37 protein-coding genes, 1 tRNA gene and 1 pseudogene (1 of these 39 running past the window's edge) are annotated in these 57,671 nt (G+C 51.3%); 29 read left to right on the top strand and 10 right to left on the bottom strand.

Features of this window, described 5'->3' with window-relative positions; all coding sequences use genetic code 11:
- A protein-coding gene (locus FYJ73_RS05845; RefSeq protein ID WP_154533773.1) for a substrate-binding domain-containing protein crosses the window boundary here: on the top strand, window positions 1-352 show its final stretch. Its footprint begins 1,070 nt before the window's first position; the window shows 352 of its 1,422 coding nt (coding positions 1,071-1,422); the start codon falls outside the window, past its left edge; its stop codon occupies window positions 350-352.
- Between the two features lie 123 nt (window positions 353-475).
- Here FYJ73_RS05845 and FYJ73_RS05840 read toward each other — a convergent pair whose 3' ends face one another.
- Genes FYJ73_RS05840 through rfbA form a run of 3 tightly spaced genes read right to left on the bottom strand, consistent with a single transcriptional unit; the run spans window position 476 to window position 4,453 of the window.
- Entirely contained in the window at window positions 476-907 is a 432-nt protein-coding gene (locus FYJ73_RS05840) for a BT0820 family HAD-type phosphatase (protein WP_154533772.1), read from the bottom strand.
- 9 nt (window positions 908-916) lie between these two features.
- Window positions 917-3,517, bottom strand: coding sequence for a GumC family protein (locus FYJ73_RS05835; protein WP_154533771.1), 2,601 nt, complete (start codon window positions 3,515-3,517; stop codon window positions 917-919).
- A 42-nt stretch (window positions 3,518-3,559) separates the two neighbouring features.
- A complete protein-coding gene (gene rfbA / locus FYJ73_RS05830; RefSeq protein WP_154533770.1) occupies window positions 3,560-4,453 on the bottom strand; it encodes a glucose-1-phosphate thymidylyltransferase RfbA in 894 nt (297 codons plus the stop codon).
- A gap of 233 nt (window positions 4,454-4,686) precedes the next feature.
- On the opposite strand from rfbA, the gene FYJ73_RS05825 reads away from it, so the two are divergent.
- From FYJ73_RS05825 to FYJ73_RS05805, 5 genes are all read left to right on the top strand, one after another.
- On the top strand, window positions 4,687-5,319 hold the full coding sequence (locus FYJ73_RS05825; RefSeq protein ID WP_154533769.1) for a hypothetical protein: 633 nt from the start codon (window positions 4,687-4,689) through the stop codon (window positions 5,317-5,319).
- A 93-nt stretch (window positions 5,320-5,412) separates the two neighbouring features.
- A complete protein-coding gene (locus FYJ73_RS05820) occupies window positions 5,413-5,730 on the top strand; it encodes a hypothetical protein (RefSeq protein ID WP_154533768.1) in 318 nt (105 codons plus the stop codon).
- Window positions 5,714-6,040 (top strand): cell division protein ZapA, encoded by a 327-nt coding sequence (gene zapA, locus FYJ73_RS05815; RefSeq protein WP_154533767.1) that lies wholly within the window; start codon window positions 5,714-5,716, stop codon window positions 6,038-6,040. Before FYJ73_RS05820 ends, zapA begins: the two co-directional genes overlap by 17 nt.
- Window positions 6,041-6,079: 39 nt before the next feature.
- Entirely contained in the window at window positions 6,080-7,615 is a 1,536-nt protein-coding gene (rny, locus tag FYJ73_RS05810) for a ribonuclease Y (protein WP_154533766.1), read from the top strand.
- 86 nt (window positions 7,616-7,701) lie between these two features.
- Complete coding sequence (locus FYJ73_RS05805; protein ID WP_154533765.1) at window positions 7,702-8,292, top strand: helix-turn-helix transcriptional regulator; 591 nt, start codon at window positions 7,702-7,704, stop codon at window positions 8,290-8,292.
- A gap of 81 nt (window positions 8,293-8,373) precedes the next feature.
- Here the strand turns inward: FYJ73_RS05805 and cls are convergent, their stop codons facing one another.
- The 3 genes from cls to kdsA all read right to left on the bottom strand — a co-directional run bounded on the left by cls (window position 8,374) and on the right by kdsA (window position 11,584).
- Entirely contained in the window at window positions 8,374-9,636 is a 1,263-nt protein-coding gene (gene cls / locus FYJ73_RS05800; protein WP_154533764.1) for a cardiolipin synthase, read from the bottom strand.
- Between the two features lie 127 nt (window positions 9,637-9,763).
- Entirely contained in the window at window positions 9,764-10,777 is a 1,014-nt protein-coding gene (locus FYJ73_RS05795; RefSeq protein ID WP_154533763.1) for a KpsF/GutQ family sugar-phosphate isomerase, read from the bottom strand.
- 48 nt (window positions 10,778-10,825) lie between these two features.
- Window positions 10,826-11,584 (bottom strand): 3-deoxy-8-phosphooctulonate synthase, encoded by a 759-nt coding sequence (kdsA, locus tag FYJ73_RS05790; RefSeq protein WP_154533762.1) that lies wholly within the window; start codon window positions 11,582-11,584, stop codon window positions 10,826-10,828.
- A gap of 251 nt (window positions 11,585-11,835) precedes the next feature.
- On the opposite strand from kdsA, the gene fmt reads away from it, so the two are divergent.
- The gene (gene fmt, locus FYJ73_RS05785) at window positions 11,836-12,816 is read left to right on the top strand and encodes a methionyl-tRNA formyltransferase (protein ID WP_154533761.1); all 981 of its coding nucleotides are present in this window, start codon (window positions 11,836-11,838) and stop codon (window positions 12,814-12,816) included.
- Between the two features lie 241 nt (window positions 12,817-13,057).
- Here the strand turns inward: fmt and FYJ73_RS05780 are convergent, their stop codons facing one another.
- A complete protein-coding gene (locus tag FYJ73_RS05780; RefSeq protein WP_154533760.1) occupies window positions 13,058-14,035 on the bottom strand; it encodes an ROK family protein in 978 nt (325 codons plus the stop codon).
- A 219-nt stretch (window positions 14,036-14,254) separates the two neighbouring features.
- Between FYJ73_RS05780 and FYJ73_RS05775 the strand changes: the two genes are divergently transcribed.
- The 9 genes from FYJ73_RS05775 (at window position 14,255) to FYJ73_RS05735 (ending at window position 27,723) form a co-directional block, all read left to right on the top strand.
- Window positions 14,255-14,824: an L-threonylcarbamoyladenylate synthase gene (locus FYJ73_RS05775; protein WP_154533759.1), complete on the top strand. Its 570-nt coding sequence runs from the start codon at window positions 14,255-14,257 to the stop codon at window positions 14,822-14,824.
- A 159-nt stretch (window positions 14,825-14,983) separates the two neighbouring features.
- A complete protein-coding gene (locus FYJ73_RS05770; RefSeq protein WP_154533804.1) occupies window positions 14,984-16,705 on the top strand; it encodes a chloride channel protein in 1,722 nt (573 codons plus the stop codon).
- A gap of 100 nt (window positions 16,706-16,805) precedes the next feature.
- Window positions 16,806-17,474 (top strand): LysE family translocator, encoded by a 669-nt coding sequence (locus tag FYJ73_RS05765; RefSeq protein WP_154533758.1) that lies wholly within the window; start codon window positions 16,806-16,808, stop codon window positions 17,472-17,474.
- Between the two features lie 100 nt (window positions 17,475-17,574).
- Window positions 17,575-18,126: a DUF4924 family protein gene (locus FYJ73_RS05760; RefSeq protein WP_154533757.1), complete on the top strand. Its 552-nt coding sequence runs from the start codon at window positions 17,575-17,577 to the stop codon at window positions 18,124-18,126.
- Between the two features lie 31 nt (window positions 18,127-18,157).
- Entirely contained in the window at window positions 18,158-19,045 is an 888-nt protein-coding gene (rfbD, locus tag FYJ73_RS05755) for a dTDP-4-dehydrorhamnose reductase (protein ID WP_154533756.1), read from the top strand.
- Window positions 19,046-19,052: 7 nt separating this feature from the next.
- Window positions 19,053-20,639, top strand: coding sequence for a peptide chain release factor 3 (locus FYJ73_RS05750; protein ID WP_154533755.1), 1,587 nt, complete (start codon window positions 19,053-19,055; stop codon window positions 20,637-20,639).
- Between the two features lie 25 nt (window positions 20,640-20,664).
- Entirely contained in the window at window positions 20,665-21,252 is a 588-nt protein-coding gene (locus FYJ73_RS05745) for a UpxY family transcription antiterminator (RefSeq protein WP_154533754.1), read from the top strand.
- Between the two features lie 578 nt (window positions 21,253-21,830).
- The gene (locus FYJ73_RS05740; protein WP_154533753.1) at window positions 21,831-24,242 is read left to right on the top strand and encodes a glycoside hydrolase family 2 TIM barrel-domain containing protein; all 2,412 of its coding nucleotides are present in this window, start codon (window positions 21,831-21,833) and stop codon (window positions 24,240-24,242) included.
- Window positions 24,243-24,921: 679 nt separating this feature from the next.
- Window positions 24,922-27,723, top strand: coding sequence for a two-component regulator propeller domain-containing protein (locus FYJ73_RS05735; protein ID WP_206081705.1), 2,802 nt, complete (start codon window positions 24,922-24,924; stop codon window positions 27,721-27,723).
- 237 nt (window positions 27,724-27,960) lie between these two features.
- On the opposite strand, the gene eno is transcribed toward FYJ73_RS05735, so the two are convergent.
- Window positions 27,961-29,268 (bottom strand): phosphopyruvate hydratase, encoded by a 1,308-nt coding sequence (gene eno / locus FYJ73_RS05730; RefSeq protein ID WP_154533751.1) that lies wholly within the window; start codon window positions 29,266-29,268, stop codon window positions 27,961-27,963.
- Between the two features lie 291 nt (window positions 29,269-29,559).
- Here eno and FYJ73_RS05725 point away from each other — a divergent pair, with 291 nt between their 5' ends.
- From FYJ73_RS05725 to FYJ73_RS05705, 6 genes and pseudogenes are all read left to right on the top strand, one after another.
- Window positions 29,560-31,692: a M3 family metallopeptidase gene (locus FYJ73_RS05725; RefSeq protein WP_154533750.1), complete on the top strand. Its 2,133-nt coding sequence runs from the start codon at window positions 29,560-29,562 to the stop codon at window positions 31,690-31,692.
- A 310-nt stretch (window positions 31,693-32,002) separates the two neighbouring features.
- Window positions 32,003-34,648: pseudogene (locus FYJ73_RS05720) on the top strand (glycoside hydrolase family 88 protein); the annotation flags it as partial.
- Window positions 34,634-35,839: a pectinesterase family protein gene (locus FYJ73_RS15865; protein WP_235899248.1), complete on the top strand. Its 1,206-nt coding sequence runs from the start codon at window positions 34,634-34,636 to the stop codon at window positions 35,837-35,839. The pseudogene FYJ73_RS05720 and the gene FYJ73_RS15865, both read left to right, overlap by 15 nt.
- 137 nt (window positions 35,840-35,976) lie before the next feature.
- Complete coding sequence (locus tag FYJ73_RS05715) at window positions 35,977-39,207, top strand: SusC/RagA family TonB-linked outer membrane protein (protein ID WP_154533748.1); 3,231 nt, start codon at window positions 35,977-35,979, stop codon at window positions 39,205-39,207.
- 12 nt (window positions 39,208-39,219) lie between these two features.
- The gene (locus FYJ73_RS05710; protein ID WP_235899247.1) at window positions 39,220-41,049 is read left to right on the top strand and encodes a RagB/SusD family nutrient uptake outer membrane protein; all 1,830 of its coding nucleotides are present in this window, start codon (window positions 39,220-39,222) and stop codon (window positions 41,047-41,049) included.
- A gap of 37 nt (window positions 41,050-41,086) precedes the next feature.
- Entirely contained in the window at window positions 41,087-42,697 is a 1,611-nt protein-coding gene (locus tag FYJ73_RS05705) for a DUF4957 domain-containing protein (protein ID WP_235899246.1), read from the top strand.
- A gap of 1,229 nt (window positions 42,698-43,926) precedes the next feature.
- Here the strand turns inward: FYJ73_RS05705 and FYJ73_RS05700 are convergent.
- Window positions 43,927-47,733: a two-component regulator propeller domain-containing protein gene (locus tag FYJ73_RS05700; protein ID WP_206081704.1), complete on the bottom strand. Its 3,807-nt coding sequence runs from the start codon at window positions 47,731-47,733 to the stop codon at window positions 43,927-43,929.
- 202 nt (window positions 47,734-47,935) lie between these two features.
- On the opposite strand from FYJ73_RS05700, the gene uxaC reads away from it, so the two are divergent.
- The 7 genes from uxaC to FYJ73_RS05665 all read left to right on the top strand — a co-directional run bounded on the left by uxaC (window position 47,936) and on the right by FYJ73_RS05665 (window position 57,067).
- Window positions 47,936-49,351 carry a glucuronate isomerase gene (gene uxaC / locus FYJ73_RS05695; RefSeq protein WP_154533746.1) on the top strand — a complete coding sequence of 472 codons (1,416 nt, stop codon included), beginning with the start codon at window positions 47,936-47,938 and terminating at the stop codon, window positions 49,349-49,351.
- Between the two features lie 84 nt (window positions 49,352-49,435).
- Window positions 49,436-50,458, top strand: a complete 1,023-nt coding sequence (locus FYJ73_RS05690) for a PfkB family carbohydrate kinase (RefSeq protein WP_154533745.1) — start codon at window positions 49,436-49,438, stop codon at window positions 50,456-50,458.
- A 93-nt stretch (window positions 50,459-50,551) separates the two neighbouring features.
- Entirely contained in the window at window positions 50,552-51,229 is a 678-nt protein-coding gene (locus FYJ73_RS05685; RefSeq protein ID WP_154533744.1) for a bifunctional 4-hydroxy-2-oxoglutarate aldolase/2-dehydro-3-deoxy-phosphogluconate aldolase, read from the top strand.
- The gene (locus tag FYJ73_RS05680; RefSeq protein WP_154533743.1) at window positions 51,226-52,683 is read left to right on the top strand and encodes an MFS transporter; all 1,458 of its coding nucleotides are present in this window, start codon (window positions 51,226-51,228) and stop codon (window positions 52,681-52,683) included. Before FYJ73_RS05685 ends, FYJ73_RS05680 begins: the two co-directional genes overlap by 4 nt.
- A 109-nt stretch (window positions 52,684-52,792) precedes the next feature.
- Window positions 52,793-54,280: a tagaturonate reductase gene (locus tag FYJ73_RS05675; RefSeq protein ID WP_154533742.1), complete on the top strand. Its 1,488-nt coding sequence runs from the start codon at window positions 52,793-52,795 to the stop codon at window positions 54,278-54,280.
- A 4-nt stretch (window positions 54,281-54,284) separates the two neighbouring features.
- Window positions 54,285-55,784 carry a UxaA family hydrolase gene (locus FYJ73_RS05670; protein ID WP_154533741.1) on the top strand — a complete coding sequence of 500 codons (1,500 nt, stop codon included), beginning with the start codon at window positions 54,285-54,287 and terminating at the stop codon, window positions 55,782-55,784.
- A 17-nt stretch (window positions 55,785-55,801) separates the two neighbouring features.
- Complete coding sequence (locus FYJ73_RS05665) at window positions 55,802-57,067, top strand: DUF4861 family protein (protein WP_206081703.1); 1,266 nt, start codon at window positions 55,802-55,804, stop codon at window positions 57,065-57,067.
- A 183-nt stretch (window positions 57,068-57,250) separates the two neighbouring features.
- Here the strand turns inward: FYJ73_RS05665 and FYJ73_RS05660 are convergent.
- A tRNA-Arg gene (locus tag FYJ73_RS05660) sits at window positions 57,251-57,325 on the bottom strand.
- Between the last annotated feature and the right edge of the window lie 346 nt (window positions 57,326-57,671).

The raw sequence follows: 57,671 nt of genomic DNA, 5'->3' as shown, positions 1-57,671 counted from the left end.
CATCTTCTTCTACCGTATAACGGTACTCAGCAAGCAGATGATCGTCAAGGAAGTCACACTGAGACTGGAGCACTACATGGAAATGCAGATGATGCAAAGCCGTCAGAACTTATCAAATAAGGAGGTCTATAACTCTGCCGAATCACACTTCATGAATGTGTTGATTGCTACGATCATGAACAACATCAAAGATCCTCACCTCGATGCCGTGACGATCGCCACAAGCATGGGCATCAGTACAGAACAACTGAACTCCACGATCAAGCGCGTCTCCAATGCCTCGCTTAAGCAAATCATCAAGATCACACAAAAGTTTGTAGACGAGAGAAGAGTGAAAGTAGACCTGCCTTGATCCGGTCACTACAAGGTTTGCGACACGGCTCTGACCGTAATACTGATAAACATAAAACAAGCGGCGTGCATTTCCTTGAAAAGGAATGCACGCCGCCTACTTATTTATAATATATACGAGGAATCAGAACTGCCACCAATGGCGCTTGCGGGGAATATCCTCGTAAGATACCTGTCCCATGCTCTCGCGGATGACCTGTGCGTAGGTCTTGTGCTCTGAGATCATGCGATAGATCTGCCCCCAGTCAGGCAATCCACCAACGTTGCGGTCGTCGATGAAATAGTCTGCCTTGATCTTGCGGGAAAAATGGTTGTTCTTTTCTCGCTCCTCCTCCGGATAATCCCGGTTGACAGCCCAAAAGTCCACACCACGTTCGTGGCACCAGTCCACAGCGTCCTGCAAAAGTTTGCCTTCCCGCACACTCCACAGGATCAGCCTGTGATGGTCCTTTATCAGCATTCGCAACGTCTCTGTCGCGAATGGGCGCTCCTCGCCTATCTCCGGATAACGGTGCTCTACTATCGTACCGTCGAAATCAACTGCTATTGTTGCCATTGTATATCTTTACTGCTTGATGGAATCGTCCTTTTCGTTGCTGTAGTGGCTGTCCTTGTAGTTACCATAACTACCGTAGTTGCCATAATTGCCGTAGCTGCCGTAGCTGCCATAATGCCCGTAATGGCCATAACTGCCATAGCTGCCATAACTGCCGTATGCCGAGGAGCGCAGATTACGTGCATAGCGCCCATACTTGCCATACTTGCCGTAGCCGTAATAGTAGCCATTCTTCTTCTTCGACATGTCGATACCGTTGACAACGATGCTCATCTTCGGCATCTTCTTGCTGAAGGCCAGTCCGTTGATCATCTCGAAGTTCTCCTTCGGAGTATAGTCGGCACGGCAGACATAGACCGTGGTATCGCATACCTTGGCAATCTGCAAAGTATCGGTAACCAATCCCACAGGAGCCGTATCGACGATGATATAGTCGAAGTGCTGGCGCAGGAGGTCGAAGGTGATGCCAAGACTCTTGCGTGTCACCAGCTCGGCCGGGTTTGGAGGCGTGGGACCAGCCATCAGCAGGGTCAGGTTCTTGTTCACGCCAGAGGGCAAGAGCTGCTTCTCCACATCATCCCATGTCGGCGACTCCTTGACAAGCAGATTGGTGATACCATGCACGAAATCATCGATCTCGAAAAGATTGGCCAGACGAGGCTTACGGATGTCAAGTCCCACGAGCAGCACACGCTTGCCAAGCAGGGCAAACGACATGGCCAGGTTGGAAGCCACGAAAGTCTTGCCCTCGCCAGAGGTGGAAGAGGTGAACATGATGACCTTCTCGTCTTTCTCCAGCATGAACTGTATATTGGTACGCATGGAGCGGAAGATCTCCTCCATCTGGTTGTTCTTATTCTCGTGCACCACGATCTCACCCTTGGTCTTGGCCGTCTCCGACGACACGGCGATATCGGCAATGATGGGCAACGTGGTAAGCTTGGCCACATCTTCGTGTCCTTCGATCTTGTAGCGGAAGAACTCAAGCAGGAAGAGAATGAGTGACGGGATGGCAAGGGCAAGCATCAATGCCACCAGCAAGATGATGGAACTCTTGGGACTCACTTTCTTTCCAAGAGACGGACCGTCGATGAGCTTACCCTTGTCAGCAGTTGCCGCAAGAGAGATAGAGTTTTCCTCACGCTTTTGCAACAGCATCAGGTAGAGTCCAGACTTCACTTCCTGCTGTCTGCCGATCTGTGTGAGCATACGCTCCTGCTCGGGAGTCTCACCAACCTGTCCCTGATATTTGCCATATTCCACGGCAAGCGCATTGCGCTGGATCTCCAGGTTCTTGCGAGCCTGAACGAGGGCACGACGAATGGCACGCTCCATCTCAGAGATCTGGGACGTCAGGGGAATCACCGACGGGGAGTTCTCACTGGCACTCTGCAACAACAGGCTGCGTTTCTGCAACAGCTCGTTATAGTTGCTGATAAGCGCTGTAGAGGCCTGGTCGTCCAGTCCCACATTGGAAGGCAAGGGCTGGAAGTGATTCTTAGGGTTGTTCATATAGATCTGCATCTCAGAGATCAGCGCCACCTGCGTGTTGGCCTCACTGAGCTTCTGCTGATATTCTGTAGCGTTGGTATAAGCCCCGGTAGCGTTGGTTTTCAACTCTACGACATTGTTGCGGCGCTTATAGCTTTCCAACTGCCCCTCGGTATTGCCCAGTTCAGCATTGATTTTCTCAAGTCGGCCATTGATAAACTGCTCCGTGCGGCGGGCTATCTCGTTCTTGTCGACATTGGCCTGCTGATTGTAGCAAACTGAGAGCCGCTGCACATAGTCCAGCGCACGCTGTGGGTCCTCATCGTTGAGGGTCAGCTGGGCAATTGTAGTGGTCTTGCTGGTCTGTGTGGCGCTCAGTTCCTCTACATACTTATTAGCAGCCATCTGGGGAGAATAGATAAAGACCTTGATGCTCTCACCATCTTTCATGACGGCATATGGACTCTGAGTCAGCTGGATGGCGCCTACACGTGTATAGATCGTCGAAGGGATGGACTGCACGGTACGCTCGAACTTAAACGGTCCCTTTGATGCCAACTTATCAACCGGGACATAACATGTACCCGAAATCTTATAGCTATTGTCCTCACGTGTGATCTTCAGTTGGACAGGCATATTGAGCTTATTTAAATGTGCCTCATCCATATCTACGTTGATCGGCTGCTGTCTGTAAAGCAACTCGTCTTTTACCTTGCCTACAAAATAGTAGTCGACATAAATCTTCATGTCCTTCACCACTTGCAGGGCAAGCGAGTGGGAAGTAAGGATTTCCATCTCGTTATCAAAACCATTTGAGTTGGAAATCAAACCCAGCGTAGCCGAATTGAGCATGGCGTTCTTGTTGGCTGAATTGGGCGAGTTTTGGTCGTTGTCCTTGATCAGAAGCTTGGCCGATACTTGATAAATCGGAGTGGCATAGCGCAAATATACGGCAGCCAAACCAAGACAGATGACAATAGAAAGTACAAACCACTTCCAGTTAAGCACTACAGCCGTGAAGATCGTGGCGAAGTTGATCGCATTCCCTGCCCCCTCGGGCTGCGGCATCTGCTGTTGCTGGTTCTCGAGTTCTGTTTCTGTGTTTAAGTTCTGTTCCATGAAATGATGGTTAATGTATATCGTTGAGTTGAGCTTTTTTTATTATCTGTTTTCGGACACTTTCTCACCTGCCAGCTGCAAGAGGAATTTGCCATAATCGTTTTTAACCATTGGCTGTGCCTCCACCACGAGTTGCTCACGTGTGATCCACCCTTGCCGATAGGCGATCTCCTCCAGGCAAGCCACCTTCAGACCTTGGCGCTTCTCGATGCACTCGATAAAGGTGCTGGCCTCTGAGAGACTGTCGTGAGTACCCGTGTCGAGCCAGGCGAAGCCACGCGGCAACGCCTGCACACGCAAACGCTTCTGACTGAGATAGTCCTGATTGACAGAAGTGATCTCCAACTCGCCACGCTTACTGGGCTTCACTGCCTTGGCGATGCTTACCACATCGTTGGGATAGAAATAAAGACCTACCACGGCATAGTTGCTCTTGGGATGCAGAGGCTTCTCCTCCAAGCTCAGGCAGTTGCCTTCCTTGTCGAGCTCAGCCACACCATAGCGCTCCGGGTCGTTGACATAGTAGCCAAACACCGTGGCCTTGTTGTGCTGCTCGGCCTGCTCTCTACTGTGGCGCAACAGTCCGCTAAAGCCTGCGCCATAGAAGATATTGTCGCCTAAGACCAGGCAGACGCTGTCATCTCCAATGAAATCTTCGCCGATGAGGAACGCTTGCGCAAGTCCGTCGGGATGGGGCTGCTCTGCATAGGTAATGTGCACGCCAAAATCTGAGCCATCACCAAGTAGGCGTTTGAAACCCGGCAAGTCATACGGTGTGGAAATAACAAGAATGTCACGAATCCCGGCCAACATTAACACCGACAATGGATAATATATCATCGGCTTGTCAAAGACGGGAAGAAGTTGCTTACTAATACCTTTAGTAATAGGATACAAGCGTGTGCCTGAGCCACCAGCTAATACAATACCCTTCATTATTTGGCCTTAAAATAAATTAGAGCCAAAGCTGTCAACAGTGAAATAGCAGATTACGCATTCGCTGCCAGACTTGTGCTATGGCTTATATTGTTGTTGTCGCATTATCACTGCAAAGTTACGAAATATTATCGAAACTTAGAGAGATTCATAGACTTTTATTTTGTCTTCTCGCTATATTATTGTATTTTTGCAGATGATTTACGACACTCTCTAAAGTAATTTCAATAAATATGGAAATATTCTCCAAACTTTTTGGAAGGAAGGAACAAGAAAGCAAGACGGGCGGCATGGAAGATTATATGACGCTCGTGCGTGTATATTTTCAAGCAGCCTTAGCCGCTCAACTGGGTATCAGCAACCTGGCTATGTTGCCCGATCTCAGACTCTTTAAGTCGACACTGCACGTGCCCACACAGAACAATAAACTTGGTGTGGGCGAAAAGGGGCATTGCCGCAAGATGATGATGGAGATCTATCACACCGACGAGCAGTTCTTCAAGGAAATCGACCAGAGTATCCGCCGCAACTGCAAGAAATTGCAGGATGTGCAGGTATACCTGATTCAGTTCCAGAGCTTCTCACAGGAACTGATGATGCTCATGGGCAACCTGATGAAGTTTAAGTTGCGTGTGCCTTCTATCTTCAAGAAGACCATCTACGCCATGACGGAAAAGACCGTCAGCGACATCTTCATGAAGAACGACTATAAGGATCCGAGCGTGATCAAAGCTGTGCTGAACGTGCGCAAGCTCAATGCCCGCTTGAACTTCTCTCAGAAGTGGGTGACCGATTTCACCTATCAGGTGATGATGCTGGCCAAGAAGGAGCCGCGCCCCAAGGATGAGGATGTGAAGAAGAAATAAATATGAGGGAAAGACAAGCCTTCTGAGAAAAATGTTTCAGAAAGCTTGCTATTCTCGCTGAAAATCTATAATTTTGCAGAAAGAACTATAGTCATGGATGCCAATGAGAAGATAATCAACACATTTGTGACACGTGTCAGACAGCTGATGCTCCAATACGAGGAGCTAAAAAAGGAAAATGCGCGTCTGCTCACGGTGATCGATGACAGAGATGCTTCCATCAGCGTGTTGCAAGAACAGTTGAAGAAGGCGGAAAGTGACTATCAGACGTTGAAAACCGCTCGTATGCTGCAAGTGAGCGATATGGACATGAGTCGCGCGAAAAAGTCTCTGTCCGCGCTCATCCGTGATGTCAACAAATGCATCACCATGCTGAGTAGCGAAAGTTCCGACAATGACAGAAGAAACTGAAAAGATCACCATAAGGCTTCATATCTACGATACAGATATCAGTGTGACCGTGCCTCGGAAAGACGAGGCACTGTATCGGCGTGACGCTGAGTTGATCAATGAGCGCCTGAATGCGTATTACGGCCAGTTCAAACGATTCAAGAGCGATAAGGAAATCCATTATTTCGCCATGATAGACATTGGACTGCGGCTGCAAGAGTTGCTTCAGCGCAATGACACCAAGCCATATAATGATTTGCTCAAACAGCTTACTTCGGAAATTGAGGACGTCCTCGGATGCGGGAAGGAAAACGTTCAGGAGAGTAAATGATTATATGTCTAATCAACTAACAATATACAATTAATATTCATGATAGGTATCATCATTACTGCCGTCGTTGCCCTGGCACTGGGCGCGTTGGCCGGATTTTATTACTTCCGCCATATTGCGAAAGGTAAATATAACGAGATCTTGGAGACTGCGCAGAAAGACGCGGACGTGATTAAAGAGAAAAAACTTCTTGAGGTCAAGGAGAAATTCCTGAATAAGAAAAGTGAGTTGGAAAAGGAGGTGCAGTTGCGCAACCAGAAGATCCAGCAAAACGAGAACCGACTGAAACAGCGTGAGATTTCGCTCAACCAGCGTCAGGAGGAACTCCAGCGCCGCAAGCAAGAGGTGGAACAAGGCCAGGTGCGCATCGACAACGAGAAAAAGATCATCACACAGCGTCAGGCTGAGCTTGAGAAGATGCAGGATCAGGAGCGCGCCAAACTGGAGGAGCTCTCCGGCCTCTCTGCCGAGGAAGCCAAGAAGCGCCTTGTGGAGAGTATGAAGGACAAAGCCAAGATGGACGCAGCCGGTTATGTCAATGAAATCATGGACCAGGCTAAGCTCGATGCCAACATGAAGGCAAAGAAGATCGTCATCCAGACAATACAACGTGTAGCCACCGAGACGGCCATCGAAAACTCCGTGAGTGTCTTCCATATCGACAACGACGAGGTCAAGGGGCGCATCATCGGTCGTGAAGGTCGCAACATCCGTGCCCTTGAAGCAGCCACCGGCGTGGAGATCGTCGTCGACGACACCCCCGAGAGCATTGTCATTTCTGCTTTTGATCCTATCCGCCGTGAGGTCTGCCGTCTGGCACTTCATCAGCTCGTCGCCGACGGACGTATCCATCCCGCACGTATCGAGGAGGTCGTAGCTAAGGTCAAGAAGCAACTCGACAACGAAATCATTGAGACCGGTAAGCGTACGGTGATCGACTTGGGTATCCACGGACTCCATCCAGAACTGGTGCGTATCATCGGTAAGATGAAGTACCGCTCTTCCTATGGGCAGAATCTGTTGCAGCACGCCCGTGAGACGGCTAACCTCTGTTCCGTCATGGCTGCTGAGCTCGGCCTGAATCCTAAGAAGGCAAAACGTGCCGGTCTGCTTCATGACATCGGCAAGGTGCCCGACGAGGAGAGCGAGTTGCCGCATGCACTCTTAGGTGCCAAGATGGCTGAGAAATACAAGGAGAAGCCCGATATCGTGAATGCCATCGCCGCTCACCACGACGAGGTGGAGATGCAGACCCTGCTGGCACCTATCGTGCAGGTGTGCGATGCCATCTCCGGTGCACGTCCGGGTGCACGCCGCGAGATCGTCGAGGCTTATATCAAGCGCCTCAACGACTTGGAGGCCATTGCCATGAGCTATCCGGGCGTGACAAAGACCTACGCCATCCAAGCCGGACGTGAACTGCGCGTCATCGTCGGTGCCGACAAGATGAGCGACGAGGACAGCACGAAACTCAGCAACGAGATCGCTGAGAAGATCCAGAACGAGATGACATATCCCGGTCAGGTGAAGATCACCGTGATTCGTGAGACGCGTAGTGTCGCCTATGCCAAGTAATCATCAACAATAGGACATACAAGCCTGCTATTGGCTTCTGAGTATACTCTGGAGTCACTGGCAGGCCTTTTTTTATTTCTTCAGTCATGGAACATCCAAAGGTAGCTGTTATCAATGAGGACACGCTTGCCCTGATAGGCATGAAGACCCTGCTCGAGCAGGTCATGCCAATCATGGAGACGCATACGTTCAACACATTAGAGGAACTGTTGCAAAGTGGTGAGGAACATTTTGTGCACTTCTTTGTCTCACAGACTGTGCTGCTCAACAACCGAGATTTTTTTCTGGAAAGAAGGCATCAGACCATAGCTTTCACGTCTTCCGATGATCCGGCTGCACAGCCGTCAGACTTTCATTGCATTTGCAGCCATCAACCCGAAAAACTTTTGGTCAGACAGCTGCTGGCACTGGAGCAGCGCGCTCATGGGTGTGGTCAGCACTTGCCGACACAGTCCCCGTCTACGACAGAAAAGAAATTGTCGAAGCGGGAAATAGATGTGCTCAGACTCATCGTCAAGGGATATATTAATAAGGAGATAGCCGATAAACTCAACATCGGGTTGACAACCGTCATCACGCACCGCAAAAACATTGTCGCCAAGCTTGGCCGACGCAGTGTGTCGGCCTTGACGATCTATGCCGTCATGCACGGCTACGTCGATGTGAACAGCATCTAAAAAAGGTAAAGAAGGAAAAGGGTAAAAAGTAAAAAAGTAAGGGAATAGCGGAAGGGAGACCGTGGAGTGGAGAAAAAAAGACTATAGGAACTTTGTCAGCAGGTGAGCGAACCATCCGCGGAACTTCTGCCAGGGTGTACGCCACGCGTCCCATGTTTCTTCCGTCAGCCGGAAGGAGTCTTTCTTTTCCGAGTTGAACAGTTGTATCAACTCATCCGTTGTGCATGGGTCGATGATGACGGCATTCTCTTCGTAGTCCCATGCCAGACTTCTGGCATTGAGGTTGGCAGACCCCACCGTACAAAATCGGCCGTCGACCATGATGATCTTGGTGTGGTGAAAGCCGGGCTTATACATCCACACCGTACATCCATGCTTCATCAGTTGGTGTGCATTGTAGAACCCACAGTCAGGCGTCAATGGAATGTCACTTCTCACGCTGAGCATGATCTCCACCTTCACGCCACGTTTGGCAGCGTTTTTCAGTGCCTTTTTTATTTTGTGGTTCAGCGTGAAATAAGGGTTGATGATCATGATGCTGTCCCGTGCGTCGTTGATGGCGTGGGTGTAGAACTCCCGTATAATTTTGTTTGATGTGTGTGGCTCTCGGTTGATGATGCCAACCATCTTGTCGCCTGCCGTGTCACAGGTGTCGCGCTTGAGTCCATGGAAGTAGCTCACATCGCCCAGTCCGCGATAGTATTGTGGTCCGTGGATGTTTTGTCCTGTCACCTTGTTCCATGTGCGCAGGAAGATTGTCTGGAGTGTGTTGACCTCCGTGCCTTCGATGCGGCAGTGCATGTCGTGCCAGGATCCCACTTCCTTTGTACCTTTGATGTAGTAGTCCGCCACGTTCATACCGCCGGTGTATGCGATTTTCCCGTCGATGACCACAATTTTTCTGTGATCGCGCGACCAGACATGGTTGACCCAAGGAAAGCGTATCGGGTCAAACTCGTAGATTTCGATGCCTTCCTCGCGTAGCTTTTTGATGTGCTTGCGGCGCAGAGGACGGTTGTTGCTGTCGTTGCCAAATCCGTCGAACATCGCTCTGACCTTTACACCCTGTGCTGCTTTCTCGGCAAGCAGGTCAAAGAGGCAGCGGGCGATAGAGTCATTCCGAAAGTTGAAATATTCCAGATGTACGGAAGAGCGAGCCTGCTTGATGGCCTTAAACAAATCGTCGAATTTCTCCTGTCCGGTCATCAGCAGCGTCACGCTGTTGTCGTGGGAGAAGGAAACACCATCTTCTCTCAATTGGTTGACCAGCATCGAGTCACTGCGCTGACACTGTTGTTGGGTTTTATCGTTATGTGCATGACAAGGCGTTATGCCTGCAGTCATGAGGCATACTAATACCTTAAAGGGAAATACGTTCAAAGTGATTTTATTGACTAATACTGAAATTCTTATTGTGAACACTGATTCTCTTCGAACCGGTGAAACTCTGTGGGCAGGTTTCTTCTGCTTATTACTGGTTGAGCAACGAGGCGGCATAGGAGTCTACGATGCCTAAGAGATGTTTCTCTTTGTCGCAGACGAGCACCGAATGGATCTTGTACTGGTGCATGACACGTTGTATCTCAGTTACCTTTGTCGAGGGCGAGACGATCTTCGGTGTGCGGGTCATGATTTCGCTCACCGTATGATCGAAGAAGCGTGCCTGCCATTTCTCCATGGCTCTGCGTATGTCGCCGTCGGTGATCAGTCCGATGACCCGGTTGTCGCTGTCGAGCGATACGCCCATACCCAGTTTGCCTTTTGACACGTCGATGATGGCTTTGCCGAGGTTCATGTTCTCCGGGATGACGGGAAGCTCTTCTGTGCGCATAACATCTTCGGCTTTGGTCAGCAGTCGCTTGCCTAACTCACCGCCCGGATGGAACTGCGCAAAGTCGCGGGGCCGGAAGTCACGCACCTGCATCAGTGCGATGGCCAGAGCGTCGCCCATGGCCAGTGCCGCTGTCGTGGAGGAGGTGGGCGCAAGATTCAGCGGGCATGCTTCGTGATCCACGAACACTTTGATGTGGATCGCTGAGTATTTGGCCAACAGTGATTCGGGATTGCGGCTCATGCCGATGATGGGAACGTGCATATGTAAGAGGATCGGCACGAAGCGCAACAGTTCATCGGTCTGTCCGGAATTACTGATGGCCAGTACAATATCTTCGGGTGTCATCACGCCGAGATCGCCGTGATAGGCGTCAAGAGGATTGATAAAAAAGGCCGGTGTGCCCGTTGAGGACAGGGTGGCGGCAATCTTGGCACCGATATTTCCGCTTTTGCCTACTCCCGTGACGATGATCTTGCCGTGGCAGTGATACATCATATCGACGGCTTTCTCAAAGTTCTCGTCGAGTTGGGGGATGAGGTCGAGGACAGCCTGAGCTTCTTCACGCAGACAGCGTTCTGCATACACTCTGGCATGGTGCAGCCGCTCCTCGAGTGTGGTTTTACCTTTTTCTGTTTTTATCTCTTTTTTCATCTGTTGTTCTTCTCTGAATGATGATGGCTCGTTTTCTTCCTGTACTGCTCATTTCAAAAGCGGCAGCAAGGTGGCTTCGAGCTTGTTCAACTCGATCATGTTGGCAGCGTCCGACAGTCCCTCATCGGGATTGGGATGTGTCTCGAAGAAATATCCTGTAGCGCCAAAAGCCTTTGCCGCAAGTGCCATGCTGGGCACAAACTTACGGTCACCAATGGTCTTGCCGTCTCCGGCCGAAGGACGTTGCACGCTGTGGGTGCAGTCCATGATCACGGTGGGCACAATGTCGAGCATGTCGGCGATGTTGCGGAAGTCTACGACAAGGTTGTTGTAGCCAAAGCAGTTGCCGCGCTCGGTGAGCCACACCTCTTTGGCACCGCTGTCCTGCGCTTTTTCCACAGGATAGCGCATGTCACGTCCGGAAAGGAATTGTGCCTTTTTGATGTTGACGATACGTCCCGTCTTGGCAGCTGCTACGAGTAGGTCAGTCTGCCGGCACAGAAAAGCGGGAATCTGTAACACATCGCACACCTCGCCGGCAGGCTCTGCTTGCCAAGCCTCGTGGATGTCGGTGGTGATTCTCAACTGATATTTACGCTTCACATCGGCAAGCATCTCCAGTCCGCGCTCCAGTCCGGGACCACGGAATGAGTGGAGTGAGGTGCGGTTGGCCTTATCAAACGAGGCCTTGAAGATGATGTTGATGTCGTATTTGGCGTTGAGCCTGACAAGCTCCTGCGCTACGGTGTCGAGCAAAGCGGCAGACTCGATGACACAAGGTCCGGCAATGACTACGGGTTTTTGCATGATCAATTGTCTTAGACTAAAACTATGCAAAGTTACTAAGTTTTATCTGAAAGACCAAATTTATGGGAAAATACCTTATTATATATAAGGTCTTCTAAAACGTAAGGATAACCGAGAAGAAGACTATAAGCTGGCAACAAGCCAAAAACTACGGTACAAGCCTCCTGACGACAAAAGAATAAAGCCGGTTTAAATTTCAGATTCTCATAAAAACTCGCTACCTTTGCAAAAAGAAAAAAATAGCAATGACGATGAACAAAAAAGATCTGAAAATCATATTCATGGGCACACCGGAGTTTGCCGTTGGCACGCTCCGACGATTAGTAGAGAACGGATATAATGTCGTTGCGGTGGTCACACAGCCTGACAAGCCCGTCGGACGGCATCAGGATCATCTTCAGCCCTCAGAGGTCAAGCGCTATGCACTCCAGCAAGGCATTCCTGTCTTGCAGCCTGTAAAGATGAAAGATCCCGCTTTTGTTGAGCAGTTGGCTGCATACCATGCCGACCTGCAAGTGGTGGTCGCCTTCCGCATGTTGCCGGAGGTTGTCTGGGCCATGCCACGCTTCGGCACCTTTAATGTCCACGCTGCCTTGCTTCCACAGTACCGTGGTGCCGCACCTATCAACTGGGCCATTATCAATGGCGAGACGATGACGGGCGTGACGACCTTCTTCCTGGACAAAGACATCGACACGGGACGCATCATCCTACAGAAAAAATTTCCTATCCCAGATGATGCTGACGTGGAATATGTCTACGACGGACTGATGCACTTAGGTGCTGACATCGCAGAAGAAACCATCAACCTCGTGCTCGAAGGAAACGGCCACGTTGATTCCACCGATCAGCAACAACTGACTGCCTCTGACGGTGAACTGCATCCGGCTCCAAAGATCTTCAAAGACACGTGCAAAATCAACTGGTCTCTGACAGCCAAGCAGGTTTATGACTTTGTCAGAGGACTGTCCCCCTACCCCTGTGCATGGACTACCATGCAACCGACAAACGGAGAAGCAGGAAAAGCCAACACCTACAAAATCTTCAAAACATCCAAGACCGGCATCTCCTGCTCAGAGAAGCCCGGTACCGTCAGCGTGCGCAAGAACCAACTGCTCATCGCCTGCTCCAACGAATGGCTGTCGATAGAAGAGTTGCAACCAGCCGGCAAAAAACGTATGACCGCCACCGCCTTCCTCAATGGCATACACTGTGAGCTGACCTGCATCTGACGCGAAGCCTCACCAGGCATCTGCCCAGCACATGCTCGCCATCGTCTGCACGGCACATGTCCAGTACACACCTCCACACCAGCTCTGTATCCCGCACATCACCCGCAGAAAAATTAGCCATTTCCCTGTCACGTTGCGTTCGTCGAATTATAAGTCGACGCTTTCCGCAACTGTCAAAACAAAACAAGGAGAGCCACCCAAGATGGATGGCTCTCCTTATTATATATAAAAGCAGTCAAGCTTAGATGTCCCAACCCACAGCGGAAGCACCCAGCACGGCAGCAGAGCTGCCATCCAATCCGCTGACGAGGAACTTTGCCTTGCCCTTGAAGATAGGCAGTACATGCTCGTCGTAGCTCTTCTTGATAGGATCCATCAACAGATCACCAGCCTTAGTCAGACCTCCAAAGAAGATGAAGGCCTCTGGAGAAGAGAAGGCGGCAAAGTCTGCACATGCCTCACCAAGCATCTCACCCGTAAAGTCATAGATCTTCTTGGCCAACTTATCGCCCTTGCCGGCTGCAATGCTCACATCAAGAGAGGTGATGTCTTTCGGATTCAGATCACGCAGCAAAGACGGTGTGTCTGTCGTGTCAAGGAACTCACGTGCCGTACGTGCCACACCCGTTGCTGAGCAGTATGCTTCCAAACAACCATGGCGGCCACAACCACAGAGACGCCCGTTATCGCGACGCATGATGACATGACCCAACTCACCAGCAAAGCCGTCGCAACCATAGACCACTTTGCCATCGATGACAATACCGGAGCCCACACCTGTACCCAAGGTGATGTCGATGAAATTCTTCATACCTCTTGCCACACCATATGTCATCTCACCGATAGCGGCAGCATTGGCATCATTGGTCAGAGCCACGGGGATACCCAACTCTTTGGAGAACATATCTGCCAATGGCACAATACCATTATGGCCCCAAGCCAAGTTTGGAGCAAATTCAATCGTGCCCTTGTAGTAGTTACCGTTAGGAGCACCGATACCCATTGCCTTGATCTTGTCTATACCGCCCACCTGATCGATGATCACATGAAGTGCTTCTACAGAAGCCTTCACATAGTCTTTCACCTTATCGTAAGCTTGTGTCTTGATAGCTGTAGTCGCCTTGATGTCGCCACGACTGTCCACAATACCAAACACTGAGTTGGTACCACCGAGATCCAGTCCAATGACGTAAGGCTTCAATAATTCTTGCTCATTCATTGCTTTTGGTTTTATCGATTGTGTTTCTGTTGCAAAGATAATAAAACATTTGAAAACTCAACTACTTTGAGATAAAAATTAAACGAGACAGCAAAAAAAAGATGATTTTGCGACAACAGGCACACGATTGACAAACTATTAAGACATATATTTTTCAAAAAACATTTGCATAGGAAAAAAAGAATTACTATCTTTGCTTAGAAAACGAACAACAATAAAATGACACAAGAAGAAGATATCAAAAATGCCGTGGAAGTGCTTCGCCGTGGAGGCGTCATCCTCTACCCCACAGACACGGTTTGGGGCATCGGCTGTGATGCTACGAATGCCGACGCAGTAGCACGCGTCTACCAAATCAAGCATCGCGACGACTCCAAGGCTCTCATTTGCCTCGTAGACTCAGATGCCCGTCTGCAACGTTATGTGCGCAACGTACCCGCAGTAGCGTGGGATTTAATCGACGCTGTCGTCAAACCCACTACAGTCATCCTTGATGGCGCCGTCAACCTGGCACCCAACCTCATCGCTGAAGACGGCAGTATAGCACTGCGCATTACAAAAGAACCTTTCTCGCACGAATTGTGCTACCGTTTCCAAAAGGCTCTCGTCAGCACCAGTGCCAACATCAGTGGACAACCTGCCGCACAAAACTTCTCCGACATCGCACCCGAACTTCTTGATGCTGTTGATTACGTCTGCTTCTCACGCCGACAGGAGCACAAGCCTCATACACCCAGTTCCATCATTAAATTAGGGCCACAGGGAGAGGTGACTATCATCAGAAAATAAGTTCGAAAAAATAATGCTGACATATTCACGCCTGTAAAGACACTGATGAATACAAAGCAACGCATATTATATAATAAGGTATAAGTTCTCTAAAGTAAGAAGAAAGTGACTTTCAATCAAATCCTCGAGTGGAAAAACCACAACCTGACAGAGCGACAGATGACCAGCATTCTGGCGTTCTTCATCGGAATTTTCTCCGCTGTGGCCGCATATATTCTCCATCAGCTCATCCATCTGATAGAGCGTCTGCTCACCGAGGACTTTCTAACAGATGCTGTCAACTGGCTTTATCTTGTCTTTCCTGTCATCGGCATCTGGCTCACCTCCTTGTTTATAAAATATGTCGTTCGCGACAATATCTCGCACGGTATCACCCGCGTTCTCTACGCCATCTCGACCAAACGCTCCGTCTTGAAGCGTCACAACTGCTGGTCATCGGTGGTAGCCTCTGCCATCACCATCGGTTTCGGTGGATCTGTTGGTGCGGAGGCTCCTATCGTCTTGACGGGGTCAGCGATTGGTTCCAACCTCGGACAGCTCTTCCATATGGATAAGCGCACGCTGATGTTGCTGGTAGGATGCGGTGCTGCGGCTGCTATCTCTGGCATCTTCAAAGCTCCCATTGCCGGTCTTGTCTTCACCTTGGAAGTGCTGATGATTGACATGTCAATGGCTTCGCTGATCCCCATTCTGATTGCAAGCATCACAGCCGACATCTTTTCTTATATCTTCACCGGCACATCCACACTCTTCACCTTTACGCTTCAGTCGCCGTTCAGCGTAGAGCGCGTTCCGGCAAGCATATTGCTCGGACTGGTATGCGGTGTGATGAGCCTTTATTTCATGCGTGCCATGAATTTCTGTGAAGGACAGTTTGCCAAGATGAAACAGCATCCCTACCGAAAGCTCTTCGTAGGAGGTATCACCCTGAGCACACTGATCTTCTTCTTCCCATCGCTCTATGGTGAAGGTTACACGACACTGGGGACATTCATTACCGGAAAGACAGTCACAGACTGGAGCCAAGTGATGAACGGCTCACTATTCTACGGACACAACGAACTGCTACCTCTTTATATCGGCCTCGTCATGCTCACTAAGGTCATCGCCACGTCTTCTACCAATGGGGCAGGCGGCTGCGGTGGTACTTTCGCGCCGTCTCTGTTTGTAGGTGGCTTTGCGGGCTTTCTCTTTGCCCGGCTTTGGAACATGCAGCAGATTAGCGTTTACCTTCCCGAAAGCAACTACACGCTGCTCGGCATGGCAGGCGTCATGGCCGGTGTCATGCACGCTCCGCTGACAGGCATCTTCCTCATTGCCGAAATCACCGGTGGCTATCAGCTCTTCGTTCCCTTGCTGATCGTATCGGTGGTCAGCGTGATGTTTATCAGTATCTTTGAGCCTCACTCCATCTACGCCATGCGATTGGCTCGTGAAGGAAAGCTCGTCACCCATCACACCGACAAGAGCGTACTCACGCTGATGAGTATGGACTCACTCATAGAGAAAGACTATGTCACCGTGCAACCCGACATGCTGTTGGGCAAGCTCGTCAACGTTCTCTCCAGCACCGACTATGATTTCTTGCCCGTAGTAGACACTGCCGGCCGATTGATGGGCGAGATAGATATCAACAAGATTCGCCATATCGTCTTCCGACCAGAACTCTATCAGAAGTTCCGTGTGGCGCAACTGATGACTCCCGTACCTGCCATCCTCTATCGCAACGAGCCCATGGAGGATGTCATGCATAAGTTTGACACTACCAATGCAGAAGCCCTTCCCGTCGTCGACATCAACAACTGCCTGCAAGGCTACATCCTTCGCACCCGCATGTTGAGAGCCTACCGACAACTGGTAGCCGACTTCTCCGCAGAATAGAGCGGTAGGGTAAAGAAGCACACTGATTGCACAAAGAAAAAGACGAAATAACCTAATAGATGATGTTTTATCGGATAAAATTCGTAACTTTGCAAGCTATATGATGCCGTTTATACATATTGATCTGTTAGAGCTCATCCTTAAGGGACTACTCATCGGAATCATCGCCTCAGCACCTATGGGGCCGGTGGGCATACTCTGCATACAACGCACACTCAACAAAGGGCGCTGGTATGGTTTTGTTACAGGCATTGGAGCAGCTGTAAGCGACATTATCTATGCCCTCATCACTGGTTTGGGTATGAGCTTCGTCATGGATTTCATCACAAACCCCACCAACAAATTCATCCTGCAACTCTCCGGAAGTGCTATTCTGTTGTTGTTTGGCATCTACTGCTTCAGAAGCGATCCACGGAAGAATATGCACAAGAGTAGCCAGAGCAAAGGTACTTTGTGGCACAATGCGCTCACAGCCTTCCTCGTTACATTCTCCAACCCACTGATTGTCTTTCTGTTCATCGCCTGCTACGCTCAATTTGCCTTCGTCGTCCCACATCATCCGCTGGAGATGACGCTTGGTTACATGAGCATCATCTCCGGTGCCCTGCTGTGGTGGTACGGCTTGACATGGCTGGTAGATAAGGTGCGGGCTAAGTTCGACATGAATGGCATACAAATCATCAACCGCATCATCGGCAGCCTTGTCATCGTCTTCTCTTTCGCCATGCTCATCGGTACAGTGTTCAATCTCTACACCATCCATTATTAGCAACAACCGCTTGACGAACGCCGAGATCGAAGCATACAACGATAAATAGTACAGACAGATCCCTCAATAGTTATCTTTCATCAACAAAATCTTTTCAAGTATGTATATCGCTAAAAAATTAAAGGAGAAATCCATCGCAGAATATCTGCTCTATATGTGGCAGATGGAAGACCTAATCAGAGCATACGGTTGCTCCCTCCCACGTATCAGAAAGGAATATATCGACAAATTCGATTATACACCCGAACAGAAAGATGAGGAAGCCGACTGGTTTGGCAATCTCATACGCATGATGAACGAAGAAGGTTGCCGTGAGAAAGGTCATCTGCAGATCAACCAAGTAATCATCGGCGATCTCTTTGACCTTCATTGTCAACTGCTGGACTCCAACAAGTTTCCATTCTACAATGCAGAATATTACAAAGTATTGCCCTTCATCGTGGAACTGCGGCAGAAAGGCGACAAAAATGTCAATGAGATAGAGACTTGTCTTGATGCGCTCTATGGCGTAATGATGCTCAGACTGCAACAAAAAGAAGTCTCACCCGAGACCGACCATGCCATCAAAGAGATTTCTACATTCATTGGGATGCTTTCCGACTATTACATCAAAGACAGAACTGAAGGCATTGACTTTGGCGAACAAGGATAATAAAAGATAAAGACTATAAAATAAACGCGATATGAATATCTTAGTAACAGGTGCTAATGGGCAGCTTGGCAACGAGATGCAGATCGTCAGCAAAGCAAGCTCTAAAGACAAATATATCTTCACGGATGTCTGTGACGGTTATACTCACCTCGACATCACCAATATTGATGCCATCCGCCAGATGGTAAAGGACAATGATGTGAAATGCATCATCAACTGTGCGGCGTGGACAAATGTAGACAAGGCAGAGACTGCCGGCGAAATCGTGGAAACGCTCAACGCCACTGCTCCTGAGAATCTCGCTAAGGTGATGAAGGAAGTAGGAGGCTTGCTCGTTCACATCTCCACCGACTATGTCTTCGGCGGTGATCCCTACAACACACCATGCCGTGAGGATCAGAAGGGTACACCAACAGGCGTATATGGCCTTACCAAGCTGCATGGCGAGCAAAAGATTCAGGCTACCGGCGTCGACTACATCATTCTGCGCACCGCCTGGCTCTATTCTGAGTTTGGTCACAACTTCGTGAAAACGATGCTCAACCTCACCGCTACTCATCCACAGCTGAAAGTGGTCTTTGATCAGTGTGGCACACCTACTTACGCAGGTGACCTGGCCAACACCATCTTCGACATTATAGAAAACCGCAAGTATGAAGGACACTGTGGAATCTATCATTTCAGCAACGAGGGCGTTACCTCTTGGTATGACTTCACCAAGGCCATCGCCGCGCTCGCCGGACATGACAACTGTAACATCCAGCCTTGCCACAGCGATGAATTCCCCTCACCGGTCAAACGGCCTGCCTACAGCGTCCTTGACAAGACAAAGATCAAGGAAACTTTCCACACGACTATCCCCTACTGGCTTGACTCACTGAAAAAGTGTATGGCAAATATGAACGAAATCAAGAAGTAATCATTATATGAACGAAATACAACGTCGGCGCACCTTCGCCATCATCTCTCACCCTGATGCCGGTAAGACTACGCTCACCGAAAAGTTTCTGCTCTTCGGTGGTCAGATACAAGTAGCCGGTGCCGTTAAGAACAACAAGATACGCAAGACCGCCACCTCCGACTGGATGGACATTGAGAAACAACGTGGTATCTCTGTGTCTACATCTGTCATGGAGTTCGACTATCTGCCCGAAGGACAGGAGGGCGAACCCTACAAGGTTAACATATTGGACACGCCGGGTCACCAAGACTTCGCAGAAGACACTTACCGCACGCTCACCGCCGTCGACTCTGCGATCATCGTCGTTGACTCTGCAAAAGGTGTGGAGGCTCAGACTCGTAAACTGATGGAGGTGTGCCGAATGCGAAACACGCCAGTGATTATCTTCATCAACAAGATGGATCGTGAAGGCCGTGATCCTTTTGATTTGCTTGACGAGCTGGAGGAAGAACTGCACATCCACGTGCGACCTCTGTCGTGGCCGATCGGTCAGGGAGCTAAGTTCAAAGGTGTCTACAACATCTATGAGCAGCAACTCAACCTGTTCAAGCCCAACAAGCAGCGCGTCACTGAGAAGGTTGCTGTGGACATCAATTCCCAGGATCTTGACCAGCACGTAGGCAGCCAAGAGGCCGAGCAACTGCGCAACGACCTGGAACTGATCGATGGTGTCTACCCCGAATTCGACACCGAAGACTATCGCAAGGCTGAGACCGCACCTGTCTTCTTCGGTTCTGCGCTGAACAACTTCGGTGTGCAAGAGTTGCTCAACTGCTTCGTAGAGATAGCTCCGAGCCCACGCCCTACAAAGGCAGAAGAACGCATGGTGGAGCCGTCAGAGCCGAAGTTCACTGGATTTATCTTTAAGATCACAGCCAACATCGACCCCAACCACCGCTCATGTATCGCTTTCTGCAAAGTCTGCTCAGGCAAGTTTGTACGCAATCAGCCCTACCTGCATGTGCGTTTAGGCAAGACAGTACGTTTTTCTTCCCCCACACAGTTTATGGCGCAGCGCAAAAGCACGGTAGACGAGGCATGGCCAGGCGACATCGTAGGCTTGCCGGACAATGGCATCTTCAAGATCGGAGACACACTCACTGAGGGCGAACAGCTTCATTTCCGCGGATTACCTTCATTCTCGCCTGAGCTCTTCAAATATATCGAAAACGACGACCCTATGAAATCGAAGCAATTTGTCAAGGGCATCACGCAACTCATGGACGAAGGTGTGGCCCAGCTCTTTGTCAACCAGTTCAACAACCGACGTATCATCGGCACTGTGGGTCAGTTGCAGTTCGAGGTCATCCAATACCGGTTGGAACATGAGTACAACGCCAAGTGCCGCTGGGAGCCTCTGCATCTCTACAAGGCCTGCTGGATCGAGGCTGATGATCCTGCCGAACTTGACAACTTCAAGAAGCGCAAATATCAGTACATGGCCAAAGACACAGAGGGTCGCGACGTCTTCCTTGCCGACTCCTCCTACATTCTGAGTATGGCCCAGCAAGACTTCCCGCACATCAAGTTCCACTTCACTTCGGAATTTTAATAGCCTTTTCCCAACTCTTAGCATGATGCAAACAGAGAATGACATAACACACCATGACGACGCAACCACACCTTGGTATGCCCTGAGGCTATTCTCTATCAAGCAGCAAGCTATCGACAAAGAGTTGAAAGAGAGGGGCTTCAAGACATTTATCCCCAAAGAGGTTGTCGACTTCAGAGATGCGTCCAACAAGTTGCGCCACGAGCTCAGGCCCGTAGTGCGCAACTTGATCTTTCTGAAGAAAGCCATGGAAGAACAAGAGTTTAGGAAAGAGCTTCTCGACTTCCCCTACAAAGTGTCTGTCATCAAAAAAGGGCGCGACTCCAACGAGATGGCAGAGATCTCCGCTAAGGAAATGCATGAGTTCCAACTGATGTGCAATCCGAAGATCTTCGAAAAAAAATATATTTCTGAAGAGAGTGCCAAACTCAAGGTGGGAACTCCCGTTGTTGTCACACACGGGCCTTTGAAAGGTCTGACAGGAAAATTGATCCGCAGCAACAAGAAATACTATATTCTGAAAGATGTTCCGGGAATAGCTGTCATGCTCAAAGTCACCCGATGGTGTTGCAAGCCCATTGACACCGACATGAATGAGAGGTCTGCACAGTGATGGAGACCGACAATATTAAGCCGTACCCATGAACGACATCAAAGAATAAGGAGAGGAAGTGGATGTCCACACACCTTTTCTTCACCGTACACGTCCCACGAGGGAACAAGCTAACGCTTACCTTAAGGAATTAGTCAACTCAACTGTGTCAAGCTGCTTCGCAGTTGAGCTTTTATCTCGGACGGCGGAATGCGATTTCTAATCGCGTTCTGACGACGAGAAGCCAGAGACAGCGCAAAGTTGCCTGATCTTGAAACTTTCTCCAAATTTTAGGCGTATAAGTCATTTTGTGTGGTATTTTAAGACCTATAAGCCTCAAAATTACTTCTTCACATTTCGGTCCTTTTCTTTCTTGACACAAAGATAAACAATTTTTTTTTTGAGCTTAGGCTCCTATACTAAAATTGGGGAGTATTATACTGACTTAGGTTAGGTAAAAGTACAAAATCAAGTCAAAATAAGGCTATTTTTGTGTCATTGAGTATATTTTCAACCTCAATGACACAAAAATAACTCATTCAAAATTAAAGAAACCGCTTATTTTGTAACGTGTAAAGTCAACCCAATAACTATATTATATGTTTATTTTTAGAATATTTGCTACTACTATTCTTGCCCTTGGCGTGAGCATCACATCTATGGCAAAAGAGCCACTAACGCGTAAGATACTCTTCAACACCGACTGGCGGTTCAGTCTTAGAGCCGACTCCAACGCATCCACACCTTATTATAATGATGCCTCATGGCGAGAGATTTGTTTACCCCATGACTGGAGTATAGAGTCACGCCCCGACAGATTAGCACCTGCTGGAAACGACGGAGGTTACTATCCTACCGGCATAGCATGGTATCGCAAGACCTTCAACGTGCCGTCGTCTATGAAGGGTGAGAAAGTTTGGCTGTATTTTGAGGGTGTTTACATGAACTCCTCAGTTTACATAAACGGTAAGATGGTGGGTGGCCATCCCTATGGGTATTCATCTTTCTACTGCGATGCCACTGATGCTATAGAGCCAGGCAGACGAAACGTTGTCGCTGTGAAAGTAGACAATTCCCATCAGAAAAACTGCCGCTGGTATAGTGGCTCCGGCATATACCGCAACGTTTGGCTCATACATACGCCGAAACTACACATCGAAAATTGGGGAGTCGTAGTAAGGACAACGAAGATGACCAGCATGGAGGCTGTCGTGAAAGTCACAACCACTGTTGTCAACGAGACGGCCCGAGATCAAAAGTTATCAGTTGTCGCACAGACAGGCTCAGCCAAAGGAATCTCTGGCGAGGTAGCATTGAAGCCGGGTGAGAGACGAGACGTGACCCAGCAGCTCATTATTACCCATCCGAAGATATGGGATGTGACAACACCCTACCTCTATACAGCAAAGGTGACAGTCTTGTCAGACGGAAAGCCCGTGGACGCAACATACCAGACTTTTGGAATCCGCACCATCAGTTTTTCCACCAACGGCTTCTTACTTAACGGTCGCAAAGTTAAGATCAACGGAGGGTGTTTGCACCACGACAACGGAATACTCGGTGCGGCAGCATTCGACCGCGCTGAGGCGCGCAAGGTGGAACTGATGAAAAGCGCGGGGTTCAATGCCATCAGAACATCTCACAACCCTCCTTCAGAGGCTTTCCTTGCCGCTTGTGACAAGATCGGCATGCTCGTCGTAGACGAAGCATTTGACGGTTGGCGAGAAGCTAAGAACACACACGATTATTCCACTCTCTTTGACAAATGGTGGAAACAGGATATCGACGCAATGGTTCTCCGCGACCGCAACCATCCTTCTATCATAGCCTGGAGCACCGGCAACGAGGTCATAGAGAGAAAGAAAATAGAAATAGTGACAACGGCACGCAAACTGACGGAAGAAATACACAAGCTGGACAACCGCCCTACTACAACTGCACTGGCAGCGTGGGACAGCGACTGGGAAATCTATGACCCACTGGCGGCCCAAGTTAACATCGTGGGCTACAACTATCTCATCCAGAAGCACGCTGCGGACCACCAGCGTGTCCCAAACAGGATTATGTGGCAAACGGAGAGTTTTCCGCGCGATGCCTTTAGGAACTGGACAATCGTCCACGACAACGACTATGTAATCGGTGACTTTGTATGGACGGGCATAGACTATCTCGGGGAATCGGGCATTGGGCGTTATTGGTATGATGGTCAAGTGCCGGGCGAGAGCTACCAAAGGCCACTCTGGCCGTGTCACGCCGCCTATTGCGGAGATATAGACCTCACAGGCTGGCGCAAACCTATCTCTCACTACCGTGATCTGTTGTGGAACGACAAGGAGAAACTCTACCTCGCAGTCAAAGAACCTGACGGATATTATGGCAAGATCAACCTGGGGCTATGGGCCGTGTGGCCCACGTGGGAAAGTTGGAACTGGCCGCACCACGAGGGTAAGCCTATTGATATTGAGATCTACTCACGGTACCCACTCGTGAGATTGTACCTTGATGGAAGGCTTATTGGTGAAAAGCAGGTGAGCCGCGCCACGGAAATGAAAGCCACATTTACAGTTAACTATAGTCCTGGTACACTACGTGCCGAGGGCATCAGCAACGGAAAAGTCATGGAAACTCGCACATTGACTACAGCTGGCAAACCAGCAGCCATACGCTTACAGCTAGAGAACAGCTCCATAGAAGCAGGCGAAGGAGACTTAGCTTTCGTCCAAGTGGAAATTGTCGACAAAGACGGAAATATCTGTCCCAACGCCGACACTATGCTTACAGCAAAGGTGTCAGGAGCAGGCACTCTGGCTGCCTTTGGCAACGCTGACATCACCGACACCAACGCCTACAACGCCACGACACATAAAGCGTGGAAGGGACGTGCATTGCTCGTTGTCAAAAGTAGCAAAAAAACTGGCAAAGTGACCGTCAGCGTGTCGGCAAAAGGACTGAAAGCAGCCAATGGCATCATCAAGGCAGAGAAAAATGAACAGACCAATCTTTCACTTTAAGAAACAAACAATGCCGAAGTCAAGTTCTCTTTCTCGTATGTTGGCTACAAAAATCTGCAAATGCCGGTCAAGACAAAAGCAAGCTCAATGTGATATTTAAAAAGAATGCCAAGTTTCTCAAGACGTTGTGGACGTGGCTACGACGTGCAAAAAGAAGCCACACTATCAGGCATGTAGCCAGTGCTCAGGGCACTAATACCATCAAGGAGGTACAGAAACGTTCTTAGAACAACAAGAATTATTTGCTTCCGATTTTGCTGGATGAAATATAGAAGAATGACAAGCTCATCCAAAACCCTGGATATTGATACAGGCTTTTATCAAAGAGTAGCAGACAGGCTTACCCGCAATTCGGGCTTGCCTGTCTGTTATCGGTTTTGCACCGAAAATCATAACCTTCAATTCATGAACACACTCCTTTGTAACTCTAGTATGGAATATTACAAAGCATTATCAATTGACTCATTCGACATTCATAAAGCTGCCTGACATGGAAATAATCATCAAAAAAAGTCCGCTTCTAAGATCTTTTTTGTATTTTTGCTGTACCGTGTTAATAGAGGCATAATACCATGGGACTTCCTACCCAGCTTCGGTCATCACCCACGACATGATAGTAAGGGCGGCCAGATTTCATCATGGGGAGAAAGAAGCCTTGCCGATAAAAAACAGTCTGACAATGATAGAAAAAATCCAAGAGGCACTACTCATTATATTATTACTTGTCGTGAAGGCTTTTTCCACGCAAGCCACCAGTAATTGGCATATTGTCGCCCATCCTTTCCCATTCTTCTACCGTCTGTATTCAAACGAGGTTTTCGACATTCATCAGGACAGCGAAGGATATATATGGCTTGGCACAACGTCCGCCTTGGTTCGTTATGACGGCTATAACTTGCGCACATTCCGCCGGGACTATTCCCGTCCTAAACTCCTCACGAACAACGGCATCACCTATATGGATGACACCAAGCGCTACCTATGGGTTGGTACTGCCAAGGGAGTCACCATCTACGACAAGTTAACCTATCGCACCCACAAGCTTAAAGACCACCATATAGACAACCGCCCTATCGACGACGTGGCCGTGGACCACTCTACCGATGAGGTATGGATAGGCAGCGGCAATCATATATTCCGTTACTCTGCCGATGGCGGCCATGTTGCCGGATACCAACTATACACCGGTGGCAGCGATGACGGTTTTCATCAGTTTTACATTGACCACGCTCATCGTTTGTGGGTAATGTCGCAGAAAGGCCTGTTCTTTTTCGACCGCCACAGAAAACACTTTTCAAGATACCCGGACATGCCAAACAACACTACACCATACACGATGTTGCAGGACAAGCAGGGACACTACTGGATTGGCACATGGGGCGGAGGATTATATCTTTTCAATCCACACACAAGTTCGTCGGCGTGCTACATCCGGCAGCCACTTAAGGTTACGGGCACCAATAATGACGATCCCATCATCTACAGTATGGCACAAGATGATGCCTTTGGCTATCTGTGGCTTCTTTCCTACAACGAATTGCACGCTATGCGCTACGCAGGAGGAAAACTTGTACCCGTGGACATCTCCCACATCATTGAACCTTACAAGATGTTTACCAAGATCATCAAAGACCGTGAGGGCAATCTCTGGCTTGGCTCTTACGACATGGGCTACATCATTTCCTTCTACAATTCGGGCATTGTCAACTATCCTCTTCAAGACATCAGCCGTCTTCTCCACCATGATCCTAACATCACATCGCTTGCCGCTGCCGGCGGATCGCTATGGATAGGGCAGGACAGATATGGCCTACTACGCTACAATATGCAAACGGGGCAGACGGAACCCTTGGGACAGCTTGGAATAGGAGAAGTATCACTACTGAAACGCTCACGCAATGGCAATCTGTGGGCCTGCACCCGATTCGGCAGCAGATTGTTAGAGATTACCACCTCAAAGGGTACGCCGCATATTGCGCAGAAAATAGACCTTAGCAACTTGCTAAATAATCCCGGAACCATCAAAGACTTTTATGAAGACCATCGGGGCAACCTTTGGATTCTTACCACACCGAATCTATACGTCCGTCGACAGAATGCTACCACGGTATCAGCTGCTACGGGTGTAGTACAATCACCAGACGCGATTACCATAGAACCCAACGGCAACGTTTGGGCTGCCGTGGGCCATAACCTTTACCGCCTAGCCTTTGACGGCAGCAACATCCAGATAGCCGGACGAATCGCCATCCCCATGCTTGCGGCCGACGAATCTGTTGTCAGTCTCTGTGCAGATGCCAATGGCGCATTGTGGATGGCGACGTCACTCGGCCGGCTTGTCAGGAGCGACCGGTCGAAGCACAAATTCATCACCGTAGGCGGTGGTTCCGATTCATACGGCGTGTTTCTGACTTTGCAACCCAGCGGCGACAAGATGTGGGTCATGACCAACAAGCGCCTACGCAGCATAGACATCAACACTGGTCAGCAAAACATTTACTCTGCCAACGCCGGCAACATCAACGTTATGGCCTTTCGTGGCAGGGCTATCTGCACAGATGAAAAGGGCTCCATCTTTGCTGCCGGCCATGGCGGTGTGGTTCAAGTAGCACACAGTTCCTCCTGCATACCATTACCCAAAGGATACCACTTTACACTGACCGATGTGATAGTGGGAGATTCAAGTGCGATTTTCGACAATCCCGATGACGACACACGAAAAGACTTCATTGTGCTGGGCTCCCACAGCCGTAACATTGCTGTTCGTTTTTCGCCACTTGTCTACGCACCCACAGCCTCAAGCACAGTACAATATCTTCTTGAAGGTGTCGACGATTCGTGGAATACCGTCAAGGCTGAAGACTTTACCGCTTTCTATAGCTCACTTCCTCGCGGCAAGCATCGTTTTTTGGTAAGATACCAGCAGGCTGACGGCAGTTATAGCCAACCGTTCGACCTGGCAACGATTGTCAGGAAGCCGGCATGGTACGAGACGAAGGCAGCATTTACAGCCTACATCGTTTTAGCATGCTTAGGGCTGTTTCTCATCGTCAGGGCTATCATCTCCCACACCAACCAATCAGCCCTGAGATACTACCACAGCCAGAAACGCGTTGACGCGCTCGTTGAGGGAGCGGCAGACAACACCGGAAAAGCCACCGAAGAACCGTTTGTTGCCGAACTGATGGCTCTGATAGACAAGCACATCGACGACACGGATTATGGGTTGGACCAATTGTCTCAAGACTTGCTCATGTCGCGGTCTACGCTCTACCGCAAGGTGAAGGGTATTTCCGGCATGTCGCCCCAGGATTTTATGCGGAACGTTAAGATGCACCGCGCCCAAGAGATGTTGAAGCTGCACGAGTTGTCCATATCGCAGATAGCCTACGCCTTGGGGTTTTCCAATCCCAAGTATTTCACGAAATGCTTCAAAGAAGAAACGGGCATGACTCCAACCGAGTTTCAAAAGCAAGGATAACCGATGGTGAGACAGGCCGATATTTGAGAGTCTTAGAAAATGGACAAACTCCTCTCGGGCTGCCAGGAACTGTTTTGATGACCATACAGTGAAAGAACAGACTTCCTTGTTCCCCACTCCATCCTAAACCAACGAGGGAGCAGACGCACGATGCGTTCTGCTCCCTCGTTCTTTATGGATTTCATTGTAACTTCCCCCAGCCCTGGTCACAACCCAAAGCTTTCGGAAAAACGAATTTTATTTCAGCTTCTTGTAGCCATATACAGCACGGTCACCAAGCTCTTCCTCGATACGGATCAGCTGGTTGTACTTTGCCATGCGGTCAGTACGGCTCATGCTGCCTGTCTTGATCTGTCCGGAGTTGGTAGCCACAGCGATATCAGCGATCGTGGTGTCCTCCGTCTCACCGCTACGGTGACTTGTCACGGTGTTGTAGCCATGACGATGAGCCATCTCGATGGCCTCTAAAGTCTCGGTGAGTGAACCGATCTGGTTGACCTTGATGAGAATAGCATTGCCTGCTCCCATCGTGATACCCTTCTCCAGGAACTTCGTATTGGTAACGAAGAGATCATCACCGACGAGTTGCACCTTCTTGCCCAGGGCGTTGGTCAGTTTCACCCAGCCTTCCCAGTCGTTCTCGTCGAGGCCGTCCTCGATAGAGTCGATAGGATACTTGTTGACAAGCTCTTCCAGATAAGCGATCTGCTGCTCATCGTTGAGTTCCTTGCCATTAGGATCCTTAGGCATACCGTTGCTCAGTTGCTTATAGTTGTAATACCACTTCCCATCACGCTGAGTAGCAAACTCACTGGCAGCGCAGTCCATGGCGATAGTCACATCCTTGCCCGGCTCATAACCGGCATCCTTCACAGCGTCGACAATGCTCTGCAATGCGTCCTCGATACCGTCGAGTTTTGGAGCGAAGCCACCCTCGTCGCCTACAGCTGTGGACAGTCCGCGCTTCTTCAGGTTCTTCTGCAACTGATGGAAGACCTCACTGCCCATGCGGATAGCCTCTTTCTCCGAAGCAGCACCAACAGGGAGAATCATAAACTCCTGGAAGGCGATTGGAGCGTCGGAGTGAGCGCCACCATTGATGATATTCATCATTGGCACAGGCATCACGTAGGTGTTGCAGCCACCGATATAGCGATACAGGGGCAGTCCCAATGCCTTGGCAGCTGTGTGAGCCACAGCCAGTGAAACGCCTAAGATAGCATTAGCACCAAGTTTGCTCTTTGTCGGCGTGCCATCCAAAGCCAGCATCTTATAGTCAATAGCACGCTGGTCAAGCACATTGTCGCCCTTCAACGCAGGAGCGATCACGTCGTTGACATTGGCCACAGCCTTCAAGACACCTTTGCCGCCAAAGCGGTTCTTGTCACCGTCGCGAAGCTCCAAAGCCTCGTTCTCACCGGTAGATGCACCTGAAGGTACGCTGGCACGTCCCATCACACCATTATCAAGAGTGACCTCTACTTCCACTGTCGGATTGCCACGCGAATCCAAAATTTCTCTTGCATGTACTTTTTCGATTACCATAATCTTGTTGTTTAAAGTTGTTCCGAATGCAAAGGTAATGCTTTCCACACATCCTTGCAATACTCAAAAATGATGAGATCTCTTCTCCTTCTCTTCTGAGCTTTCAACATTTTAATTGCAAACGATATGCCAAGAAAAAGAAAAAAGACCCATGTTTTAATCTTTCTTGCATTTTATCAAACGATTTGGAAATTATTTAGTAACTTTGACCCAAGGCACGCCACACCACCTGCCACAATTGTTACCATCGTTGTCATACAGAGAAACATACTATATAATAATGAGTCGACTATGAACACAAAAATTAAAAAAACACTTCTGACAGTAGGATTGTCGTCATCTGTCATGCTGTCCATGGCGCAAACGCCGTCCGCCACAGCAACGACAACCAATCCGCTGCTCATTCCCAGCACACTGTCCTATGGTGCTCCGGACTTCAACCGCATCAAGGCCAGCGACTATCTGCCTGCTTTGGAGGCCGCCATTGCGCAGCAACGCAAAGCCATCAATACCATTGCTGAGAGCAAGCAGACACCGACTTTCCGCAACACGATACTTGCATACGAGAACAGTGGTAAGCTTTTAGACCGCGTCTCCAGCATCTTCTTCTGTGTCGACGAGGCTGACAAGACACCCGAGATTGCAGCGACAGAGAAAGCCATCATGCCTCAGCTTACCCAACTGGACAATGACATCTCGTTCAACGAGAAACTCTTCCGCCGGGTGAAATATGTCTACGACCATGAGTTCTCCAAGCTCAAGGGTGAGGACCGCCGGCTTCTGGAGGAGATCTACAAGGGATTTGTCCGCAACGGAGCACTCCTCTCAAAAGAGAAGAAAGCCCGCGTCGAACAGATCAACAAGCGCATCTCTGACCTGCAACAGCAATGGGGCACACAATTGCAAGAGGCTACCAACAACGCTGTCGTCTGGGTCAACAGCAAAGAGGAACTCGCCGGCCTCAGCGACGCTGACATCGCCCAATGCGAGAAAGACGCACAGAGCCGTGGCGCCAAAGCTCCTTATGCCATCGTCATCATCAACACGACGCAGCAACCCATCCTCACCAACCTCGACAACCGCGATCTGAGACGACGCGTCTATGAAGCTTCCATCCACCGCAGCGACGGCACGGGTAAATACAACACACTGCCCATCGTCGTGGAGATGGCGAAGCTCAGAGCCGAAAAAGGCGAGATCATGGGCTATCACAACTATGCTGCTTACTCACTGGAGAAGACGATGGCCAAAACTCCGGAAAACGTCTATACCTTCCTGAACAACCTCATCAAAGCTTACCGTCCCAATGCCGATAAAGAGACAGCCGCCATCGAGGCGTACGCCCGTCAGACCATGGGGCCGGACTTCCAGCTCCAGCCCTACGACCGGTTCTACTATTCTGCCAAGATGAAGAAGGCACAACTCAACCTGTCAGAGGATGAGGTGAAACCATATTTCAATATCGACAGCGTGCAGGTCAACGGTGTCTTTTACGCCGCCCACCGTGTCTACGGCTTAAACTTCAAGGAGCGTAAAGACCTTCCCACCTATCATGCCGACATGAAGGTCTTTGAGGTCTCCGACAGCACAGGCAAGCCCATCGCCCTGTTCTACAGCGACTACTTCCGCCGTCCCACCAAGCGTGGCGGTGCCTGGATGAGTTCCTTTGCCAAGCAGAGCAAAGCGTGGAATCAGTTACCTATTATATATAATGTGTGCAACTTTGCTCAAGCACCCGAAGGACAGCCGTCTTATCTGACGTGGGATGAGGTAACCACCATGTTCCATGAGTTCGGCCATGCCCTGCACGGCTTTCTCTCCAACTGTCAGTACAACACGCTCAGCGGCACTGCCGTACCCCGCGACTTCGTGGAGATGCCGTCACAGTTCAATGAGAGCTTTGCCTCCATCCCCGAGATCTTCAACCACTATGCCATCAACAGCCGAGGCGAGCATATGCCCGAAGCACTGAAAGAAAAGATGATGGAGTCGATCAACTTCCAGCCTTGCTATGCCTTGGGAGAGAACTTAGCAGCCACATGTGCCGATATGGCATGGGCCATGTTGCCGTCGAGTGCCATCCCCACGGCAGCACAGGCAACGACCTTTGAGCAAGAATCACTGAAGAAGGTGGGACTTCTCGACTCTCAGATTCCTCCCCGCTACTTCACGTCTTATTTCAATCATGTCTGGGGTGGTGGCTACGCAGCCGGTTACTACAGCTATCTGTGGACCGAAGTCCTGGCAGACAACATTGCTATGACATTCAAACAGAAGGGTGCTCTCAAGCGCACCACCGGCGACGAGTTCCGCGACAAGATCCTCAGCCGCGGTTACACCGTGGACCTGATGAAGGCTTTCTCAAGCTTCACAGGACTGCAGCAGCCCGACGCCCAAGCTTTGTTGAAGATGAGAGGACTGTAATTGTCTGATCATTATCAATGCCATCAAGCCATTGCTCACCGAAGGAGTGAGCAATGGCTTCTTTTTTTCGAAACAATCTATCAGCTATCACCCGGCTGTCATCGCGTAAAATCGTATATAAATCGACATCGCAGACATCTACATCGCAAAAGACTTCTCTGGCTGTCATCGTGTAAAATCGTATGTAAATGGGGGTAGATTCTTCCAATGAGCCTAAAAAGGTGTGGCAGTAACGAAAGGGAATGGAATTATTTTCTTAATTTTGAACCTGTCAACTAAAAGCCAATACCAACCAATCCAGCAAAAAGAAATGACGCAAAGACTCCTGAATTCATTACAGACGACGGTGAAGTTGCTACTCAGCTTCCTGCTCTTAGCTCTTTGGTCTGAGCAGGCCTCAGCCTGGGACTACGAAGCCGTGAAGCGCATCGAGAGTGCCACCGTCCTGCCCCAGCAGCCCGACCGTGAAGTGCTCGTCACCCGCTATGGTGCCAGCCCGAAGGCCAGTGCAGCAAAAAATCAAAAAGCCATCAACCGTGCCATCGCTGAGATGGCGAAGAGCGGCGGTGGACGTGTCGTTATCCCCGCAGGCACGTGGCACACCGGTGCCCTGCGTCTGTTGAGCCACGTCAACCTTGTCGTCAGCAAAGATGCCACGCTCTGTTTTGTCTTCGACACCAAGCTCTATCCCCTCGTCAAGACGAGTTGGGAGGGACTGGAGTGTTGGAACTACAGTCCATGTATCTATGCCCGTGAGGCCACCGACATCGCCATCACTGGTGAAGGTACCATAGACGGAGGAGGCAGCAACGCAACGTGGTGGGCTATGTGCGGCAAAGAGCGCTTTGGCTACAAGGCCGGCATAACCAAGGAAGCACAGAATCTGGGCTCCCGCGACCGCCTGCAGAAGATGGCAGAGGACGGCGTGGATCCTGACAAACGACGTTTCGGACGCGGCCAAGGCCTGCGCCCACAACTCATCAACGTCATGCAGTGCGAGCGCGTGCTCATCAAGGGCGTGCGACTGATCAACTCCCCTTTCTGGGTCATCCATCCTCTGCTGTCAAAAAGCATCACCGTCGACAATGTGAAGATATGGAACGAAGGGCCCAACGGCGACGGCTGCGATCCTGAAGCCTGCGAGAACGTTATCATCAAAAACTGCTCGTTCCACACCGGTGACGACTGCATCGCCATCAAGAGCGGACGCAACAACGACGGCCGTCTTTGGCAAAGACCATCCCGAAACATCATTATCCGCAACTGCAAGATGGAGGACGGACATGGGGCCGTGGTCATCGGATCTGAGATTTCCGGAGGCTGTCAGAATGTCTTCGCCGAGGATTGCATGATGGACTCGCCCAATCTCGAGCGCGTACTGCGCATCAAGACCAACAATTGCCGAGGCGGCATCATTGAGAACATCAACATGCGCAACATCAAGGTAGGACAGTGCAGTGAGGCTGTGCTGAAGATCAACCTCGACTATGAGCCCCGTGAGGCTTGCTATCGAGGCTTCAATCCTTTGGTGCGCAACGTGACGATGGAAAACGTGACCTGCGACAGGAGCGACTACGGCATCCTTGTCATCGGACTCGACACCACCGTCAATGTGCAGGACATCACCGTGCGCAACTGCCGTTTCAATGGTGTGAAGAAGAAGCCCGTCTCCGTCACAGGTCAGACCAGCAACATGGTCTATGACAATCTCTACATCAATGGCAATCTCATTCAAGACAACGCTTCCAATCCCTACTCCTCCTATGCCGAGTGGATGGCTTACTCCGAGATGCAGCGCAACCCACAGCCCTGGCTGCTCGACTTCGCCAAGAAGCCCAAATGGAACTACGCTGTCGGCATTGAGCTCGAAGGCATGCTCGACACCTATCTCCGTCATGGCGGTGACACCATCCGAAAATATCTCGAAGCCTATCTGCGGCACATGATTGCAGATGACGGTAAGGTCACCGGCTACAGCCAAAAAGACTATAACCTCGACAACGTGCGGCCTGCCAAACTCGTCGAGCGAATGCAGCAGCTCGACAAGGAAAAGCCAAGCACGACAGCCGCTAACGCTGCACGCCAAGGCAGAGACCAAGCTCTCAAAATATTCTTTGATCAGCTCAACAAGCAGCCGCGTACCACTGACGGCGTATATTGGCACAAGGCCATCTATGCCCGTCAGGTATGGCTCGACGGCATCTTTATGGGACTTCCCTTCCGCTGTCTCTATGCCAAGAATCACCTCTCGCCGCGTCAGGCCCGCAAAGTCTACGACGATGCCGTGAAGCAGATCACGACCACCGACCGGCGTACCTTCGATACCGCCACAGGACTTTGGAAACACGCCTGGGACGAGACCCACAGCGTGTTTTGGGCCGACAAAACCACAGGACAGAGCCAGCACACTTGGGCACGGGCTCTTGGATGGTATGCCATGGCCATCACCGAGGTGCTCGACGTGTTGCCCGAGGACTATGCCCGCCGCGCTGAGTTGCAGCAACTGCTCCAAAGGGTGATGACTGCCGTGGTGAAATATCAGGACGGGAAAAGCGGCGTGTGGTACGACGTCATGGATGTCAACGACCCCCGCAACTATCTTGAGTCCACCGCCTCCTGCATGTTCGCCTACGTATTGCTGAAAGGCGTGCGCACCGGCAACCTTCCGAAGAGTGCCAACGTGGACGGCCGGGCGGTCAACTACCTCTCAGCCGGCATCAAAGCTTACGAGGGCATCCTGCGACACTTCATCCGTGTCAACGACGACAAGACGATCTCTCTCACTCGTTGCTGCGCTGTCAGCGGCTTGGGCCCCGGTCCCGGCCCTCTCGTGAAAAAGCCCAACTACAAGCGCGACGGCAGTTTCGACTATTACATCAGCGAGCCCATCCGCGACAACGACGCCAAGGGCGTAGGCCCCTTTATCTGGGCCAGCCTTGAGATGGAGGCACTGCATGAGTCTCAGAAGACGGCAGGATACTACATTGCCAAACCCGGCGACGCTCAGTCGGTACTTGACATCTTCCACACAATCGCTACTTCTGAGCATAAGTCTCAGCGCGTGAAAATCTTTCTGCCCAATGGCGTTTATGACTTTGGCAACATGACGGAACAGACCTTTCCCGCCGACAGTCTCTCGATCATCGGTCAGAGCATGGACGCTACCATCCTCGTCACCCGCCCCCGAACAGAGCAGGAAGGACTGGGACTGGCCGATATGTTTCTCAACAACCGCTCCGGCCTCTATCTTCAGGACCTCACGCTCAACAATGCCCTTGAGTATTACGAGGCAGGCCGTGCCGGACGCGCAGCTGTCATGCAGGACGCAGGCAACCATACTATATATAATAAGGTGAGGATGCTCTCCCATCAGGATACCTACTACAGCAGCAACACGGCGATGAAAGCCTATTTCCGCGACTGCGACATCCATGGTACCGTAGACTTCATCTGCGGTGGCGGAGACATCCGATTCGACAATACCACGTTGAGTCTGGAGCCGCGCAATGCCGACGGCACCGGTCATCGCATCATCACAGCCCCGTCTACCACGACTTCTTTCGGCTATGTCTTTGACCATTGCCGCATCGTCGACTTGTCACAAGGCAAAGGCTCTTGGTGCTACGGACGCACATGGCGCAACCAGCCCATCAGCGTCTTCCTCCACACTGTGCTCGATGCTCATGCTGCCACTACGATACTGCCGGAGCGGTGGATCGAAAAAGGCATGAACGCCACCAACCCTTATATCCTTGGCGAATATCTCACTCAAAGTGCTGACGGTAAAATACTGTCTCCCGCCAGCCACAGCATCAACTCTTACGATGGCCCCCACTCCACCATTCTGAGCGACAATCAGGCTGCCAATTTCAGCTACGAGCGCATGTTCCCAACATGGAATCCCAAAGCTCTGACAGAAGATCTCACCGTGACAGGACTGCAATTCTCAAACAGCAAACTCTGTTGGAAGGCTACTCCGCAGGCCACAGCCTACGCTGTCTTCCACAACAATGTACTGCTAACGATCACCACCTCCACGTCGTTTTCCGCCACTTCCGCCACAGGCAAGTGGACCGTACGTGCAGCGAACGGCATGGGCGGTTTTGGTCCCGAAGCCGTCGCGCATGGAGAAAATAATACTTTTTGAGGGGGAAAATCGTTCCAAAGGTGAATAAAGCCAAAAGAAAAGGACACAGTTAACAAAATTTTCCGTAATTTTGAATCGTCACCTACACCATTAGAAACCGATAACTAAGAAAAAAAAACATAACTAAAGACAATCGTATGGCTTACAATCTCAACAAAATGCGGACCGCGCTTCTCACCGGTCTGCTCGTTTGTGCCGCTGACATCAATGCACAAATCGTCAAGGGTACGATCACCGATAAGTCGGGAGAACCCATCATTGGCGCCACTGTGCAGGAAGTTGGCTTGCCCGGCAACGGTACCGTCACCGACCTTGACGGAAAGTTCTCTATTGATATGAAAGGTGGAAAGAAGACGCTTAAGATCAGTTACGTGGGTATGAAAACCCAGACCGTGACTGTCGGCAACCGCTCTTCGCTCTCCATAAAGATGGAAGACGACGCCAACAACCTCAACGACGTGGTGGTCATCGGCTATGGCTCGGTGAAGCGTAAAGACCTCACCGGCTCTGTCGCTACGGTCGACAACAAGTCGCTCGTCGAGGTGCCTGTGGCCAGTGCCGAAGAAGCCCTGACCGGTAAGCTTGCCGGTGTACAGGTGTCTACTTCCGAAGGTTCACCCGATGCCACGGTGAAGATCCGCGTGCGCGGCGGTGGCTCAATCACGCAGAGCAACGACCCGCTCTTCATCGTCGACGGCTTCCCCGTGGACGACATCAGCAACATCCCCGCTACCGACATCGAGGACATCACCGTGCTGAAGGATGCCTCCTCCACCGCTATCTATGGTAGCCGTGGCGCCAACGGCGTCATCCTCGTCACCACAAAGAAAGGAAAGCAGGGAAAGGTCAGCGTGAGCTACAACGCCTACTACAGCTGGAAGAAAATCGCAAAGAAGGTGGACGTGCTCCAGCCCGGCGACTACGCACGGTGGCAATATGAGCTCGCACTGCTGAAAAACAACAACGATCCGTCGAAGATCTCATCCTTCACCTCGCTCTTCGGCAACTATCAGGACCTCGACCTCTACGACAACGTACAAGGCAACGACTGGCAGGACATCGCCTACGGACGCGTGGGCCACACCTTCAACCAAAGCCTCAACATCACGGGAGGATCGGAATCCATCAAGTATGCCTTCAGCTATGCCCACATGAACGACAAGGCCATCATGGTCGGCTCGAACTTCAAGCGTGACAACTTCTCGCTCAAACTCAACTCCAAGCCCACCAAGCGCACCACGCTTGACTTCCAGGCTCGTTTCAGCAACACCGACATCCGTGGTGGTGGTGCCAATGATGCTACTGGATCTTACGACACAGATAAGCGACTCAAGGACGCCGTCATCTATCCTCCAATTCCCTTGAAGGGCCTCGCAACAGAGAACGCCTCGTTCGACGACGACGATATGAACCTCTATGATCCCGTCACCTCTGCTGCCGACAACGACCGCAAGAAAAACCGCAAAAACCTCAACCTCAGCGGATCGTTCGGTTGGGAATTCATCAAGAACCTTACGGCAAAGACCGAGTTCGGCTATGACTACTATACACAGTACGACCAGCGCTTCTTCGGTCTGACCTCCTACCAGGTGCGCAACTATGCCTCCCAAGAGTATACGGGACATCCTATCATCACCCTCGACAACACTGACCGGCACCGTTTCCGCAATACAAACACGCTCAACTATGATTTCAAGGATCTCATCAACAACAAGAATCATAATCTGACATGGCTCGTCGGACACGAGTATATCATCACCAAGGAGCATGAAAACCTCAACCAGGTCGTAGGCTTCCCCGTCGACTACGATGCCAACACGGCATGGAGACTCTCCGGCACAGGCACCGCATCCGCCACAAGCGACTACTACAATCCCGACGACAAGCTGCTTTCGTTCTTCACCCGTGCCAACTATGGCTTCATGGACAAGTATTTGGTGAGCTTCACCTTCCGTGCTGATGCATCCTCAAAGTTCAGCAAGGACAACCGCTGGGGCTACTTCCCCTCCGCTGCCCTGGCCTGGCGTATCACCTCCGAGCCGTTTATGAAAGGCACAAAGAAGTGGCTCGACGACTTGAAACTGCGTTTTAGCTACGGTACTGCCGGCAACAACAACATCCCCTCGGGACAGCTCATTCAGGAGTACAGTGCCTATGATGCCAGCTCCAGCCAGCGTACCTGGGTCAACGGCTTCAACAACCCACTGCGACCCTCCAACTATATGGCTAACCCTGACCTGAAGTGGGAGACTACCATCACCCGCAACATCGGACTCGACTGGACGCTCTTCGGCGGAAAGCTCAACGGTACGTTTGAATACTACCGCAACACCACCAAGGATCTGCTCATCGCCTTCCCTGTGGCTGGTACCGGTTACGACTATCAGTATCGCAATCTCGGCAAGACCCAGAACCGCGGCTTCGAGGCTACCTTCACCTGGCATGCCATCAACAAACACAACTATGGACTCGACATCAACGGCAACATCGGACTGAACAAGACCAAGATCAAGTCGCTCGGCATGGAGAACTTCTATCAGGAGAGCCGCTGGGCTTCCTCTGAAATCGACAAGGAATATGTCATCGCCGTCGGCGGACGTGTCGGCCAGATCCGTGGCTACCGCAATGCCGGACGCTACGAGGTCAGCGACTTCTCGGGCTACGACGCTGCCACAGACACGTGGACGCTCAAAGAGGGCGTCGACGATGCCAGTGCCGTTGTCGGCAAGGTACGTCCGGGCAGCATGAAACTCAAAGACCTCGACGGCGACCATAAGGTCACAGCCAAGGACTATGACATCATCGGCGACGTGGCTCCCGATGCCTACGGCGGCTTCGGCATCAACGCCCGTGCCTACGGATTCGACCTCAGCGCTCAGTTCAGCTTCGAGATCGGCAACCAAGAGTACAACGCCAACAAAATTGAGTACACCACCTCCGGCAAGTATATCTACCGCAACCTCTGCGACATCATGGAGAGCGGAAAGCGATGGACCAACCTCGACCCTGAGACCGGACTGATCACCAACGACCCGGCACGACTCACCCAGCTCAACCAAAACACCACCATGTGGAGCCCCTACATGAGCAAGATGGTGCTCACCGACTGGGCCATCGAGGATGCGAGCTTCCTGCGCCTCAACACGCTCACGCTGGGCTACACGCTGCCTAAGTTTGTCACCAACAAGCTGGGCATCAACAGCCTGCGCTTCTACGCCACAGCCTACAACGTGTTCTGCATCACCGGCTACAGTGGCTTCGACCCCGAAAACGACACGATGAAGAAGACCACCCTCACCCCGAGTGTCGACTATTCCGCTTACCCCAAGAGCCGCAGCTTTGTCTTCGGCTTGAACCTTAACTTCTAATTACCCGCAATCATGAGACAAATACATCTTACCATAGCATCCCTCCTGTTGGCATCCGCCACGCTTGTGTCCTGCGACATGGATGCTCCCACACAATCATCGCTCAACGAGCAGTCTACCTTCTCGGTCTACGGTCTGGCCGAGCGCGAGGTGATGTCGGTCTGTGTCTCCTTCGGCGAGACCAACTCCTACCGCGGACGTTTCCTGCCCTACTACGGCATGAACACCGACATAGAGGCAAGCTCCGGTACCGTACCATCGGCAAAAGACGCCAGCAATGAGAAACAGTCGCTCTACAACTACGACACGCCGGCCAACAATCCGCAGATGAACACCGACAACAACGCCTACGCCAAATTCTACGAAGGCATCGAGCGTGCCAACCTTGCCATCCAGGGCATACGCAAGTATGGCGACATCGAGCACAACGCCGACATGCGGCAGCTCCTCGGTGAGGCTCTCACCCTGCGTGCCGTGCTCTACCTCGACCTGACCAAGGCCTGGGGCGACGTGCCCGCACGCTTCGAACCCAACAACGCCAATAATGTCTATCTGCCACGCACCAACCGCGACAGCATCTACATCCAGTTGCTCAGCGACCTCAAAGAGGCAGAGGACTACTGCTACTGGCCCAACCAGAATGCCATCACCAAGACGACAGAGCGCGTGAGCAAGAGCTTTGTCAAGGGTCTGCGCGCCCGCATCGCCCTCGTCGCTGGTGGCTATGGCCTGCGCGGCGACGGCTTCCGCCGCAGCAACAACCCTGAACTCGCGCCGGAGAAGATGTACGCTATCGCCAAGGAAGAGTGCGAGGACGTCATCAATTCGGGTCGCAACAAACTTGGAACGTTCAAGGAGAACTTTGTCAAACTCTGTGAGGACAATGTCACGGCAGGCGGCGAGAGCCTTTGGGAGATTCCGTTCTCTGACGGACGCGGACGTGTGCTCTACACCTTCGGCATCAAGCACAACGCCAAAGACCAATACACCCAGCAGGCCCAGGGCGGCGTCAACGGTCCTACCCCCACCCTCTACTACGACTATAACGCCAAGGACATCCGACGCGACATCACCTGCGTGCCCTACGACTGGAGCAAGACGCTCGTGGAAGGAAAGTCACACGTGCAACTCCGCGGCCTCACTAAGTGGTGCTTCGGTAAGCTGCGCTATGAGTGGATGAAACGTACGGTCACCTCGACCAACGATGATGGTGTCAACTGGCAATACATGCGCCTGGCCGATGTCTACCTGATGGCTGCCGAGAGCGAGAACCAGCTCAACGGTCCCGACAAGGGATGGCAATACATGAAACCAATTCTCGACCGTGCACTGCCCACTGACACCGTAGCCAAACTCAAGGCTGCCTACTGCGCCAGCAAGGAAGCATTCCAAAAAGGTATCGAGGAGCAACGTGCGCTGGAGTTCGCCGGTGAGTCGCTGCGCAAGATGGATCTCGTCCGCTGGGGCATCATCGACGAGGCCATGAACATGGAGAAAACCAAACTACAACAGCTCGCCAACCGCGAGGGACGCTATGCCGGACTGCCCGACAAAGTGTATATCAACAACTCGACCGATGCCAATAGCATCGAATACTACGGCCTCAACAAGGGCGAGGACGACCCCGACGTAATCGCCAAACTGAAAGATGCCGAATGGTCGTCAAAGAACTGGTTTGTAGACTCCGCCACAGGCACCAACATCCTCACCGACGACTATATCAACGGTCTCTTCGTCGTCACGCCGTCAACCCACTGCCTGTGGCCGATCTGGCAGACATTTATCGACGGCAGCAACGGAAAGCTCAACAACGACGGCAATCTCGGACAGCTCAACAACTAAATCTTCTCTTACTCTAACTCTCAATCGTATTTGAACAATGAAAGCATATCATATCATCGCCTTATCGCTCGTCAGCGCCACCATGGGGCTGACGGCATGCTCAGGCCCGATGGACGAGATCACTAGCCTCATCCTTGACCGCAACTTCTCCCCCATCGGACTGGAGGCAAAGAATGTATCGACCAGCACCGCCAACCTCAGTTGGCAACCGGTGAGCGGTGCCACCTCGTATGAGGTGGAAGTCTATCCCGACGACAGCCTGGCCTTCGCCACTACACCAAAGACCTTCACCACTGAAGGTGTTTCGCTCAATCTGGAGGGACTGACCTACGACACCAAATACTCGGCCCGCGTGCGTGCTGTAGACAACAGCGATGCCTCGCGCAACTCAAAGTGGACTTCCGTCTACTTCCGTTCCGATGCCCAGCAGATCATGCAGAGCATGGCACTGGAAGACGTAGGCGACAAGGATGTCATCATCAAATGGCCTAAGGACTCGCTCATCAACAGCGCAAGCATCCTCGACAAAGACGGCAACGTCGTGCTGACACAAGAGGTGACCGCTGAGGAGCAGGCTGCCGGACGCAAGAAGATCAGTGGACTGACACCTGAAACCAGCTATGTGGCCAAGATCTACAATAATGGTAAGGAGTGCGGCAGCAAGAAATTCACAACAATCGCCGACCTGAGCGGTGCCACCATCGTGCGCTCTACCGACGACTTCAGCAGTATGCTCGAAAACGCTACTGAGGGTCAGGTATTCGCACTCTACAATGGCACCTACATGATTAGCTCCGGTTCTGAGACACCCGACAAGGCTGGCTCGGCAGTCATAGAGCACTCTGTCACCATCAAGGGCATATATCCCACCGCCAAACCGACGATTCAAGGTACATTTAAGTTGCAGGCCGGTGCTTCGCTCACGCTGAGCAATCTCGTATTGGACGGTACAAACAATGCAGCCACCGACCAGTTCTTCGACTATAAGTCGGCAGGTGACTACAAACTGCTCGATGTAGAGGACTGCGAAATCATCGGTGCTGGCGACCAGAAGGGCCTGCTCTATGGCAACACCGACCAGGCGATCATCGACAACGTGGTCTTCCGCAACAACAAGATCCATGGTATCGGATGCGACGGTGGCGACTTCTTCGACGTACGCAAGAGCTATATCAAGGACATCACGTTTGTCAACAACACGGTCTATAACTGTGCCAACGAGCGCGACCTCTTCCGCTACGACGACAAGGCCAGCAACTATGGCAACCCCGTACCTGTCATCACCGTGAAGAACAACACCTTCTACAATGTGATGAACGCCACCAGCGGCAAGCGCTTCCTCTACATCCGCTTCAACGGCAAGAAGGGCGGCCAGCAGATCACCTGGGCCAACAACCTCATCGTCAACACCCAGGCTGTCTACACCAATCAGAGCACGACATCAACACCGTCTTACCAGAACAACTATTATTTCGGCTGTGCCAACGCCAACTTGTTCGCCGCCAGCGATCCAGAGAACAAGCTCTACTGGAATGGTGATACGAGCGGCAAGAACGGTGCTGATCCAAAGTTCAAGGATGCTGCCAAGGGCGACTTCACTGTTGGCAACGAAGATGTGAGCAAGCTCGGCGTGGGTGTACAGAAATAGAAAAGTAATGAGTAAAGACTGACGAACGATCATATAGGTCTTTGACCTTCGTTCTGTCAGAAACAATTAGCGGCCGTGTGCATTCGGGCTCCCGTCCTCTCGGGAACAGAATGCCACGGCCGCTTTGTCATTGGTGTATATGACGGATATTCAGTGAAGCTGCTGAAGAAACCACCCACGAGTAACAGATTGTAAAAAAGCCAAGCACTATCATCGTATCCTGTCTGCGGAGGAGACATGAGCCAACTAAAGCATTTTACTTTCTGTCTGACAATACCGGTACGTTTTCTGCAACCTCTATCCAGCGGCTCCCGAACAGCAACCTGTTGTGGCACTACTGTGAGTGAAAACCTACATGATAGCCGAAATGTATTGACAAAAGTCTGTCACCGCGGGCAAGCATTCTAGAGAGAAAGTCAACGTGTATTTTAGAAAAAACTGGTTTCAAAAGACGAAAAAAACAAGCTCGACTGATCAAAAAGGTGAGATGAGTGCATCAAACAACCGAGATGACCAGGTCAAACAACCGAGATGACCGCATCAAACAACCGAGATGACAACATCAAAAAGGTACTTTGACGAGAAATTCTCTAGAGAATTTCTCGTCAAAGTACCTTTTTTATAGTAGCTCCAAAACATAATTTCGCGTATATGGTTATAAATCAGCAAGTTAAGAAAAACAGCTCTATTTTTGCGAAAATCCGGGCAATGGACACTTTGTTCCAAAAGAACGCATTCTCAGGGCCGTTTTTTTGTCAGTTTTATCAACAAGACACACTTGATGATAATTTAGGCGCAGCAGAAGGCAAAAGAGGAGCCAGCACTACGAAAGAGGGGGGTAGTTGCCTATGTTTTAAAACGAAATCAAGCCCTTCTTGCCTATGTTTTAGAAAGGAAACAAGCCTTTTTTGCCTATGTTTTAGAAAGAAATTAAGCCTTTCTTGCCTATGTTTTAGAAAGAATTCATGCTATTCTTGCCTATGTTTTAGAAAAATATGCAGACACACACGACATAGAGTCCCTCACACCAGTCTACCGATCACTTCAGACAGGCTATGCCGAAGACGTGGAACGTTATGCCAAATTACATCCAAGACGGTTAAGATGGAGATAACACTCTCGTAACATGCGGCTTCCATCTTCCATGATTTGGGACCTGCTGGAATTGTTTAACCAGCATTTTACTCCCCTCTCCTTTGGAGAGGGGTATGGGGGTGAGGCTTGTCCTTTTACGCTTCCTCCTGCTTCTGCTTCATACGGCGGTATTCCGACGGTGTCATTCCCGTGGCCTTACGGAAGCATTTCGAGAAATACTTAGGATCAGAGAATCCAACGGCATAGGCGATCTGTGAGAAGCTGTCCTTGCTCTTGGCCACCAAAAGCTCGGCACGCTGCAAACGGATGTGCCGGACAAACTCCACAGGCGGCATGCCCACGATCGATCTCATCTTGCTGTAGAAAGCAGTACGGCTGAGGTTGACCTCGTCGGCCATGTCCTCCATGCGCAGGGTTGGGTCGCTGATGCGTGCCTCGAGGAATGCCATGAGCTTGTCCATCATCACCTTGTCGGCATCGATAATCTCGGGAGCACTCAACCGGTAGGGCGTAGACTCTACTTTGCCGGGTTTCTGCTGCTCAGCATCTGCCGGCTCTTCCACGGCCGGGTCGGTGAGCTGTTGGAGTGCCTCTTGTTGCAGACTATGACGTCGGGCAATGATGTTGGCCACGCGCTCACGGAGATAAGTAGCCGAGAAAGGCTTGGGGATATAGTCGTCAATACCCTCACGCAGACCCTGCAGGCGATCTTGCATAGAGGCTTTGGCACTGAGGATGATAATGGGGATGTGGCTGGTAGATGCGTCCTGCTTGAGCTGATGCACCATTGCCAGTCCGTCCATGACAGGCATCATCACGTCTGAGATGATGAAGTCGGGCAGTTGCTTGCGTGCCGTCTCCAAGCCCTGCAGGCCATTGTCGGCAGTGAGCACCGTATAGTCGGGGCTGAGGATGGTAGAGAGGAAAAGGCGCAAGTCGGCATTGTCCTCGACGACGAGAAGCGTGGTGCGCTGTCCATGGTCAGGCTCAACGTTGTCTGGAGCAGCACTCTGCTCAGCATTGGAGAGCACAAACGGCGCGTTGGTGTCGTCGACGAGGTAGGTGTCGGAGTTGTGGTCGTAGTGGAGCATGTTGTCGACAAGAGCGAGCATGCTCTGGCTATTGCGTCGCACCATATCGAGCAGTCCATGTCCACGCTCTGATAGCGACTCGCTCTTGAGCACCTCGGTGACAGGTCCTCCGATAAGCGTCAGCGGGGTACGGAGCTGATGGCCAATGCGAGTGAAGAACTCGGCACGCATACGTCCCATCTCGGTTTGCATCTTCATGCGTTGCCGCTGGTTGATCAGATAGAAAGCAAGGAAGACCAGGACGCCACCGACGATGATATAGAAGCACCAGCCCATCCACGATTCCCAAAAGGTGGGATGGGCATAGATGACGAGTGCCCGCGTATTGTTCTGCCACACGCCGTTGGCATTGGTGGAGCGGACGAGGAGGCGCAGATGGCCGTGGGGGATGCGGTTGAAGGAAGCACTGTGCATGTCGTCGACATAGTTCCATTTGTCGCCGTCGCCCTCAAGCTGATAGGCATATTTGACCCGGCTCGCACCAGCATAGTCAAGGGCAGAAAAATAAATGGTCAGGCTACGCTTGTCGCTCGGCACTTCCAACACGGACGAGTTAAGAATGGCTTGCGGCTGATCGTCGCCCTGATAGCGCACACTGGTAAAGGCAATGCGCGGCACCACAGAAGAGTTGCGCAGGTCGCCCGGTGCAAACGAAATGGCACAGCCATTGCACGCCATGAACAGATTGCCGTCATCGGGTCGGCAAAGCGGTTTGGCCTCGGAGAACTCCACAGGATAGCCAATGTCTTGCGCACTGAATGTGGAGAGAATGTTGTGTTTACGATCGTATTTGTCGATGGTAGTCTCTCGAACAAGCCAGATGCTGCCATGACGGTCCTCAACCATAGCCTGTACAAGCCCCTCGTCGGCAGTGACAGAAGCTATCGTCGTCAGATGGAGATTGTTACGGAGCAGCCCGTCGTCGGTGACTTCCTGTACGCCGCCCCCCATGATGTTGACAAAGACATGACCGTCGTGGGTGGGCAGAGCCTGCAAGACGGTGCCGCTGGAGAGCGAATGGTCGTCGCCACTACGGGGCGAGGTGGTGAAGAAGCAGAGACGTTGCAGCGACATGGATCTACCCGAAAACGTAATCAGCCCCCCATTGGTAGCCACTACCATCTCGCCACGATGTGTCTCGGCAATACGCCGCACCTTGAGGAAAGCAAGGCGAGGATAGCTTCTGAAAAGGTTGTTGACGTTGATGAAGCGCACCGTGCCGTCTTTTTGTTGTTCTACACAGTTCACGCCACCACCATAAGTGGCGATCCACAGACGATGGCTGCTGTCCTCAAAGATGTCGTAGATGTCGTCATTGCTAAGACTCCAACGGTTTTGCTGATCATGGACATAGCGGTTCATGGCTTTGCCGTCCCAGCAAAAGAGTCCCTCGCCCTTCGTGCCTATCCACATCCGTCCCTTGCTGTCTTGCTTGATCGAATAGACGCTGTGGGCAAAACCTGTCGGAAGGTTTTGAAGTGCACCCGACGGCGTGAGATAGCCTTTCAGTCTTCCTTCATGGTCATAGACGGCCAGACAACCTTCGCGATCGCCTGCCCAAAGGTTGCCGTCACGGTCAAGACACAGGGCGCGCACCTCTTGGTTGACGACCATCGGCAGCCGACGCACGCGATGCCGACGAAAATGCAGCATCGAGAGATTGCGTTCGCCCGAGAACCAGAGGTTGTGTTGGTTGTCGACAAACGATTTCTTGATCAGCGGTATGCAGGCATCAGCCGTCTCACCGCTATACAAAGGATAGGCTACGAGGCTGTGAAGACGCTCATCGTAGTAGCTGAAAGTACCGCCACGGGGCACGACCCAAATGGTGCCATATTCGTCTTCATGGAAAAATGGCGCACTGCTGGTCGTACGAAGATAGGATTGCTGCGGTTCGGACTGCAGCCATTCACATCGGTCACCGTCAAGCATGGCTACGCCATCGTTGGACGAGAAAAGCCAGATACGCCCACGACGGTCTACAAAGATCTTGGTGATGGCGGCAGAGGAGAGTGCTGGATGGCGCAACGGAAGTTCACGCAGACGCTGATGATCCAGCACGAACAAGCCGCGCGAAGTACCCAACAGCAGGCTGCCGCGCCAGGCGCAGACGGCATTGACATGAAGATCCTTCATGTCCGTGCAGTGTTTTTGGAAAGCCTTGCCATCCTTGCCGACAGAGACGACACCGCCATGAGCACTGACGAAATAGGTACGGGATCCCATCCGCTCCGTAAGGATGGCGGGGAAAGCGCAGGCTTTTCGTGCCTTGTCGTCGAGAATGGCTTTGCCCGAAAGCAACCACTCATGGCCATAGCCGTCGACAAGTGCCTGACGGATGTCCAAGCCGCGATATATGGCAATGCCGTCGACCGACTCCACATGATCGTCTGTAATGCGGAGCGTAAGCCTCGGTGCGCCCTCGCTGGTAACCCATGTGTGGCCGTCGGATAAAGAGAAGATACGGTGAAAACGTACGGGCTGACGGACGGAGGAATCGATGAGCCGGTTGATGTTGACATAGGCACACCGTTCCGTGTCGAAGAGATAGAGTCGCCGGTCGTAGGTCGTCACCCACACATCATTGCGGTAATTGGTATGGAGGGTGTAGATGCGGTTGCTCGTCAGCATGTCGCCCAGCCCAGGCATACTGCGGAAGGTGGTGAAGCGATAGCCATCGTAATAGCAGAGTCCACTCCACGTGCCGAGCCACATCAGTCCGTCACCGGTCTGTCCGATGCCGGAAATGACGTTAGCGGCCAATCCATCACGCAGCGAGAACGTACGCACATCGCAATAAGGTTGGGCAAATATATCATAGATGCAGCCAAGCTGCAAGATTAAAATCAAAAAATACTTTCTGAACATGTTATATAGATAAGGATAGCTATGATGGCTATGCAAAGATAATAATTTTCCACCTATTGACGCAAAGAATACAACAAAAAATGGATTTCGAACGATTTTATACCTTTACGAACAAAAATCCCACCCGCTATTCAGAAACTATTTATTATCTTTGCAGAAACAATCAACCAATCTCAAAAAGCAAATGAAACAATTCATGGATGAGAACTTTCTGCTGCAAACAGAAACTGCACAGAAACTCTATCACGAGCATGCTGCCAAGATGCCCATCATCGATTATCACTGTCATCTCGTTCCTCAGCAAGTTGCCGAGAACAAACGATTCCGCACCATCACGGAAGTGTGGCTCGGCGGCGATCACTATAAGTGGCGCGCAATGCGCAGCAACGGCATTCCGGAGAAATACTGTACTGGCAAAGACACCAGCGATTGGGAGAAATTTGAAAAGTGGGCAGAGACGGTGCCTTACACGTTCCGCAACCCCCTCTACCACTGGACCCACCTGGAACTGAAAACGGCTTTCGGCATCAACAAGCGCCTCAACCCGGAGACAGCACGCGAGATCTTTGACGAGTGCAACGACAAACTCGCCAACGATCCCGCACTCACACCGTGGGGACTGCTCAATAAATATAATGTGGAGACGGTGTGCACCACCGACGATCCTATCGATGACCTCCACTATCACAGCATCGTGGCAAAGAGCGAACTCAAGACACGCATGCTACCGGCATGGAGACCAGACAAAGCCATGGCACCGGAGAGCGCACTGGCTTTCCGAGAATATGTGGAAAAACTCTCTGCCGCTTCGGGAAAGAATATCAGCAACTTCCAGGACTACGTGGACGCTCTGCAACAACGTCACGACTTCTTCAGCACCATGGGGTGCCGTCTCTCCGACCACGGCATCGAGGAGTTCTATGCTGAAGAATACACCGACCAGGAGATCAACGACATCTTTGATAAGGTCTACGCCGGGAAGGAACTCTCACACGAAGAGGTGCTGAAGTTCAAGAGTGCTATGCTCTATGTCTTCGCCGTACAGGACTACGAGGCCGGATGGGCGCAGCAATACCACTATGGTGCCATCCGCAACAATAACACACGTATGTTCCGCCAACTCGGACCCGACACTGGCTTCGACTCCATCGGCGAGTTCAACACGGCAAAGAGCTGCTCGGCCTTCCTCAACCGTCTCGACTTAGAGGGACATCTGACCAAGACGATACTCTACAACCTCAACCCCTGTGCCAACGAGGTGATGGCTACGATGCTCGGAAACTTCCAGGACGGCTCGATGCCCGGCAAGATCCAATGGGGATCGGGATGGTGGTTCCTCGACCAAAAGGATGGCATCACCAAACAACTCAACGCTCTGTCGTTGCTCGGACTGCTAAGCCGATTCGTCGGTATGCTCACCGACTCACGCTCATTCCTCTCCTATCCACGCCACGAATATTTCCGACGAATTCTCTGTAACCTCATCGGCAACGACATCGAGAACGGCGAGATCCCTTACGACGGCTTTGAGGAGAAGCGCGTCAACCAAATGGTGGAGGACATCAGCTACTACAATGCAAAGAACTTCTTCAATTTCTAAGCGAAGACAAGAAGGCTTGGTTTGCGCAAACGCTTCTTTGTATTCGTATATATTATATTAGCAATTATCAAATATCAAGAGAATATGGCAAAAATAGTAACATTGGGCGAGCTCATGCTGCGCCTGTCTCCAGAAGGCAACGACCGATTCATACAGAGTGATCACTTTCGTGTGATCCCCGGAGGTGGTGAGGCCAACGTGGCCATCAGCCTCGCCAACTACGGTCACGATGCCGACTTTGTCACCAAACTCCCTAAGCACGAAATCGGACAGCTGGCCCTCAACGCCATGCGCCGCTATGGTGTCGGCACAAGCCACATCGTACGTGGCGGTGAGCGCGTGGGCATCTACTACGCTGAGACGGGAGCCTCCATGCGCCCCAGCAAGGTCATCTACGACCGAGCACACTCTGCCATCGCTGAGGCACGCCCTGAGGAGTTTGACTTCGACGAGATCTTCGAGGGTGCTCAGTGGTTCCATTGGTCAGGCATCACGCCGGCAATCAGCGACAACGCCGCCGATATCGTGAAGGCTGCCTGCGAAGCTGCCAAGCGCCACGGCGTGACAGTGTCGGTAGACCTCAACTTCCGCAAGAAACTCTGGACGTCGGAAAAGGCTATCTCCATCATGCGCCCGCTCATGCAGTACGTCGACGTGTGCATCGGCAACGAGGAGGACGCTATGCTCTGCCTGGGATTCAAACCCGACGCTGACATTGAAGGCGGTAAGACCGACGCTGCCGGATACCATAAGATCTTCGAGCAAATGGCAAAGACCTTCGGATTTAAATATGTCGTCTCCACACTGCGTGAGTCTTACTCCGCTACGCACAACGGTTGGAAAGCACTCATCTATAATGGTGAGGAATTCTATGAGAGCCGTCACTACGACATTGAGCCGATCATCGACCGCGTAGGCGGTGGTGACTCCTTCGCCGGCGGACTCATCCACGGACTGCTCACCAAGCCTACTCAGGGCGAGGCCCTGGAGTTTGCTGTCGCAGCCTCTGCACTGAAGCATACCATCAACGGTGACTTCAACCTCGTATCGAAAGAGGAGGTGGAGAGTCTCGCCGCAGGTAACGCCAACGGTAGAGTCCAGCGATAAACAATAAAAAATATACCACCGTACGGACAATTCATTGTTTGCCCGTACGATGGTTTCCTATCATTTCCATCAACCAATATCATTACTACAATCATGGCTAAATTTGACAAAATACAAGTTCTTCAGAAAATCGGAGCCACCGGTATGGTACCCGTATACTATAATGCTGACGCCGAAGTCGCTAAAAAGGTAATCAAAGCTTGCTACGAAGGTGGCGTGCGCGCCTTTGAGTTCACAAACCGTGGCGACTTTGCACACGAAGTATTCGGCGAACTGGTGAAATGGGCCGACAAGGAATGCCCTGAGCTGGCCTTGGGTGCCGGCACTGTCGTCGACGCTCCTACCGCTGCACTGTACATTCAGCTCGGTGCGAACTTCATTGTAGGTCCGCTCTTCAACCCCGACGTGGCTCCGGTATGCAACCGTCGTCTCGTCCCCTATTGCCCGGGCTGTGGCACCGTCAGCGAGATCGGCAAGGCTCAGGAGCTGGGTGCCGACCTGACCAAGGTGTTCCCCGGCGATGTCTATGGCCCACGCTTCATCAAGGATCTCATGGCTCCCTGCCCCTGGTCGAAGATCATGGTCACTGGCGGCGTGGCTCCTACACAGGAGAACCTCGAAGGATGGATCAAGGCCGGTGCCTACTGTGTGGGCATGGGGTCGAAACTCTTCCCAAAAGAGGTAGTTGCAAAGGGCGACTGGAACGCTATCACCGAGCTCTGCAAGCAGTGCATCGACATCATTCAGAATGCTAAGAAGCAACGCGCATGAACGGAAGTACTATCAAAAACGATGTAAAGACGAACTGGAGATGGTATCTCTGTGCACTCCTCTTCGTCGCCACCACGGTCAACTATCTCGACCGTCAGGTGCTCTCGCTGACATGGAAGGACTTCATCGCCCCGGAATTTCACTGGACTGATAGCGACTATGGTATGATCACGGGATGGTTCTCGCTGTTCTATGCTGCGGTGAGCCTCTTCGCAGGTACTGCCATTGACCGCTTGGGAACAAAGAAAGGCTATTTGCTCGCCATCATCATCTGGTCTGCAGGTGCCTGCCTCCATGCAGGATGTGGATGGCTGACGATGGAGATCGAGGGTCTGGACAGCGTGGAGGCACTCCACGCCGTGAAGCAAGGCTCCGCACTTGCGCTCTCTATCTCTACCATTTCTGTATATCTCTTCTTGGGCTGCCGCATGATCCTGGCCATTGGTGAGTCGGGCAACTTCCCCTCTGCCATCAAGGTGACGGCAGAATATTTCCCGAAAAAGGACCGTGCACTCTCCACGGCAATCTTCAACAGCGGTGCTTCGGTAGGCGCACTGGCTGCTCCGGCTACCATCCCGTTCATCGCCAAGGCATGGGGATGGGAGAGTGCATTCATCATCATCGGTGCGCTCGGCTTCATCTGGGTGTTCTTTTGGTTGGAATGGTACGAGAAGCCCGAAAAGTCCAAGCATGTCAATGCGGCTGAGCTTGCATACATCCATCAGGACGACGAGAAGGAGGCTGACAAGGCAAAGGCTGACGAGAAAGCAGAAAAGACGATACCACTGCTCAAGTGTCTCACCTATCGGCAGACATGGGAGTTTATCGCCGGTAAATTCTTCACTGACGGTGTGTGGTGGTTCTACCTGTTCTGGGCTCCTGCATACTTTAGCGATGTCTACCACTATCCTTCGGCCTCAAAAGAGGGCGCCACGCTCATCTTTATCCTGTATTTCATCGTCACGGTGGTCTCTATCTTCGGTGGCTATCTGCCTAAGTTGTTTGTGGAGAAGCGTGGCATGGATCCTTACGGCGGACGTATGCTAGCCATGCTCATCTTCGCCTTCATGCCTCTGACGGCTCTGCTGGCTCAGCCACTCGGGCAGTATGGTGCTATCTTCCCCGCTGTCATCATCGGCATCGCCGGTGCCGGACATCAGGCATGGTCGGCCAACCTCTACTCTACTATCGGCGACATGTTCCCCAAGTCAACAGTTGCTACCATCACGGGCGTGGGTACCATGGCCGGTGGCATCGGCTCCTATATGATCAACCAAGGTTCTGGTATTCTCTTCGACTATGCCGAGAAAGCTGGCAGCTCGTTCTCCTTCCTGGGCTTCGAGGGGAAACCTGCTGGGTACATGATCGTGTTCTGTATCTGCGCGGTGGCCTATCTCATCGCCTGGTCGATCATGAAGACTCTTGTTCCGAAATATAAGAAGATCGTACCATAACGACTCCTTATTGATATAGTACACATTATTAATATAGTACACATTGGACCACCTCATATAAATAGGTGGTCCCATTTTTACTACACCTTATTTTATATATACTGAATCTATGACTAACAATATTCTCAACAGACACACGGCTCCGAAAGCAGAAGCACCGGAGCGTGTGATACAGTTTGGTGAGGGTAACTTCCTCAGAGCGTTTGTGGACTGGATGATCCAGGAAATGAACGACAAGACGGCATTCAACGGTTCTGTCGTCATCGTGCAACCACGCGAGCGTAACCATATCGAGACATTACGTGCACAGGACTGCCTCTACCATGTCAACCTGCTCGGACTGAAAGGCAACGAGCAAGTAAACACCTGCCAACGAATCAGCAGCGTCAGCCGCGCACTGAATCCCTATACACAATACGACGCGTTCATGGCACTGGCCGAGCAGCCCGAGATGCGCTTTGTCATCTCCAACACCACAGAGGCCGGTATTGCCTTCGACAACACGTGCAAGCTGAGCGACACACCGCCTGCCTCCTACCCCGCCAAACTCACGCAGCTGCTCTATCGCCGCTATTCTTGTTTCAACGGCGACACTAAGAAGGGACTCATCATCCTGCCTTGTGAGCTGATCTTCGGCAACGGACATCACCTCAAAGATTGCATCAACCAATACATCGACTTGTGGCACGATGACCTCGACGACGCTGAGGGATTCCGCAAATGGATTGCCTGCTGCTGCCCAATCTGCACCACGCTTGTCGACCGCATCGTCAACGGTTATCCCCACAACGACGAGCAACAACTGTGGCAACGTATCGGCTACAAGGACGCTGCTATGGTGCAAGGCGAGATCTTCCACCTTTGGGTCATCGAACACGACAAGAATATCTCCATTGAGCAACTTGACGAGGAGTGGCCGGCACGCAAAGCTGGTCTCAACGTAGTACTCACCGACAACGAAGCTCCTTATCATCTGCGCAAGACAACGCTGCTCAACGGTCCGCATACTGTCCTCTCGCCTGTGGCTTTCCTCTCCGGCATCAATATCGTCAGAGATGCCTGCAACGATGAACTCGTCGGGAAATTCATCCATCAGGTCATGTTCAACGAACTGCTGCCGACGCTCGAACTGCCACAAGACGAGCTCACACGCTTCGCCGAAGACGTGCTGCAGCGATTCAAGAATCCCTATATCGACCACCAGGTGACCAGTATCATGCTCAACAGCTTCCCGAAGTTCAAGACGCGTGACCTGCCTGCCCTGAAGCAATACACCAAGTTGAAAGGTGAACTGCCCAAAGCCATCGTGCTCGGTCTCGCTGCTATCACCACTTATTATAAAGGTGGCACACGCGAAGACGGCACGGCAATCACTCCCAACGACGATCCGGCAATCCTTGAACTGCTCCAGCAACTGTGGGCTTCTGCCGATTGCCATACCATCGCTGAAGGTGTGCTCGGCGCGCAAGACTTGATTTGGAAAGAGCAAGGTAACCTCAATGACATCCCCGGACTGACTGACTTGCTGGCTTCCTATCTACAGCAGATACAAGAGTCGGGCATGAGAAAGACCATTGAGACGGTTCTCAACAAGTGATAAGATGAAACAGGCAATTAAAATCAACCCTACAGACAATGTCGCCGTAGCCATCAAAGCAATGAAGGCCGGCGACATCGTTGACATCGACGGCTCTGCACTCAAACTGGTTACTGACGTGGTGCCCGGACACAAGATAGCTCTCCATGACATCAAGACGGGAGAGATGATCGTAAAATACGGTTTCCCTATCGGACACGCTATCCACGACATAGCAAAAGGAGCCCTGCTCGATGACCACGACATCAAGACAAATCTCAGTGGTGAGCTGAACTACGACAACATCCACATTCAGCCACAGAAAAAGACAACACCGCATCCCGATGCTTCCTTCCAAGGTTATCGCCGCTCCAACGGACTGGTTGGTGTGAGAAACGAGCTGTGGGTAATCCCTACGGTAGGCTGTGTCAATGGTATTGCACAGAATATCGTGGAGGAAGTAAAAGCACAGACAAATAATGGTGAAGGCGTAGATGCCATCGTGGCTTTCCCGCATAACTACGGTTGTTCACAACTCGGTGAAGATAATGAAAACACACGCCATATCCTTCGCGACCTGGTGCTTCACCCAAATGCTGGTGGCGTGCTCATCGTAGGACTGGGATGTGAGAATAACCAACCGCACGAGTTCGTAAAGTTGCTCGGTGACTACGGCCACGACCGCATCAAACTGCTCGTCTGCCAAGAAGTGGAAGGCAACGAAGTGGAGACGGGCACAGAGATGCTGATGGAGCTCTATGACAAAGCACGCAACGATCAGCGAACTGCTATTCCGGCTTCTGAACTGCGCATCGGACTGAAGTGCGGCGGCAGCGACGGCTTCTCAGGTATTACAGCCAACCCTCTCGTAGGTGCTTTCAGCGACTGGCTCTGCAATGAGCAGGGGGGGACCACGGTTCTCACTGAGGTTCCTGAGATGTTCGGCGCTGAAACTTTGCTCATGCAACGTTGCATCAACGAGCAGGTTCTTGATGATACAAAACATCTCATCAACAACTTCAAGCATTACTTCCTCAGCCACGGCCAGCCCGTGGGCGAGAATCCCTCACCTGGAAACAAAGCTGGTGGCATCTCTACACTGGAAGACAAAGCATTGGGATGCACACAGAAGTCGGGATCATCACCCGTTTATGGAGTCCTCGGATATGGTGAGCGACTGCAAGGTCACGGCCTTCATCTGCTCTCTGCTCCGGGCAACGACCTCGTCGCAGCAACAGCTTTGGCTGCTGCCGGATGCCACATCGTGCTGTTCACAACAGGGCGTGGTACACCATTCGCTACCGCTGTGCCGACCTTGAAAGTATCTACCAACACTTCTCTCTACAAGCGCAAAGGCAACTGGATTGACTTCAACGCTGGCAGCATCGTGGAAGACAAGAGTATCACAGACCTTTTGCCCGACTTCATCCAAACCGTCCTCGATGTGGCAAGTGGTAAAAAGGTAAAAGCTGAGCGTAACGGAATCCATGGCTTTGCCATCTTCAAGAATGGTGTGACGCTCTAAATATAATAATGACTGATATGAGATTTTCCCCCTCTAATTCTTTCATAGGCAGCATGATGCTCGTAGGCTCTCTCCTGTTCTCGCTACAAGCAGTCGGACAGGACAAGACTGTGACCGTGACACTGCAAAATCCTGGTTATACGATTTTGCAGCAGTCACCCGTGGAGATTCCCGGTATGGAAGGCTATCGCTCTGCCCGCGTGACTGTAGACGGCAAAGAAGTACCTTCACAAATGGACGACTTGGATGGTGACGGAGGAGCTGATCATCTGTTCTTCCTCGCCGATATAAAGGCAAAAGGACCGAGCATGGCTACCATCGCGCTATGGAGAAAGACAATGCCAAACACCTACGCCAAACGTACCTTCGCCGACATTCTCCTGCGCAACAGCAAAGTGAAGGCAAAGAACAAGCACGACATCTATCTGAGTGAGTTCGCCTCGCTGCGGGGTACCAATCCCTTCCCTGTCATCCATCAGCATGGTGCCGTACTGGAGAGTGAACTTACTGCTTACCGTTTCTATTGCAGTCCACGACAATCGGTCGACATCTATGGTAAGCGCAAAAGGCAGTTGGAACTCCACGACACAGAGTTCTATCCCGACTCAGTACAGCTGGCTGCTGGCTACGGCGACGATGTACTTGCTGTGAGAGATGGCGTAGGCGTCGGAGCCCTCAACGGTTGGGACGGCAAACAGCCCGTAGGCTTCACGGACTGTGACAGCCGCCGCCAGCGCATCGTTGTGAACGGGCCTCTCCGTAGCATCGTTGAGATCACGGACCAAAATTGGAAACCTACACCAGAAGCCGAGCCGCGCACACTCACTACCCGCTACACGATGATCGCAGGACACCGTGACTGTAAAGTGGACGTAAGAGTTTCCGTACCGAAAGGTTTCAACCTCACCGACCAAATACGCGCCACTCCTTATTTTATAGGTATTACACATATCAAGGGTCAACAAAGTTGGACAAACGGCCATGGCCTGCTCGCCAACTGGGGCACCGATTATCCAGTCACGGGTAAGGACACGCTCACACATAAAAAGGAAACCGTAGGCTTGGCGATCTCCATTCCTCCAGCCAATATTCTCCAAACCGTTCATACCCAGTACGACGACGGCTATCTCGTCTCTATCCCCGGCGGTCATCTCGTCTACTACATCGCTTTCTGTAGCGACAAAGAGGAGCAAGGCTATCACAGTGCCGACCAATGGTTCAGTGCCTTGAAAGCCTGGAAAGCAAAAGATGCAGTGTCTTTGAGAGTCAGAAAAGCCAAGTAAGGTTCCGCACGTAGGAAGGCTGGTGAACCAAGGTAGCCCCTGTCCCTAAAAGCCGGGCAAGACGAGGACGCCCCCCAAAAAACTTGTAGCAATTAGTGCTGCGTTCTGTTCGCCTCTGCTTTGCAGAGGCTATCCCTAAAAAGAATGAAGGGCTAAGCAACGCTCGTTGCTTAACCCTTCATGTGATTCAGCCGGGGTTCGAACCCGGGACCCGCAGCTTAGAAGGCTGCTGCTCTAATCCAACTGAGCTACTGAACCAAGTACTTTTCATTAAAGTAGATGCAAAGTTACTAATTATTATCAAGAAAGCAACACTTCGTCACCTAAAATCTAAAACTATTATTAATATTTAACTAATCCTTCTCTTCCCCATCTCAAAGCCTTTCTTTCTAAGAAAAAAAAGCAACCCGACAAGCCAAAAAAAGGAAGCCATTCGCTCTACATGACATATTTTTTTTATATCTAAGCCATTCGCTCTCCTGTTTTCCTATTTTGCGCCACCCAAGACCGATTTTATGGTCAGTTAGATACAGTTCTCTCAAGACGCGTTATTTTTTAGCGTCATTTTGCAACACAATGTCGTATAATTCCTTTTGTTTGCTGT

It is taken from the genome of Hallella mizrahii (genome assembly GCF_009695775.1).
In the GTDB taxonomy this organism is placed as follows: Bacteria; Bacteroidota; Bacteroidia; order Bacteroidales; family Bacteroidaceae; genus Prevotella; species Prevotella mizrahii.
The sequence above is the reverse complement of the archived record's forward strand: the minus strand, read 5'-3'. Positions and strand labels throughout refer to the sequence as shown.

What these genes read in the sequence shown, in the direction of transcription:
- FYJ73_RS15865 (WP_235899248.1), top strand. Translation starts at nt 34,634, where the DNA reads ATGGAGGCACTGCATGAGTCTCAGAAGACGGCAGGATACTACATTGCC.
- FYJ73_RS05780 (WP_154533760.1), bottom strand. Translation starts at nt 14,035, where the DNA reads ATGAATGAGCAAGAATTATTGAAGCCTTACGTCATTGGACTGGATCTC.
- FYJ73_RS05685 (WP_154533744.1), top strand. Translation starts at nt 50,552, where the DNA reads ATGGCTAAATTTGACAAAATACAAGTTCTTCAGAAAATCGGAGCCACC.
- FYJ73_RS05715 (WP_154533748.1), top strand. Translation starts at nt 35,977, where the DNA reads ATGGCTTACAATCTCAACAAAATGCGGACCGCGCTTCTCACCGGTCTG.
- FYJ73_RS05750 (WP_154533755.1), top strand. Translation starts at nt 19,053, where the DNA reads ATGAACGAAATACAACGTCGGCGCACCTTCGCCATCATCTCTCACCCT.
- FYJ73_RS05770 (WP_154533804.1), top strand. Translation starts at nt 14,984, where the DNA reads ATGACCAGCATTCTGGCGTTCTTCATCGGAATTTTCTCCGCTGTGGCC.
- FYJ73_RS05665 (WP_206081703.1), top strand. Translation starts at nt 55,802, where the DNA reads ATGAGATTTTCCCCCTCTAATTCTTTCATAGGCAGCATGATGCTCGTA.
- FYJ73_RS05725 (WP_154533750.1), top strand. Translation starts at nt 29,560, where the DNA reads ATGAACACAAAAATTAAAAAAACACTTCTGACAGTAGGATTGTCGTCA.
- FYJ73_RS05775 (WP_154533759.1), top strand. Translation starts at nt 14,255, where the DNA reads ATGACACAAGAAGAAGATATCAAAAATGCCGTGGAAGTGCTTCGCCGT.
- FYJ73_RS05680 (WP_154533743.1), top strand. Translation starts at nt 51,226, where the DNA reads ATGAACGGAAGTACTATCAAAAACGATGTAAAGACGAACTGGAGATGG.
- FYJ73_RS05805 (WP_154533765.1), top strand. Translation starts at nt 7,702, where the DNA reads ATGGAACATCCAAAGGTAGCTGTTATCAATGAGGACACGCTTGCCCTG.
- uxaC (WP_154533746.1), top strand. Translation starts at nt 47,936, where the DNA reads ATGAAACAATTCATGGATGAGAACTTTCTGCTGCAAACAGAAACTGCA.
- FYJ73_RS05675 (WP_154533742.1), top strand. Translation starts at nt 52,793, where the DNA reads ATGACTAACAATATTCTCAACAGACACACGGCTCCGAAAGCAGAAGCA.
- rny (WP_154533766.1), top strand. Translation starts at nt 6,080, where the DNA reads ATGATAGGTATCATCATTACTGCCGTCGTTGCCCTGGCACTGGGCGCG.
- eno (WP_154533751.1), bottom strand. Translation starts at nt 29,268, where the DNA reads ATGGTAATCGAAAAAGTACATGCAAGAGAAATTTTGGATTCGCGTGGC.
- zapA (WP_154533767.1), top strand. Translation starts at nt 5,714, where the DNA reads ATGACAGAAGAAACTGAAAAGATCACCATAAGGCTTCATATCTACGAT.
- FYJ73_RS05760 (WP_154533757.1), top strand. Translation starts at nt 17,575, where the DNA reads ATGTATATCGCTAAAAAATTAAAGGAGAAATCCATCGCAGAATATCTG.
- FYJ73_RS05825 (WP_154533769.1), top strand. Translation starts at nt 4,687, where the DNA reads ATGGAAATATTCTCCAAACTTTTTGGAAGGAAGGAACAAGAAAGCAAG.
- FYJ73_RS05820 (WP_154533768.1), top strand. Translation starts at nt 5,413, where the DNA reads ATGGATGCCAATGAGAAGATAATCAACACATTTGTGACACGTGTCAGA.
- cls (WP_154533764.1), bottom strand. Translation starts at nt 9,636, where the DNA reads ATGACTGCAGGCATAACGCCTTGTCATGCACATAACGATAAAACCCAA.
- FYJ73_RS05835 (WP_154533771.1), bottom strand. Translation starts at nt 3,517, where the DNA reads ATGGAACAGAACTTAAACACAGAAACAGAACTCGAGAACCAGCAACAG.
- FYJ73_RS05670 (WP_154533741.1), top strand. Translation starts at nt 54,285, where the DNA reads ATGAAACAGGCAATTAAAATCAACCCTACAGACAATGTCGCCGTAGCC.
- FYJ73_RS05840 (WP_154533772.1), bottom strand. Translation starts at nt 907, where the DNA reads ATGGCAACAATAGCAGTTGATTTCGACGGTACGATAGTAGAGCACCGT.
- rfbA (WP_154533770.1), bottom strand. Translation starts at nt 4,453, where the DNA reads ATGAAGGGTATTGTATTAGCTGGTGGCTCAGGCACACGCTTGTATCCT.
- FYJ73_RS05765 (WP_154533758.1), top strand. Translation starts at nt 16,806, where the DNA reads ATGATGCCGTTTATACATATTGATCTGTTAGAGCTCATCCTTAAGGGA.
- rfbD (WP_154533756.1), top strand. Translation starts at nt 18,158, where the DNA reads ATGAATATCTTAGTAACAGGTGCTAATGGGCAGCTTGGCAACGAGATG.
- FYJ73_RS05735 (WP_206081705.1), top strand. Translation starts at nt 24,922, where the DNA reads ATGATAGAAAAAATCCAAGAGGCACTACTCATTATATTATTACTTGTC.
- FYJ73_RS05740 (WP_154533753.1), top strand. Translation starts at nt 21,831, where the DNA reads ATGTTTATTTTTAGAATATTTGCTACTACTATTCTTGCCCTTGGCGTG.
- FYJ73_RS05690 (WP_154533745.1), top strand. Translation starts at nt 49,436, where the DNA reads ATGGCAAAAATAGTAACATTGGGCGAGCTCATGCTGCGCCTGTCTCCA.
- FYJ73_RS05795 (WP_154533763.1), bottom strand. Translation starts at nt 10,777, where the DNA reads ATGAAAAAAGAGATAAAAACAGAAAAAGGTAAAACCACACTCGAGGAG.
- kdsA (WP_154533762.1), bottom strand. Translation starts at nt 11,584, where the DNA reads ATGCAAAAACCCGTAGTCATTGCCGGACCTTGTGTCATCGAGTCTGCC.
- FYJ73_RS05710 (WP_235899247.1), top strand. Translation starts at nt 39,220, where the DNA reads ATGAGACAAATACATCTTACCATAGCATCCCTCCTGTTGGCATCCGCC.
- FYJ73_RS05705 (WP_235899246.1), top strand. Translation starts at nt 41,087, where the DNA reads ATGAAAGCATATCATATCATCGCCTTATCGCTCGTCAGCGCCACCATG.
- fmt (WP_154533761.1), top strand. Translation starts at nt 11,836, where the DNA reads ATGAACAAAAAAGATCTGAAAATCATATTCATGGGCACACCGGAGTTT.
- FYJ73_RS05745 (WP_154533754.1), top strand. Translation starts at nt 20,665, where the DNA reads ATGCAAACAGAGAATGACATAACACACCATGACGACGCAACCACACCT.